General features: G+C 71.7%; 44 protein-coding genes. 16 read left to right on the top strand and 28 right to left on the bottom strand.

The genetic code is table 11. The features are described 5' to 3' along the window. Nucleotides 1-30: 30 nt before the first annotated feature. Entirely contained in the window at nucleotides 31-1155 is a 1125-nt protein-coding gene (locus ACZ6SA_RS33495; RefSeq protein ID WP_347642781.1) for an MFS transporter, read from the bottom strand. 53 nt (nucleotides 1156-1208) lie between these two features. Between ACZ6SA_RS33495 and ACZ6SA_RS33490 the strand changes: the two genes are divergently transcribed. Together ACZ6SA_RS33490 and ybaK are read left to right on the top strand one after the other, a co-directional pair. Next, nucleotides 1209-1946: an AraC family transcriptional regulator gene (locus ACZ6SA_RS33490; RefSeq protein ID WP_347642780.1), complete on the top strand. Its 738-nt coding sequence runs from the start codon at nucleotides 1209-1211 to the stop codon at nucleotides 1944-1946. Nucleotides 1947-1966: 20 nt separating this feature from the next. Next, nucleotides 1967-2461: a Cys-tRNA(Pro) deacylase gene (ybaK, locus tag ACZ6SA_RS33485; RefSeq protein WP_347642779.1), complete on the top strand. Its 495-nt coding sequence runs from the start codon at nucleotides 1967-1969 to the stop codon at nucleotides 2459-2461. A 2-nt stretch (nucleotides 2462-2463) separates the two neighbouring features. Here ybaK and ACZ6SA_RS33480 read toward each other — a convergent pair whose 3' ends face one another. Then, nucleotides 2464-4716, bottom strand: a complete 2253-nt coding sequence (locus ACZ6SA_RS33480; protein ID WP_347642778.1) for a transglycosylase domain-containing protein — start codon at nucleotides 4714-4716, stop codon at nucleotides 2464-2466. A 51-nt stretch (nucleotides 4717-4767) separates the two neighbouring features. Continuing rightward, nucleotides 4768-6078 (bottom strand): UDP-N-acetylglucosamine 1-carboxyvinyltransferase, encoded by a 1311-nt coding sequence (gene murA / locus ACZ6SA_RS33475; RefSeq protein ID WP_443151730.1) that lies wholly within the window; start codon nucleotides 6076-6078, stop codon nucleotides 4768-4770. Nucleotides 6079-6270: 192 nt separating this feature from the next. Between murA and ACZ6SA_RS33470 the strand changes: the two genes are divergently transcribed. After that, nucleotides 6271-6657, top strand: a complete 387-nt coding sequence (locus ACZ6SA_RS33470) for a hypothetical protein (protein ID WP_347642776.1) — start codon at nucleotides 6271-6273, stop codon at nucleotides 6655-6657. A 95-nt stretch (nucleotides 6658-6752) separates the two neighbouring features. Here ACZ6SA_RS33470 and ACZ6SA_RS33465 read toward each other — a convergent pair whose 3' ends face one another. Both ACZ6SA_RS33465 and ACZ6SA_RS33460 read right to left on the bottom strand, forming a co-directional pair. Next, a complete protein-coding gene (locus ACZ6SA_RS33465) occupies nucleotides 6753-8123 on the bottom strand; it encodes an amidase (RefSeq protein ID WP_347642775.1) in 1371 nt (456 codons plus the stop codon). Nucleotides 8124-8137: 14 nt separating this feature from the next. After that, a complete protein-coding gene (locus ACZ6SA_RS33460; RefSeq protein ID WP_347642774.1) occupies nucleotides 8138-8953 on the bottom strand; it encodes a CPBP family intramembrane glutamic endopeptidase in 816 nt (271 codons plus the stop codon). A 124-nt stretch (nucleotides 8954-9077) separates the two neighbouring features. Here ACZ6SA_RS33460 and ACZ6SA_RS33455 point away from each other — a divergent pair, with 124 nt between their 5' ends. Both ACZ6SA_RS33455 and ACZ6SA_RS33450 read left to right on the top strand, forming a co-directional pair. Beyond that, a complete protein-coding gene (locus ACZ6SA_RS33455) occupies nucleotides 9078-10478 on the top strand; it encodes a histidine kinase (protein ID WP_465832703.1) in 1401 nt (466 codons plus the stop codon). After that, nucleotides 10475-11128 carry a response regulator transcription factor gene (locus ACZ6SA_RS33450; RefSeq protein WP_347642772.1) on the top strand — a complete coding sequence of 218 codons (654 nt, stop codon included), beginning with the start codon at nucleotides 10475-10477 and terminating at the stop codon, nucleotides 11126-11128. Before ACZ6SA_RS33455 ends, ACZ6SA_RS33450 begins: the two co-directional genes overlap by 4 nt. A 253-nt stretch (nucleotides 11129-11381) precedes the next feature. Here ACZ6SA_RS33450 and dnaE read toward each other — a convergent pair whose 3' ends face one another. Beyond that, nucleotides 11382-14909 carry a DNA polymerase III subunit alpha gene (dnaE, locus tag ACZ6SA_RS33445; RefSeq protein WP_443151736.1) on the bottom strand — a complete coding sequence of 1176 codons (3528 nt, stop codon included), beginning with the start codon at nucleotides 14907-14909 and terminating at the stop codon, nucleotides 11382-11384. Nucleotides 14910-15206: 297 nt separating this feature from the next. On the opposite strand from dnaE, the gene ACZ6SA_RS33440 reads away from it, so the two are divergent. Further along, nucleotides 15207-16136 (top strand): SGNH/GDSL hydrolase family protein, encoded by a 930-nt coding sequence (locus ACZ6SA_RS33440; protein ID WP_347642770.1) that lies wholly within the window; start codon nucleotides 15207-15209, stop codon nucleotides 16134-16136. Nucleotides 16137-16161: 25 nt separating this feature from the next. On the opposite strand, the gene ACZ6SA_RS33435 is transcribed toward ACZ6SA_RS33440, so the two are convergent. Then, nucleotides 16162-17223, bottom strand: a complete 1062-nt coding sequence (locus tag ACZ6SA_RS33435) for a chorismate mutase (protein ID WP_465832700.1) — start codon at nucleotides 17221-17223, stop codon at nucleotides 16162-16164. A gap of 287 nt (nucleotides 17224-17510) precedes the next feature. Here ACZ6SA_RS33435 and ACZ6SA_RS33430 point away from each other — a divergent pair, with 287 nt between their 5' ends. From ACZ6SA_RS33430 to ACZ6SA_RS33405, 6 genes are read left to right on the top strand one after another with little or no spacing between them, the layout of a single operon-like run. Then, nucleotides 17511-19334, top strand: a complete 1824-nt coding sequence (locus ACZ6SA_RS33430) for a serine/threonine-protein kinase (RefSeq protein ID WP_347642768.1) — start codon at nucleotides 17511-17513, stop codon at nucleotides 19332-19334. Nucleotides 19335-19344: 10 nt separating this feature from the next. Continuing rightward, a complete protein-coding gene (locus ACZ6SA_RS33425) occupies nucleotides 19345-20988 on the top strand; it encodes a serine/threonine-protein kinase (RefSeq protein WP_465832698.1) in 1644 nt (547 codons plus the stop codon). Nucleotides 20989-21012: 24 nt separating this feature from the next. Next, nucleotides 21013-21849: an AraC family transcriptional regulator gene (locus ACZ6SA_RS33420; protein ID WP_347642766.1), complete on the top strand. Its 837-nt coding sequence runs from the start codon at nucleotides 21013-21015 to the stop codon at nucleotides 21847-21849. 22 nt (nucleotides 21850-21871) lie between these two features. Next, nucleotides 21872-22534 carry an AzlC family ABC transporter permease gene (locus ACZ6SA_RS33415; protein WP_347642765.1) on the top strand — a complete coding sequence of 221 codons (663 nt, stop codon included), beginning with the start codon at nucleotides 21872-21874 and terminating at the stop codon, nucleotides 22532-22534. Further along, nucleotides 22531-22842, top strand: coding sequence for an AzlD domain-containing protein (locus tag ACZ6SA_RS33410; protein ID WP_347642764.1), 312 nt, complete (start codon nucleotides 22531-22533; stop codon nucleotides 22840-22842). Before ACZ6SA_RS33415 ends, ACZ6SA_RS33410 begins: the two co-directional genes overlap by 4 nt. Before the next feature lie 10 nt (nucleotides 22843-22852). After that, the gene (locus tag ACZ6SA_RS33405; RefSeq protein ID WP_465832695.1) at nucleotides 22853-24256 is read left to right on the top strand and encodes a serine/threonine-protein kinase; all 1404 of its coding nucleotides are present in this window, start codon (nucleotides 22853-22855) and stop codon (nucleotides 24254-24256) included. On the opposite strand, the gene ACZ6SA_RS33400 is transcribed toward ACZ6SA_RS33405, so the two are convergent. The 3 genes from ACZ6SA_RS33400 to ACZ6SA_RS33390 are packed head-to-tail and all read right to left on the bottom strand — an operon-like array spanning nucleotide 24257 to nucleotide 26113. Beyond that, nucleotides 24257-25186 carry an RluA family pseudouridine synthase gene (locus ACZ6SA_RS33400; protein WP_347642762.1) on the bottom strand — a complete coding sequence of 310 codons (930 nt, stop codon included), beginning with the start codon at nucleotides 25184-25186 and terminating at the stop codon, nucleotides 24257-24259. Then, nucleotides 25179-25688, bottom strand: a complete 510-nt coding sequence (locus ACZ6SA_RS33395) for a signal peptidase II (RefSeq protein ID WP_181958313.1) — start codon at nucleotides 25686-25688, stop codon at nucleotides 25179-25181. Before ACZ6SA_RS33395 ends, ACZ6SA_RS33400 begins: the two co-directional genes overlap by 8 nt. A 35-nt stretch (nucleotides 25689-25723) precedes the next feature. Continuing rightward, nucleotides 25724-26113 (bottom strand): TraR/DksA family transcriptional regulator, encoded by a 390-nt coding sequence (locus ACZ6SA_RS33390; RefSeq protein WP_347642760.1) that lies wholly within the window; start codon nucleotides 26111-26113, stop codon nucleotides 25724-25726. A gap of 474 nt (nucleotides 26114-26587) precedes the next feature. Between ACZ6SA_RS33390 and ileS the strand changes: the two genes are divergently transcribed. Continuing rightward, complete coding sequence (gene ileS / locus ACZ6SA_RS33385) at nucleotides 26588-29731, top strand: isoleucine--tRNA ligase (RefSeq protein ID WP_465832692.1); 3144 nt, start codon at nucleotides 26588-26590, stop codon at nucleotides 29729-29731. A 199-nt stretch (nucleotides 29732-29930) separates the two neighbouring features. Here ileS and ACZ6SA_RS33380 read toward each other — a convergent pair whose 3' ends face one another. The 18 genes from ACZ6SA_RS33380 to mraZ form a co-directional block, all read right to left on the bottom strand. Next, entirely contained in the window at nucleotides 29931-32243 is a 2313-nt protein-coding gene (locus ACZ6SA_RS33380; protein WP_465832690.1) for a hypothetical protein, read from the bottom strand. Between the two features lie 41 nt (nucleotides 32244-32284). Continuing rightward, nucleotides 32285-33172, bottom strand: a complete 888-nt coding sequence (locus tag ACZ6SA_RS33375; protein WP_347642757.1) for a DivIVA domain-containing protein — start codon at nucleotides 33170-33172, stop codon at nucleotides 32285-32287. A 104-nt stretch (nucleotides 33173-33276) separates the two neighbouring features. Next, entirely contained in the window at nucleotides 33277-33564 is a 288-nt protein-coding gene (locus ACZ6SA_RS33370) for a YggT family protein (RefSeq protein ID WP_132331012.1), read from the bottom strand. Nucleotides 33565-33644: 80 nt separating this feature from the next. After that, the gene (locus ACZ6SA_RS33365; RefSeq protein WP_347642756.1) at nucleotides 33645-34145 is read right to left on the bottom strand and encodes a cell division protein SepF; all 501 of its coding nucleotides are present in this window, start codon (nucleotides 34143-34145) and stop codon (nucleotides 33645-33647) included. 139 nt (nucleotides 34146-34284) lie between these two features. After that, nucleotides 34285-34977, bottom strand: coding sequence for a YggS family pyridoxal phosphate-dependent enzyme (locus tag ACZ6SA_RS33360; protein ID WP_347642755.1), 693 nt, complete (start codon nucleotides 34975-34977; stop codon nucleotides 34285-34287). A gap of 96 nt (nucleotides 34978-35073) precedes the next feature. Further along, nucleotides 35074-36594, bottom strand: a complete 1521-nt coding sequence (gene ftsZ, locus ACZ6SA_RS33355) for a cell division protein FtsZ (protein WP_465832686.1) — start codon at nucleotides 36592-36594, stop codon at nucleotides 35074-35076. 336 nt (nucleotides 36595-36930) lie between these two features. Then, complete coding sequence (locus ACZ6SA_RS33350) at nucleotides 36931-37599, bottom strand: cell division protein FtsQ/DivIB (protein WP_347642753.1); 669 nt, start codon at nucleotides 37597-37599, stop codon at nucleotides 36931-36933. 76 nt (nucleotides 37600-37675) lie between these two features. After that, nucleotides 37676-39073: a UDP-N-acetylmuramate--L-alanine ligase gene (gene murC / locus ACZ6SA_RS33345; RefSeq protein WP_347642752.1), complete on the bottom strand. Its 1398-nt coding sequence runs from the start codon at nucleotides 39071-39073 to the stop codon at nucleotides 37676-37678. Beyond that, nucleotides 39070-40149 carry an undecaprenyldiphospho-muramoylpentapeptide beta-N-acetylglucosaminyltransferase gene (murG, locus tag ACZ6SA_RS33340; RefSeq protein ID WP_443151750.1) on the bottom strand — a complete coding sequence of 360 codons (1080 nt, stop codon included), beginning with the start codon at nucleotides 40147-40149 and terminating at the stop codon, nucleotides 39070-39072. The genes murC and murG overlap by 4 nt, the downstream gene beginning before the upstream one ends. 12 nt (nucleotides 40150-40161) lie before the next feature. Then, nucleotides 40162-41421 carry a putative lipid II flippase FtsW gene (gene ftsW, locus ACZ6SA_RS33335; protein WP_347642750.1) on the bottom strand — a complete coding sequence of 420 codons (1260 nt, stop codon included), beginning with the start codon at nucleotides 41419-41421 and terminating at the stop codon, nucleotides 40162-40164. After that, nucleotides 41405-42781 carry a UDP-N-acetylmuramoyl-L-alanine--D-glutamate ligase gene (gene murD / locus ACZ6SA_RS33330; RefSeq protein ID WP_347642749.1) on the bottom strand — a complete coding sequence of 459 codons (1377 nt, stop codon included), beginning with the start codon at nucleotides 42779-42781 and terminating at the stop codon, nucleotides 41405-41407. Before murD ends, ftsW begins: the two co-directional genes overlap by 17 nt. After that, nucleotides 42781-43836, bottom strand: a complete 1056-nt coding sequence (mraY, locus tag ACZ6SA_RS33325) for a phospho-N-acetylmuramoyl-pentapeptide-transferase (protein WP_347642748.1) — start codon at nucleotides 43834-43836, stop codon at nucleotides 42781-42783. The genes murD and mraY overlap by 1 nt, the downstream gene beginning before the upstream one ends. Further along, complete coding sequence (locus tag ACZ6SA_RS33320) at nucleotides 43833-45917, bottom strand: UDP-N-acetylmuramoyl-tripeptide--D-alanyl-D-alanine ligase (protein WP_465832681.1); 2085 nt, start codon at nucleotides 45915-45917, stop codon at nucleotides 43833-43835. The genes mraY and ACZ6SA_RS33320 overlap by 4 nt, the downstream gene beginning before the upstream one ends. Further along, complete coding sequence (locus ACZ6SA_RS33315) at nucleotides 45917-47446, bottom strand: UDP-N-acetylmuramoyl-L-alanyl-D-glutamate--2,6-diaminopimelate ligase (protein ID WP_465832679.1); 1530 nt, start codon at nucleotides 47444-47446, stop codon at nucleotides 45917-45919. Before ACZ6SA_RS33315 ends, ACZ6SA_RS33320 begins: the two co-directional genes overlap by 1 nt. Nucleotides 47447-47486: 40 nt before the next feature. Further along, a complete protein-coding gene (locus ACZ6SA_RS33310) occupies nucleotides 47487-49217 on the bottom strand; it encodes a peptidoglycan D,D-transpeptidase FtsI family protein (protein ID WP_465832790.1) in 1731 nt (576 codons plus the stop codon). Nucleotides 49218-50251: 1034 nt separating this feature from the next. Next, entirely contained in the window at nucleotides 50252-50785 is a 534-nt protein-coding gene (locus ACZ6SA_RS33305; RefSeq protein WP_347642745.1) for a hypothetical protein, read from the bottom strand. Beyond that, the gene (gene rsmH, locus ACZ6SA_RS33300) at nucleotides 50775-51740 is read right to left on the bottom strand and encodes a 16S rRNA (cytosine(1402)-N(4))-methyltransferase RsmH (protein ID WP_347642744.1); all 966 of its coding nucleotides are present in this window, start codon (nucleotides 51738-51740) and stop codon (nucleotides 50775-50777) included. Before rsmH ends, ACZ6SA_RS33305 begins: the two co-directional genes overlap by 11 nt. A gap of 219 nt (nucleotides 51741-51959) precedes the next feature. After that, the gene (gene mraZ, locus ACZ6SA_RS33295; RefSeq protein ID WP_132511788.1) at nucleotides 51960-52391 is read right to left on the bottom strand and encodes a division/cell wall cluster transcriptional repressor MraZ; all 432 of its coding nucleotides are present in this window, start codon (nucleotides 52389-52391) and stop codon (nucleotides 51960-51962) included. A gap of 424 nt (nucleotides 52392-52815) precedes the next feature. Here mraZ and ACZ6SA_RS33290 point away from each other — a divergent pair, with 424 nt between their 5' ends. From ACZ6SA_RS33290 to ACZ6SA_RS33280, 3 genes are read left to right on the top strand one after another with little or no spacing between them, the layout of a single operon-like run. Then, entirely contained in the window at nucleotides 52816-53838 is a 1023-nt protein-coding gene (locus ACZ6SA_RS33290) for an AAA family ATPase (protein ID WP_465832788.1), read from the top strand. After that, entirely contained in the window at nucleotides 53835-55097 is a 1263-nt protein-coding gene (locus ACZ6SA_RS33285; protein WP_443151756.1) for a DUF58 domain-containing protein, read from the top strand. Before ACZ6SA_RS33290 ends, ACZ6SA_RS33285 begins: the two co-directional genes overlap by 4 nt. Then, a complete protein-coding gene (locus tag ACZ6SA_RS33280) occupies nucleotides 55094-57550 on the top strand; it encodes a transglutaminase TgpA family protein (RefSeq protein ID WP_465832675.1) in 2457 nt (818 codons plus the stop codon). Before ACZ6SA_RS33285 ends, ACZ6SA_RS33280 begins: the two co-directional genes overlap by 4 nt. Nucleotides 57551-57671 lie beyond the last annotated feature (121 nt).

Genomic DNA, 57671 nt, shown 5'->3' with positions numbered 1-57671 from the left:
CTCAGGTGGAGGGCGAGTGACGGGTAGGGGTCAGGTGGCCGGGTCGAGGGCGGGTTCCTTGAGCGTGCGCGCCAGCAGCCAGGCCAGCACGGGGAACACGATCAGGCACGCCAGCGCCACCCGCAGCGTCGCCGCCTCCGCCACCGCGCCCACCAGCGGGCTGGCCAGGCCGCCCACGCTCACCGCCAGCCCCAGGGTCACGCCGCTGGCCGTGCCGACCCGGCTCGGCAGGAAATCCTGACCCAGCGTCACGTGCAGCGAGAACGGGGCGTACAGGGCGATCGACGAGGCGGCGACGAAGGCGTACGCGACCGGCCCTGGAACCAGCACCACGCCGGCGACGGCGGGGACCGCCAGCAGGTAGGCCAGGGCCATCGTGCGCACCCGTCCCCAGCGGGCCGCCAGCCGGCCGCCGAGCACCGTGCCCACCGCGCCGCCGGCGAACAACACGAACAACGCCACCGCCCCGGCCGCCCCTCCCCCCATGTGGAGGGCCACGAAGGCGCTCAGCCCGACGTACACGACCGAGCGGAACACGATCACCAGCGTCAGCCGGGCGAACGACGGCCAGTCGTCCCGGCGGGAGACCGGCACGGCCGTCCGCGCCACGGGACCGGCCCCTGACAGCGCCCGGATCGCCGGGAGCGTCACCACCGCCCCCAGCACCGCCGGCGCCGCGAGGAACGGTGACGCGCCGAGCCCCCACACCGCCAGCAGCGGCGTCACCAGCACGGGAGCGCAGGCGAAGCCCAGCGTCCCGCCCAGCGAGAACCAGCTCATCCGGACGTGGCTGCCCTCGCTGGCGACCCTGGCCAGCCGTGCCGACTCCGGGTGGTAGGCCGCCACGCCCAGCCCGGACAGCGCCACCGCCAGCCAGGTCAGCACGTAGGAGTCCGTCACACCGCCGAACGCCACCCCGGCGCCCGCGACCACCATGCTCACCGGGATCAGCCAGGGCATGCGCCACCGGTCGGTCAGGACGCCGAAGAGCGGCTGCACGATCGACGACGACAACGTCGCGGCCAGCACGATGCCGGAGACGGCGACATAGCCGTACCCGCGCTCGGCCACCAGGAAGGGCACGAGGGCGGGCACCGCGCCCTGGTAGAAGTCGACGGCCGCGTGGCCGGCGGCGAGCGAGGGGATCCTGTTCACGCTCCGATCCTGCACATGGCGTGACTGGCGCGCTTCCGATAAATTGCCAATCCATGTCGGAGATCCGCCACACGCCCCAGGCGCCCACCGGCCGGCGGCCCCTGGCCCCGGGCGCGGGCATCGACGCGCACCGGCACGACACCCACCAGATCGTGTACGCCTGCCGCGGCGTGCTCTCCGTCACCACCGGCTCGGGCATCTGGGTGGCGCCCGCCAGCCGCGCCATCTGGATCCCGGCCGGCACCGTCCACGAGCACCGCGCCCGCGGCGACACGGACCTGCGCCTGGTGGGGCTCTCCGACAACCCGCTCGGCCTCGACCGCCCCGCGGTGCTCGCGGTCGGCCCCCTGCTCCGCGAGCTGATCATCGCCTGCACCGGCGACGACGGCCCGGTCGGCGGCGAGCGGGAACGGCTGCGCGCCGTGCTGCTCGACCAGCTCAGGCGCGCCCCCGAGCAGCCGCTGCACCTGCCCGCCGCCCGCGACCCCCGGCTGGCCGCCGTCTGCGCGGCCCTGCACCGCGACCCCGCCGACGGCAGCCCCCTGGCCCGGCTCGCCGTCCAGGCCGGCACCAGCGAGCGCACGCTGGCCCGGCTGTGCCGACGCGAGCTCGGCATGAGCTTCCCCCAGTGGCGCACCCAGCTCCGGTTGCACCACGCGCTGCTGCTGCTGGCCGACGGCGTCTCCGTGACCGCCGTGGCCCACCGGTGCGGATGGGCTTCGGCGAGTGCCTTCATCGACGTGTTCCGGCGGGCGTTCGGGTACACCCCCGGCCGCGCCTTTACATTGTAGATTCGCTACAATCGGGTGTCGTGAGTAGTTCGAAAGGCAAGGGCGGCACCCCGGCCACCGTGGCGCTGACCAAGGCCAAGGCCGCGTTCACGCTCCATCCCTACGCGCACGACGCCTCCGCGCAGGCCTACGGAGAGGAGGCCGCCGACGCGCTCGGCGTGCCGTACGAACGCATCTTCAAGACCCTGGTGGCGGAGGTCGAGAGCGGGCTCGCCGTGGCGGTCGTGCCGGTGTCGGGCAAGCTCGATCTCAAGGCGCTGGCCAGCGCCCTCGACAGCAAGCGGGCGGCGATGGCCGACGCCGCCAAGGTGGAGCGGGTGACCGGCTACGTCGTGGGCGGCATCAGCCCGCTGGGCCAGCGCAAGCAGCTCCCGACGGTGGTCGACTCCTCGGCTCTCGACTTCGAGACGATCTTCTTCTCGGCGGGCAGGCGCGGCCTGCAGATCGAGACCGCGCCCGACAACCTCGTCACGCTCACCCGTGCCGTCACCGCCCCGATCGGCAGGACCGGCTGAGACTAGTTCCGCCGCCGGGGCCGGTCCCGGTGGCGGCCGTCGTGCCGGTCCCGGCCCGGCAGCGTGATCTCCACCCGCCGCGGCCTGCGCCCGAGCAGCCACTCGAAGAGATGGCGGGGCCCGCGGGCGTGGCGGTCGCCGCGCCGGCCCTCACGACGCTCCTCCTCGGCCAGCGCCTCCTCCAGACCTGGCGTGTGGCCGCCGCCGAAGCGGGACATGTCCGGCCCCGGGAATCCGCGCGGCTCGACCTCGCGCAGCGCGGGCCGCATCGACTCCACCCAGATCGGCCCCGGCAGCGACGCCCCCTGCACCGAGCCGTAATAGCGGTCACCGATCTTCACCCCCGTCAGCGGGAACCGGTACGACCCCCGGATGTCCCCGACGCTGACCGCCGCGGCCAGCGCCGGCGTGTACCCGGCGAACCACGCCGAGGTGTATCCGTTGTTGGTGCCCGTCTTGCCCGCCGCCGGGCGGCCGATGCCCTGGCCCCTCATCGTGCCCTCGGTGAACACGCCCTCCAGCACGTAGTTGACGGCGTCGGCGACCGGCCGTTCGATGACCTGCTCGCACGAGGGCGGCACGTGGGTGCGCCGGCCGTCCCTGCCGACGATCTCCACGATCGCCAGCGGCCGGCAGTAGCGGCCCCTCGCGGCGAACGTCGCGAACGACGCCGCCACCGTCACCGGGTCCATCTCGTTCACGCCCAGGGTGAACGTCGGCACCTCCTTCAGCGGCTCCCCGTCGGCCCTGACGACGCCGAGCGACCTGGCCGTCTTCACCACGTTGCAGAGGCCGACCTTGCGCTCCAGCATCATGAAGAAGATGTTCACCGACTTCCAGGTGCCCGTCTCGATGCTGTGCGGGCCGCCCTCCCCCTCGCCGCTGGCGTTGAGGATGCGCGTGTTCGGGTCGTTCACGGGCCGGCCGGCGCAGTCGCGGTAACCCTGCCCGGGCACCAGGGCCCCCGGCGTCTTGAAGCCGTCGCCGAACCGCCACCCCTGCTTGAGCGCCGTGGCCAGCGTGTAGGCCTTGAACGTGGAACCGGCCTGGAACCCCTGGCCGCCGCCGTGCGCCGTGTCGGCGGGCAGGTTGAAGGTGGTCTTGGGGCCGTTCTTGCGGTTGCCGGGGTTGCGGCCGAACCCCTTGCTGGCGGCCATCGCCCTGATCCGCCCCGTACGCGGCTCCACCATCGCCTCGGCGGCAACCTCGGTGTCCTCCGGCGACACGTACCGGCGGATGGCCTGCTCGGCGGCGTGCTGCGCGATCGGGTCGAGACTCGTCCTGATCACCAGCCCTCCCCTGGCCATGCGCCTGCGCCGCTCGGTGGCAGTGTTGCCGAAGACGGGGTTCGACAGCAGCTCGCGCTGCACGTACAGGCAGAAGAACGGATACGCGCTCTGCGCGCAGCCGCCGGGCTCCGGGCGGAGCCGCAGACCCAGCGGCGCGTTCTTGGCGTCGGTCGCCTGCCGCTGCGTGATCAGCTTCAGCCCGGCCATCCGGTCGAGCACGAGGTCGCGCCGCGCCTTCAACCGCGCCCGGTGCTCCCCTCCGAGCGAAGGATCGGTCGAGTACGGCATCCGCACCGCGCCCGCCAGCGTGGCCGCCTCGGTCAGGGTCAGCCTGGATGCCGAGGTGGAGAAGAAACGCCTGGCCGCCGCCTCCACGCCGTGCGCGCCGGCGCCGAAGTAGGCGATGTTCAGGTAGCGCTCGAGGATCTCGTCCTTGCGGTACTTCTCCTCCAGCGCCAGCGCCAGCCGCAGCTCGGTGATCTTGCGCGCCAGGTTGGGGGCGCGCGCCTTGTCGCGTTCGGCCTCCGTCCGCGCGCCCTCGACCAGGATGTTCTTGACCAGCTGCTGGGTCAGCGACGAGCCGCCCTGCCGGATGCCGCCGGCCTGCGTGTTGGTGAGCAGCGCCCGGAACGTGCCTCTGACGTCGAGCCCGCCGTGCTCGTAGAAGCGGGCGTCCTCGATGGCCACGATCGCCTGGCGCATCACCGGGGCGACCGCGCCGAGCCGGACGTTCGTCCTGTTGGCCTCGTAGAACTGGGCGAACTGGCGGCCGTCCTTGTCCAGCAGCCTGGTCACCTGCGCGAGCGGCTCCTCACGCGGAGCGGGCGGCAGGTCGAGGAACGTGTTCGCGACGTTCTTGGCGGCCATGCCACTCCCGCTGACGGCGGGCACGGCCAGTGCCGCCGTCAGCACTCCACCGAGCGCTCCCGCCAGTCCGAGCGCACCGACGGATCTGAGTACGGTCACTTAGACGATCTGCAACGCCTGGATCGACGGCAAACGCCTGCCCGTGATCCTTTACCGTTTCCTGCGGATGTCCAGACCCAGGGACGCGAACTGCTCGAACGGCCGGTGATAGCCCCGCTCGATGTGGTGCACGCCGCGCAGCGTGGAGGGACCGTCGGCCACCGCGGCCGCCAGCACCGCCGAGAAGCCCGCCCTGATGTCGGGCAGCGTCACATCCGCGCCCTTGAGCTGGGACACGCCGCGCACGACGGCCGAGTGGCGGGCGTTGGTGTCGTGGTAGCGGCAGGCGGGCCCGCCCAGGCACTGGTCGAACACCTCGATCTCGCAGCCCATCCGCTGCAGCGCGGGCACGTACACCAGGCGGTTCTCGAAGACCGTCTCGTGCAGCACCGACATGCCCTGGCTCTGCGTGAACAGCACCATCAGCGGCGTCTGCCAGTCGGTCATGAAGCCGGGATGGGTGTCGGTCTGCACGGCGGCCGCGCGCAGGCCCTCGGGCGGCGCGGTCGCGCACAGGTACTCGTCGTTGATGTCGAACTGCGCGCCCATCCTGGCCAGCGTGGTGATCGCGGTGACCAGGCGGTCCTGCGGGCAGCCGTGCACCCGCACCTCACCCTGCGTGATCAGGCCCGCCGCCAGGTACGAGAACGCCTCGATGCGGTCGCCGTTCAGCCACGTGGACGCGCCGCGCAGCCGTTCGACGCCCTCGATGACGATCCTGCGGTCGGGCGAGAGCTCGATCCTCGCCCCCATCCGCTGCAGGAACAGCGCCAGCTCCACCACCTCGGGCTCCATCGCGGCGTTCTTCAGCACCGTCTTGCCCTCGGCCAGCACCGCGGACATCAGCACCGTCTCCGTGGCGCCCACGCTCGGGTAGGGCAGCTCGATCCGGGTGCCGTTGAGCCGCTTGGCCTTGGCGAAGATGCCGGCGTCGCCCACCTCCACCTCGGCGCCCATCGCGCGCAGGGCCTCCACGTGGAAGTTCACCGGCCGCCGCCCGATCGGATCGCCGCCGACCAGCGGCACGAACGCCTCCCCCGCCAGGTGCAGCAGCGGGCCCAGCATGAGGATGGGGATGCGGTTCAGGCCGGTGAACGCGTCGGGCACCCGCGGCTCGATCTCCGGGCCCTGCGCGATCCTGATCTCCGTGCGAGAGATCTCCACGTTGATGCCGAGCGCCCGCAGCATGGCCGCCGTGATCTCGACCTCGCCCACGTCGGGCGCGTTGTGGATGCTGCTCTCGCCGCTGCCCAGCATGGCGGCGACCATGTGCTTGGACACGCCGTTCTTGGAACCGCGCACCTCGACGTCTCCCCGGAGCGGACCCGAGGGTTCTATCAGCCAGACCTCTTCTGCAATCACGAAGTGAGCCTAACCGGGGGATACCATCGAGCTGATTCGGACGCACATGTGAAGGGGAGTGGCGTGACGAGGGAAGTACGCGCTTTTGCGGTAACTGTCCTCACACTCGCTGCTCTCGGGGTGGCCGCGGGGCTGCTCTGGTCAGGCGTTTCCCCGCGGGCCCCGTACACCGTCACGGAGGGTGGCGAATCCGTGCTGGCCGATCCGTCCACGCAGGCCCTGATCGCGGCGGACGGCTGGTTCGCGGTCATCACGGGCGGGCTGGGGCTGCTCTGCGGCGGGGTGGCATGGTTCGCGGCCCGCAGATTCATGCTGCCGGTGCTGCTCGGGCTCGGCGCGGGTGGGGTGCTGGGAGCGCTGCTGACGTTGTGGGCAGGGTCGACGTTCACCATCGGAGCCGTCATGGTCGAGGCCGCCGTGTTGCCCGATGCCAAAGTCGTCCCTGGGGCGCTGGAGCTGACCGCCCCTGGAGTGCTCGTGTCCTGGCCGCTGCTCGCGGTGGGGCTGTTCGGGCTGCTGGAGGGCATGCACGGATACCAGGAGTCGCCGCTGCGGCACCCGTACGGCGACCTGCCCTGAGACCGGCGGGCACCGGTCACCCCCGCAACGGCGGCCAGGCCGTCGCGGGAACCCGTCACCACGGCGGACAGCACCGGCCGATGCCAAGCCCGCCCTCAGAGCGGGGGGCGGCGCCGGCCGTGGCCGGTGGCCCGCTCGAACGCGCGGGCGACGCGCAGGACCCGGGCGTCCTCGAACGGCCGTGCCACGATCTGCACCCCCACCGGCAGGCCGTCCGCCGTGAACCCGGCCGGCACGGACGCCGCCGGCGCATGAAGGACGCTGATCCAGTAGGCGGAGCGCATCCACGCGAGATAGTCGGGAAGCCGCTCGCCGTTGATCTCGCTGACATGGGGCTGCTCGACGGGGAACGGCGGCACCTGGCTGACCGGCGCGATCAGCACGTCGTAGGTGTCGAAGAAGGCGGCCATGCGCTGGTAGAGGCGGCTGCGGGCACGCTCGGCCGTCGCCAGGGCGGCCCCGGTGACCTCACGGCCCCGCTCGACGTTCCAGGCGGTGTTGGGCCCGAGGCCGCTGAGGTCGCCGAAGGACAGCGCGTAGTTCCACGCCCGGTAGGTTCTGAACGCCTCCTCCGCGCCGGAGAGGTCGAGCTCCACCTCCTCGACCCTGGCTCCCAGCCGCTCGAACACGGCCGGGGCCGTCGCGGTCACCGCCGCCGTGCGCGGGTCGACCGGCAATCCACCCAGGTCGGGGCTCCACGCCACCCGCAGGCCCGCCACGCCCTCCTCCGGCTCCGGAGCGAAGACCTCCCTGATCGAGTAGGGGGAACGGCGGTCGAACCCGGCGATGGCCGAGAACATCAGCGTGAGGTCGTCGACCGTCCTGGCCATGGGCCCCTGGACGGACAGCGTGTACCAGGCGGCGGTGTCGGACACGGCGGGCACCCGGCCGGGGGTGGGACGCAGGCCGACGACGTTGCAGAACGAGGCGGGGTTGCGCAGCGAGCCGCCCATGTCGGACCCGTCGGCCAGCGGAACCATGCCGGTGGCCAGGGCGGCGGCGGCCCCACCGCTGCTGCCTCCGGCGGACTTGGACAGGTCGTAGGGGTTCCTGGTGGCGCCGAACACCTCGTTGACGGTGTGAGAGCCGGTGCCGAACTCGGGGGTGTTGGTCTTGCCGACGGTGATGGCACCGGCGGCGCGCAGCCGCTCGACGACCAGGTCGTCCGCGGCCGGCACGTGGTCGGCGAACAACGGCGAGCCGTAGGTGGTGCGGATGCCCGCGGTGTCGACGAGGTCCTTGTGCGCGACGGGCAACCCGTGCAGCGGGCCCTTCGGCTCGGCCGCGTCGGCCGCCTTGGCCGCCCCGATCGCCTGCTCCGCGACCAGGGTGACGATGGCGTTGACGTGCGGGTTGACCTGCTCGATGCGGTCGAGGCAGGCCTGGAGGACCTCCACGGCGCTCACCTGCCTGGTCCTGATCAGGTGTGCCAGCTCGGTCGCGGTCAGGTAGTGCAGTTCGCTCACCCTGCGATCCTGCCTCACCGGCCGTGCGAGGGCGACGGCAAGGTCTGCCCACTGCCCGCACCGGTGGTTGTCGGCCGCCGCCCAGCCATGATGAGCAGCGCGGTGACGGTGAGCGTGCAGGCCAGGATGACGACGTGCACACCGAAGTGCACGGGCAGGACGGGAACCAGGAGGTGGCCGACGTGAAGTCCGGTGTGCACGCCGACCGCCATCCACACCGCTCCGGTGCGCCACCGTGCCGCCGCGCAGGCGAAGCCGAGACCGACTGCCTGGAGCACGTAGAGCAGGCGCTCGGCGACCGTGTCGGCCGCGCTCTGCGAGACGATGTGCAGTAAACCGAAGCCCACCGACACCACGATCAGCACGGCTCTCGGGGACATCCGCGCGGACAACGTGTCGTAGAGGTGGCCGCGCCACAACAACTCCTCGGGAAACGCCTGGCTGAGCAGGGCGAAGGCGATGGAGAGCGGCAGGAGGGACAGGTCGGCACCGGCCCTTTCCGAGGAAACCCAGGTGGCCGCGCCGACCGTCACCGCCAGCACGCCGGCCGCGGCCACCGCGGCCCCGCCGGCGAGGACCCCCAGCAGCAGGTGCGGCACGGCCCTCCAGGATCTCGTGAGCCCCACGCCATGCCAGGTCTGGCGGCCGAGCCGGCGGATCACATGGACGAGCCCGAGCGAGGCCAGTGTGATGCCGATCATGCCGAGCGGGCGGTAGAGGGCATCGCCGGAGTCGAGCAGCAGCATGGCGGGCCCGGCGCCGAGGAGGATCTGCGTGAACATGGCGACGCAGGTGATCAGCACGGCCCAGACGGGGTGGGTGACTTTCATAGGCCGCAACGTTAAGTAACCGGGCGGTGCCGGCACATCGGGCCGTGGGTTGATTCCACCATGACCATCGGCATGGCCCTCAGGGAGGATCACAGGGCCGCCGCGGAAAACTAGGGTCGTCGGCATGCTGCGTCCCCTGGTCTGGCTGCGTGACCCCGACCGGCCGATCCTGTTCAACGTCGTGTTCTGGGTGGTGCTCGCGGCCACCGGGATCGCCCACGTGTTCTACAACGGGGAGTCCTGGTCCGTGGTGTTCGTGCTCAACCTGGCACTCGTCGCCGTGCTGTGGCCGCTCCTCCCCTGGCGACGCGACGGCGGGCCGAGCTGCAGCGCGGCATCCCGGCCCGGCGGCAGACCACGTTCCGGCACAACCTCGCCGCCCGGCAGCAGGCCATGTACCGACGCAACCTCGCCGCCCGGCGGCAGACCACGTTCTGGCACAACCTTCCGGCCAGGCAGCAGACCAAACCCTGACGCACCATCCCGGCCCGACATCACCCCGAACCCCGGCGCAACGATCCGGCGCGACGGGAGACGGCGGTTCGGCGGGCAGGCGTGGCGTACCGGCCGGTGGGGGCGGGTCGCGGCGGTGGTGTTCCTGCCGGCGACCTTCACGCTCGGCCCGGCAGGCTCGGCCGAAGTGCATCAGTTGCTGACGCTCATAGCCGTCGCCAACGTGGCGTTCGTCTTCGGCATGCGGACAGCGGCCGTCATCGTCGGCTGCCTCTGCTTGGCCCTGTTCGCCTCCGTCGTGACGGTGTTCGAGCGTGGCGTGTTCGACGCCGCCGTGCAGACCGTCACTATTGTCGTGTTCGCCTCCTTCGTTCTCGGCATGGCGTCGGCCGTGCTGGAGGCGCGGCGCAGGCGGACGGAAGCGCAGCGGCTGGCGGCCAGGGTCAGGGAGCTGACCGTGGCCCAGGAACGCGCGCGGATGGGCGCGGAGATGCACGACTCCATCGGCCACCATCTGACGGTGATCAAGATGGGTCTGGAGAACGCCGAGCGATTCCGCATCCACCGTCCCGAGGAGGCCTGGCACGAGGTGAGCCAGGCGAAGGCGCTGACCGTGACGGCGCTGGCCGACGCCCGCCGCTGGGTTCGCGCGCTGCGGCCACTGGCGCTCGACGGTCACGTCAGCAGCACGGCCCTCGAACGGCTGGCGGCCTCGTTCGACGGCACCGGCCTCGCAGTGTCCTTCGAGGTCGTCGGGGACGAGCCGGCCCTCGAACCCGACGTGGAGCTGGTGCTCTACCGCGTGCTGCAGGAAGGGCTGACCAACGCAGTCCGGCACGCGGGTGCCCGCCATGTGCGCGGCACGCTCGCCTGCGACGGCGACCGCGTCGTGCTGACGGTGGCCGACGACGGCGCAGGCCGCGGACGGGAGGCGCGCGACGCTTTCGGCCTGCTCTCCCTCACCGGACGTGCCCACGCCGTGGGCGGCACCCTGACCGCGGGCGACCGGCCGGGCGGGGGCTTCGAGGTGCGCGCGGAGCTGCCCGCCCGGGTCACGGCGGCCGTGCCATGAACGTGATCAGGGTGCTGCTGGCCGACGACCAGGAGCTGATCCGGCAGGGGCTGCGGAAGATGCTGGAGATCGAGAACGGCATCGAGGTCGTCGGGGAGGCCGCCGACGGAGAGGACGCCCTGCGGGTCGCCGGGACGTGCCGCCCTGACGTGGCACTGGTCGACGCCAGGATGCCCAGGATGGACGGCGTCGAGCTCATCACCCGGCTGGCGACCCGGCACCCCCGTGTGGCCTCGATCGTGCTGAGCACGTTCGACGAGGACGACTACATCTTCGGCGCGCTGCGCGGCGGGGCCGTCGGCTACCTCCTGAAGGACTGCACGCCCGAGGACCTCGTCGACGCCATACGCCGGGCCGGCCGCGGCGAGACGGTGCTCGCGTCGACGGTGGCCGCGCGGCTGGTGGCCGAGATCCGCCGCACGTCGGCGCCGCCGGCCGTGCTCCGCGGTGCGGAGCGCTTGTCGTCCAGAGAGGCGCAGGTGGCCAGGCTGCTCGCCGCGGGGGCCTCGAACCGGGAGATCGCGGCCTGCCTGCTGGTCGCGGAAGGCACGGTGAAGAATCATGTCTCGAGCCTGCTCCGGAAGTTCGGCCTTCCCGACCGGACCCGCCTCGCCCTCCACCTCAAGGACGCGGGCCCACCCCGCTGCTGACGTGCCGGTTCCGTCACCACCCCGTCCGGGGGCCGCCACCGTCCCGCCTGATCCCCGTAAGGACGCCCTGTGCGCCGCCCGACCGGCCATGCGGGCCGGGCCGACCCGTGGCGCACACGGACGGCCCGCGGGGCGCGCGTCACGGCGGCCCGCCACGCACACCCGGTGAGCGTCACCCTGGACGGGGCCCGGCCGCGTGCGCCGGGTGGGCCCTCCCGCGCGAAGCCGTAAAAGCCGTAAAGAGAAAGATCTGTCAGGCGCCCAGGCAGGCCGGGCCGAGCAGCTCCTTCAGGTCGCCCATCAGGGCGGGGGACGGCGTCACGCGGAGGCGGTCGTCGACGCGCATCACCGTCGTCCTGGGCCCGTTGTGCACCTGCAGGTGCACCTCGGACGTGCCCGGATGCGTCGTCAGGATCTCCTTCAGCCTCCCCACCACCGGGGGTGTGCAGCGGGTCAGGGGCAGGCTCACCAGCAGCGGCCCGCCCGCCTCCTGGCTCAGGTCGGGGGCCGTCACCTCCATGGCGATGATCTTCGCGACGTCCTCGCGCTTGTCGATGCGCCCCTTGACGAACACGATGGCGTCCTCGGCCAGGATCGTCGAGCAGAGCTGGTAGGCCGACGGGAAGATCATCACCTCGATTGAGCCCGCGAGGTCCTCCAGCTGGGTCAGCACCCAGGTGTCGCCCTTCTTGGTGACCTTGCGCTGCACCCCGCTCAGGATGCCGCCCACGGTCACCACCTGCCCGTCGGAGCGGCTTTCGTCCTGGACGGCGGCGATCGAGCAGTCGGCTCCCGCCGCGAGGATGTGCTCGACGCCGAACAGCGGGTGGTCGGACACGTAGAGGCCGAGCATCTCGCGTTCGAACTGCAGGAGCGTGGTCTTGTCCCACTCCCCCAGCGGGATCTGCACGTCGAAGGTCTGGTCCTCGCCGCCCTCGATCGCCCCGAACAGGGAGTCCTGGCCGATGGCTTCGTTCTTCTTGATGTCGATGATCGCGTCGACGGATTGTTCGTGCACCATGACCAGGCCCTTGCGCACGTGGCCGAGCGAGTCGAACGCTCCCGCCTTGATCAGCGATTCGATGACCCGCTTGTTGCAGACGATGGCCGGCACCTTGCGCAGGAAGTCTTTGAAGTCCGCGAAGCGGCCCTTCTCCCTGCGGGCGATGATGATGCCGTCGACGACGTTGGCGCCGACGTTGCGGATGGCCGACAGACCGAAACGGATGTCGGTGCCGCGCGGGGTGAAGTCGAAGTCGGAGTCGTTGACGTCCGGCGGGAACACCTTGATGCCCATGCGACGGCACTCGTTGAGGTAGAGGGCCGACTTGTCCTTGTCGTCCTTCACCGAGGACAGCAGCGCGGCCATGTAGGCGGCGGGGTAGTTGGCCTTGAGGTAGGCGGTCCAGTAGGCGACGAGGCCGTAGCCGGCGGTGTGGGCCTTGTTGAAGGCGTAGTCGGAGAACGGCAGCAGGATGTCCCAGAGCGCCTTGATGGCCGCGGCGGAGAAACCGTTGTCCTGCATGCCCTTCTCGAAGGTCACGAACTGCTTGTCCAGCTCGGCCTTCTTCTTCTTGCCCATCGCCCGCCGCAGCAGGTCGGCGCCGCCCAGCGAGTAGTTGGCGACCTTCTGGGCGATGGCCATGACCTGCTCCTGATAGACGATCAGGCCGTAGGTCGTGTCGAGGATCTCCTTCAGCGGCTCTTCGAGCTCGGGATGGATCGGGGTGATCTCCTGCTGGCCGTTCTTGCGCAGCGCGTAGTTGGTGTGGGAGTTGGCGCCCATCGGGCCGGGCCGGTAGAGCGCGAGGGCGGCGGAGATGTCCTCGAAGTTGTCGGGGCGCATGAGCCGCATCAGCGAGCGCATGCCGCCGCCGTCGAGCTGGAAGATGCCCAGCGTGTCGCCCCGCGCCAGGAGTTCGTAGGCCTTGCGGTCGTCGAGGGGCAGCTCGAGCAGGTCGATCTTCTCGCCGCTGGTCGACTCGATCATCTTCAGGCAGTCGTCGATGATCGTCAGGTTGCGCAGGCCCAGGAAGTCCATCTTCAGCAGGCCGAGCGTCTCGCAGGTCGGATAGTCGAACTGCGTGATGATCGCGCCGTCGGAGTCACGGCGCATGATCGGGATGTAGTCGGTCAGCACCTCGGCCGACATGATCACGCCGGCGGCGTGCACGCCGGTCTGCCGGATCAGGCCCTCCAGGCCCTTGCCGAGGTCCATCGTCGCCTTGACGTCGACGTCCTCCTCGTAGAGCTTGCGCAACTCGCCGGCCTCGGCGTAGCGCGGGTGGTCCTTGTCGAAGATGCCCGACAGCGGGATGTCCTTGCCCATGACGGCCGGCGGGAACGCCTTGGAGACGCGGTCGCCGAGCGCGTAGGGGTAGCCCAGGACGCGGCCGGCGTCCTTGATGGCGGCCTTCGCCTTGATGGTGCCGAAAGTGGCGATCATGGCGACCTTGTCGGCGCCCCACTTCTCGGTCACGTAGCGGATCACGTCACCGCGTCTGCGCTCGTCGAAGTCGATGTCGACGTCGGGCATGGACACGCGCTCGGGGTTGAGGAACCGCTCGAAGATCAGGCCGTGCGGGATGGGGTCGAGGTCGGTGATGCCCAGCGCGTACGCCACCAGCGAGCCGGCCGCGGACCCACGGCCGGGACCGACGCGGATGCCGTTGTTCTTCGCCCACATGATGAAGTCGGCGACCACGAGGAAGTAGCTCGGGAACCCCATCTGGATGATGACGCCCAGCTCTTTCTCGGCCCAGGCGCGGTGCTCCTCGTCGACGCCCCCGGGGAAACGCCGCTCCAGGCCCTTCCACACCTCCTGGCGGAAGTACTGTTCCTCGGTCATCCCCTCAGGGACGGGGTAGGTCGGCATGAGGTTCTTGAACTCGAAGAACCCGGTCGGGTCGACCTTCTCGGCGACCAGCAGCGTGTTGCGGCAACCCTCGGCCCACAGATCGGAGGAGTCGACCGCGCGCATCTCGTCGGCGGTCTTGATGTAGTAGCCGCTGCCGTCGAAGCGGAACCGGTCGGGGTCGGACAGCTGCTTGCCGGTCTGGATGCACAGCAGGGCGTCGTGGGAGGCGGAGTCGGACTCGTAGGTGTAGTGGGAGTCGTTGGTGACCAGAGGCGGGATGCCGAGCTCTTTGCTGATCCGGGTCAGGCCGTCACGGACCCGGCGCTCGATGTCGAGGCCGTGGTCCATGATCTCCAGGTAGAAGTTGTCCTTGCCGAAGATCTCCTGGAACTTCGCGGCCGCCTTGAGCGCCTCGTCGTACTGGCCGAGCCGCAGCCGCGTCTGCACCTCGCCCGACGGGCAGCCCGTGGTGGCCATCAGGCCGTCGGCGTGCTCGGCGAGGATCTCGGCGTCCATCCGCGCCCACTTGCGGACGAACCCCTCGGTGTAGGCGCGCGACGACAACCGCATCAGGTTGTGCAGACCCGCCTTGTTGCGCGCCCAGATCGTCATGTGGGTGTAGTAGCCGCCCGCCGAGACGTCGTCCCTCTTCTGGTGCGGCTCGCCCCACAGCACGGGCTTCTTGTTGTGGCGCAGCTCGGGCGCGACGTAGGCCTCGATGCCGATGACCGGCTTGATGCCGGCGGCGGTGGCCTGCTTGTAGAAGTCGTAGGCGCCGTGCATGTTGCCGTGGTCGGTGATCGCGATCGCCGGCATGCCCAGCTCGCCGACCTGTTTGAACATCTGCTTGAGGCGGGCGGCCCCGTCCAGCATCGAATATTCGGTGTGTACGTGCAGATGGACGAACGAGTCGCTGGACGACATGGAGCGGCGCCTCCTGGCCTCGACGGGTTGTGCGATCCGACTTTAGTCGGATCGGCCGACACTCCGGGGTCATCGCCCGCCACCGCGTCGCCCGGCCAGGATATCGGCCGCGCGGGCCGCCCGGATGGATCACCGGCTGGGTAGGCTCGATGGCGCATGCTGGAGTGATCGTTCGGGGAGGACACGCTGGACGAGGCGAAACGGAGGATCGCCCGGACCGTCGCCGCGGCCGCACTCGGCGTCGCGCTGGCCCTGGCCTGCCTGCCGCTGGGCGTCTTCGAGAAGCTGGCCTGCGCCATGCTGGACGCGGGTTGCCCCACCACCCAGGAGCCGACCGGCCGGCTGCCGCAGGTGACGCGGCTGACGCCCGTGGAGGTGGCGCAGAGCGGCGCGTACGTCGCGCTCGGCGACTCCTACTCCTCCGGAGAGGGCGTCTACGACCTGGACGAGCGGCCGGTCAACGACGGCGCCGACCGCTGCCACCGCGCGACGGGCTCGTACGTGCCGCTCGTGGCCAGGGCCTACCGGTTCGGCGGCGGCACCGCCTTCTTCGCCTGCAGCGGCGCCACCACGACCGACCTCTTGTCGGGCCAGCACGGCCGGCAACCCCAGGTCAGCCGGGTCAGCCCGGAGACCAGCCTGGTGACGCTCAGCATCGGCGGCAACGACGCCGGTTTCACCAAGGTGCTCACGGGCTGCATCGTCAAGCTGCCCGGCTCGTCGGCCTGCGTCGAGCAGGAGGCAGCCGTCGGACGCCGCATCGACGAACTGCGCTCCAGCGTCCTCACGGTCCTCAGGGAGCTGCGCGTACGCGCGCCGGGAGCCCGCGTCATCGTCCTCGGCTACCCGCGGCCGTTCCCGGCGAACCCGGTGCGCACCGTCGACAACCTCAGCCCGCAGGACCAGCGGTGGCTCAACAGCATGACGCGCCGCCTCAACGACACGGTGGGCACGGTGGCCGCCGGCTTCGACCGCATGCTCGCCGCTTTCGAGGCGCCGGGCAGCGTGGAGTACGTGGACGCCTACGACGCCTTCTCCGGACACGAGGTGGGGCGGCCCGAGCCGTATCTCAACGGGTTGCACGTGGACATGGGCGACCTCGCGGTCAACGCCCGCAGCTACCACCCGACGGGCGCCGGCTACCGCCGCTTCGCCGACCTCATCACCCGCCAGATCGCCAAGGGGCCCGGCCGGCCCATGCACAACGTCCGCGTCACGACCCCCTGACCCCGTCACTCCGGCGCCCGCGCGCTCAGCGGCGGGCGCGTTCCTCGGCCAGGTGGAGGCCCGCCTCGATGACGGCGTTCATGATGGGAGCGAGCCGCGGCTCCCCCAGCGACGGCGCGCGCGACGCCATTCGTCTCACGAGGGCGCGCTCCCGGTCGAGGTCGCGCCCGGCGAAGCCGCCGACGGGCTTGATCCGCTGGACGGTGCCCGCCAGCGCGGCTCTGCGCTCCAGCAGCGTCGCCAGTGCGGCGTCCACCCGGTCGATCGCGTCCCTGCACTCCGGCAGCGTGGCCGGCTCCTCGGGGCGGAGCAGGGCGCCCACGACGGTCACGGCCTCTTCGGCCACCCGCAGCGCCGCCTCCTCGGCTTCGGGGATCGCCCCGGGGTCCGTCATGACTTTCGGCAGCGCGTCTCCGCCCGCCGCCGCGAACTCGCGAGCCAGGACGCCCGCGGAGTCCGTCCCGCCGTTCCGGGAACCGGCGCCCCCTGCGCCGCCGGGCCGCGTGGAAGCGTCGGCGCGGTTGCCGGATGAGACTGTCGGGTTGCCCGCGCGCTGAGAGGGCGCGGGGAGGAGGAGGCCGTCGGCGCCGGCCGCGACCGCTGCGGCAGATAGCCCGACATCTCGGGAAATGTCGGCGAGCACCGGCCTCCCGGACGCCACCCGCGCGGCCCGCATCAACCCCAGATCCAGCGAAGGCCCCTCGCAGAGGATCACCTGCCCGCCCCCCTCGGCCGCGCAGTAGTCGGCCAGCCCCAGCCACTCCTCCAGAGTTCCCGCGGCCCGTCGCTCCACCACGACCGGCAGGCCCAGCCCGGCCGCCGCCCGCACCAGCGGGATGTCGCGCGTCCACGACGATCCCACCACCACCGCGCCGGCGAGCGCGGCGATGGCCGGCAGGTCGGCCGCCGAGAGCGGCTCCACCAGCAGCGGGGCCGACCGCGCGGCCCTATCGCGCAGCATCTCGTACGCGTCCGCCCGCCCGTGGCGCTCCCGCAGGCTCACCCGGCCGTCGATCACCACGGCGGGCCCCTCGCCCACGAGCAGCTCGCCCACCGCCACCGCGTGCCGTTCCAAGGTCGATGACATCTCGATCCCTCGCTCGGGCCGGCTCTCCGGAACCGGCGTGGAAAACCAAAAAGGCAGAGACGGGGCGTCTCTGCCTCTGCCGACTCCAGGTGGTCGCTATCCGCCGACCGGCCCTCCTGGAGCCGGCTCGATAAACGCGTGGCGACAAGTCATGTCTGAAACCTTACACCCGTGTCTCCACCTGCTGGACAATGCTTCTCACATGGCGGACTGGCCCTCCGGCGAGTCGCCGTTGATCCCTGCCTATGGGAGTATTTCTTGGCCTAGAGGAGGGTTTGAGGCCGTTGATGTCGGATCGCAAGCAGGACGGACGCCGCATCGCCGGCCGCTACCAGCTGCAGGAACCCATCGGCAGGGGCGGAATGGGCATCGTCTGGCGTGCCTACGACGAGCTCCTCGACCGCACGGTCGCGGTCAAGGAGGTCAGGTACGCCGCCGCCCTGGGCGATGAGGTGCAGTTGCTGAACCGGCGCACCATGCGCGAGGCGAGAGCGGCCGCGAGATTCGAGCATCCCAACGTGATCGTCGTGCACGACGTGATCGAGGAGGATGACAGGCCCTGGATCGTCATGCAGCTCGTCCAGTCACGTTCGCTGGGCACGGTGATCAAGCAGGACGGGCCGCTGCCGCCCAAGCGGGTGGCCGAGATCGGCCTGGCCGTGCTCGACGCGCTGCACCGCGCCCACGAGGCGGGCGTGCTGCACCGCGACGTCAAGCCGGAGAACGTGCTGCTCGCCGACGACGGCAGGGTCGTGCTGACCGACTTCGGCATCGCCACGCTGGAGACGGAGACGCAGCTGACCGTGACGGGGCTGGCCGGCACCCCGGCGTTCATCGCGCCCGAGCGGCTCAAGGGGCTGCCCGCGCGGCGCGAGTCGGATCTGTGGTCCCTGGGCGCCACGCTGTACACGGCCGTGGAGGGCCGCTCCCCGCACGAGCGGGGGATGGCCCTGGCCACGATGCACGCCGTGCTCACCGACGAGCCCGATCCCATGCCGCACGCCGGCCCGCTCGCCGAAGTGATCAGCGGGCTGCTGGTGAAGGAGCCGGTGCAGCGGCTCACGTACGAGGAGACGCAGCGGCTGCTGCGCGCCGCCATCGCGCAGGCGAGTCCGCCGCCGACGGCGCAGTTCCCCGCCGCCCAGCCGCTCGAGGTGCCCCCTCCGGCCGGCACACCGGCCAAGGCGCGCAAGGTCCCGTTCCCGCCCGTGTCGGCGAGCAGGCCGCGGCGGGCGCCCGCTCCGGCCGTGGACGAAACCCCGACCGACCCGGCTCTGGCGGCCGCCGCGGCGGCCAAGGCCGTCCCTGAGACCGGCGCCCGGATCTCCCCGCTGACGGAGGAGCCCCGGCCGGCGTCGGAGCCGACGGTGGACGCGGCCAGGCCGGGCCAGGTGCGGGCCGGGATCGTCGTCGCGGCCGCCGCGGCGGTCGTTCTCGTCGCCGGCGTGGGCGGCTACCTCGGCCTGAACTCGGTCCCCGACGACCAGGCGGCGGGCGGGCCGGTCTCCTCCGCGCCGGCGACGCTCACGCAGGCGTCGCCGAGCGCCTCCCCGTCGGAGAGCGCGTCGGAGAGCCCGTCGGGTGATCCCTCGCCGAGTCCCAGCGACAGCCCGACCCCCGAGCCGGAGCCCACCGAGACGGCGAACGCGCTGCCGGACGGGTGGAAGATGTACAAGGACAAGAAACTGGGCTTCTCCATCGGGTTACCCAAGGGCTGGGACGTGTGGGACCGCGGCGGCAGGCAGGTCAAGTTCAAGGGGCCGGGCGCGGCGTCCAACGCCTACCTGATGATCGAAGAGGCGGCCGAGCCGGGGAGTGACCCGTACAAGGATTGGAAGAAGCAGGAGCCGCAGCTCAAGCACAACTTCGGTGGCTACAAGAAGCTCGACATCAAGAAGGTCGACGCCGCGAAGTTCGGCTACATGAAGGCCGCGGCCGACTGGGACTTCACCTGGAACACCAACACGGGCAAGACGCGTGTGCGCAACCGGGGCTTCGTCACCACCAACGGACGGGCGTACGCGATCTACTGGCACACCCTGAACAGCCACTGGAAGTCCGACTACGACTTCTTCGAAGGGTTCTGCGCGACGTTCAAACCGGCGAAGTAGGCTTCCCCGCGTGGAAAGGCGGGTCAGCAACCGGTACCACCTCCTCGCGCCTCTCGGCGAGGGCGGGATGGGCGTGGTCTGGCGGGCCTACGACCAGCTGCTCGACCGCACGGTCGCGATCAAGGAGGTCCGCTACTCCGGCGTCGGCGACGCCCGTCGGGCCGAGCTCACCCGCAGGACCATCAGGGAGGCCAGAGCGGCGGGCCGCCTCGACCACCCGTCGGTGATCGTCATCCACGACGTCGTCGAGGAGGACGGCCGCCCGTGGATCGTCATGCAGCTGGTCCCCTCCCGCTCGCTGGCCGAGGTGGTCCGCGAGAGCGGTCCGCTGCGCGTGGGGCAGGCCGCGGTGATCGGCGGCCGGGTGCTCGGCGCCCTGCGGGCCGCGCACGCGACGGGGGTCCTGCACCGCGACGTGAAGCCGGAGAACGTGCTGCTGGCCGACGACGGCAGGGTCGTGCTCACCGACTTCGGCATCGCCTCGATGGAGGCGGAGGCGGGGCTGACGGCGACCGGCAACGTGGTGGGCACGCCCGCCTACATGCCTCCCGAGCGGCTGAACGGCGATCCGGCCGGGCCCGAGTCCGACCTGTGGTCGCTGGGGGCGACACTCTACGCGGCCGTCGAGGGCGAGCCGCCGTTCAAGCGCGACTCGTGGGCCGCGACCGTGGCGGCGGTCCTGCGTGACGAGCCCGAGCCGCCGACGCGGGCCGGCGCGCTGGAGCCGGTCATCATGGGCCTGCTGCGCAGGAACCCTGCCGCCAGGATGCCCGCGGAAGAGGCCGCCAGGCTCCTGTACGACGCCGCCGGCGCACCCGGCCGGCCGGCGACGGCCACCGGCCCCGCGACGCCAGGCCTGGCGGGCGGCACCGCCGAAGCCCCCGGCCCGCCGGACGGCGTCCGCGCGGCGACCGGCGACAGGCGGTCCACGGAAACCGGCCGGCGTGAGCGTGCCAGGACCTGGTGGATCGCGGTGCCCGCGGCGGTGATCGGGGTGGCGGTGCTGGGCACGGCAGGCGTGCTGCTCTCCGACGGATGGACGGCGACCTCCACGACCGGCCCCCAGACCGACCCCACGACCGGCGGCGAGCCCACCGCGACGCCCACGCCCGCTGAACCCACCACTGCTCCCACCACTGGACCGACCGCTGGGCCGACCGCTGGGCCCACCGCTGGGCCGGACCCCACGAATGCGCCGGTGCCCGAGGGCTGGCGGAGGTACACGAGCGCCGCGGGCCGCTTCTCGATCGCCCTGCCCCGGCAGTGGAGGGCGGAGAAGCACGCCACCAGGGACAGCGTCTCCTTCTCCCGCCCCGGCGCCCCCGGCACGATGATCGTCGAGTGGACCGTCCCCGACATTCCGTGGGACGACCCGCGCGGGCACTGGATCGGCCTGGAGAAGGAGATCCTGGCGAAGAAGCTGTTCAAGGGCTACGAGCGCATCCGCATCACGCCCACGAGGTTCCTCGGCCGAGAGGCCGCCGACTGGGAATTCACCCGGGAGCGCGACGGTTCCATCATTCACGTGCTCAACCGCGGTTTCCACACCGCGGACGGCCGCCCGTACGCTCTCTACTGGGAGACCACCCAGGCGCGCTGGCAGCGCGACCGGCACTACTTCGCGGCGTTCGCGAAGACGTTCAGACCCGGATGACCATGCCCTGATGACCATGCCCGTATGACCATGAAGGAACAGGCACACTTCTGGCGGCACCCGGCGGTGCCGGAGACCGACCTGCTCAAAGCCCGCTACGTCACCCACCGTTTCTCCCGCCACGTGCACGACGGCTACGCCATCGGGGTCATCGTGGGCGGCGTCGAGGAGTTCCACTACCGCGGCACCCTGCACCGGGCGGGCACGGGCGAGCTGGTGCTGGTCAACCCCGACTCGGTGCACACCGGTCAGGCCGGCGTGCCCGGCGGGTGGGCGTACCGCATGCTCTATCCGTCGTTGGACGCGCTGGCCGCGATCGCCGCCGAGCTGGGCACCCCCTACGCGACGCCGCACTTCCCCGAGCAGGTGGTGCGCGACGACGACGTGGCCGCCCTGCTCGGGCGGGCGCACCAGGCGGCCGAGCGCGGCGACGCGCTGGCCGCCTCGACGTTGAGCCGCACCCTGTTCGCCCGGCTGCTGACGCGCCACGCCACGCCCAGGCCGGCCGCGGCCCTGCCCGCCGAGGGCAGGCGGGCCGTGCGGGAGGCGCTCGACCTGCTCCACGGCAGCCTCGTCGACCCGCCGACGCTGGACGATCTCGCCGGCGCCGTGGGGGCCCGGCCGTTCGCGCTGCTGCGGGCGTTCAAGGCCGCGACGGGCATGCCGCCGCACGCCTACCTCACCTCGCTCCGGGTACGCCAGGCGCGCCGCCTGCTGCTGTCCGGGGTACGCCCCGCGCAGGTGGCGGTCGAGGTGGGCTTCACCGACCAGGCCCACCTCAACCGGCATTTCAAGCGTGTCGTGGGCGTTCCTCCCGCCGCCTACCAGCGCGCCGCAGGAACGTACAAGACCGGCGCTTGACCCCACGCCTAGCCTCGGCGGCATGGAACAGACAACACACCGTTCCGCCGCCGTGCGGGACGGCTTCGGCGTGGGCCTGGCCGTGGGGCTGTCCGGGCTCGCCTTCGGCGCCGCGGCGGTCACCGCGGGCCTGAGCGTGCCGCAGGCGTGCGTGCTGAGCCTGCTGACGTTCACCGGCGCCTCGCAGTTCGCGCTGACGGGCGCGGTGGGCGCGGGCGGCGACCTGGTGGCCGCCACCCTCGGCGCGCTGCTGCTCGGCGGCCGCAACACCCTGTACGGCCTGCGCCTGGCCGACCTGCTGCGGGTACGCGGGCCGCGCCGGCTGGTCGCCGCGCACGGCGTGATCGACGAGACCGCGGCCGTCTCCCTGGCCCAGCCGACCCCGGAGGCGGCGCGCACCGGCTTCGCGACCACGTTCGCCAGCCTCTACGTCACCTGGAACCTCACCACCCTGGCGGGCGCGTACGGCACGTCGTTCCTCGGCGACCCCGACGTGGTGGGCCTGGACGTGGTGGGCCCGGCCGCGTTCCTCGCCATCCTGTGGCCCCGTCTGGCGAAGAGCGCCGAGCTGCGGCTGCTGGCCGGGGCCGGCGCGGCGATCGCCCTGTGCGCGACCCCGTTCCTGCCGCCGGGCGTCCCCGTGCTGCTGTCGGCCGCGGCGGTTCTGGTGGTGATGGCCCGATGACGTTGTGGTGGGCCATCGCCGCGCTCTGCGCGGGCTGCTACGCGCTCAAGCTGGCCGGGCTGGCCGCGCCGCAGCGGGTGCTGGAGCATCCGGTGGTGAGCAGGTTCGCCGAGCTGGTGCCGGTGGCGCTGCTGGCGGCGCTGATCGCGGTGCAGATGTTCACCGAGGAGGGCGGGCTGCGGTTCGACCCGGCCCGTACGGCGGGTCTCGGCGCGGCGGTGATCGCCCTGCTGCTGCGTGCCCCGTTTCTGGTGGTTCTGGCATCCGCGGCGGCCATTACCGCGCTTGTCCGGATTTTTACTGGGTAGTCGCTCGTGCATGACCGATGCAACGGGGATGGTCGGTGGACGGTACCGGCTGGTCAGGACGATCGGCCAGGGCGGCATGGGCACGGTGTGGCAGGCGCACGACGAGGTGCTCGGCAGGGACGTGGCCGTCAAGGAGGTGCTGCCGCCTCCCGACCTGACGGGCTCGGAGCGGGAGGTGTTCGCCGTACGCACCTTCCGCGAGGCCAGGGCCGCCGGCCGGGTGGCGCACCCGAGCGTCGCCGCCGTGTACGACGTCCTGGAGGAGCGCGGGCACCCGTGGATCGTCATGCAGCTGGTCCGCTCCCGCACGCTCGGCGAGGCGATCCGCGAGGACGGCCCGATGCCCGCGACGCAGGCCGCCCGCATCGGGCTGCAACTGCTGGAGGCGCTGCGCGCGGCCCACGCGGCGGGTGTGCTGCACCGGGACGTCAAACCGGACAACGTGCTGCTCACCAAGGACGGCCGGGCGGTGCTGACCGACTTCGGCATCGCGACCACGGAGGACGAGGCCCCGGTCACCAGGACGGGCATCCTGATCGGCACGCCCGCCTACATGGCGCCGGAACGCGCCGCGGGCGGCCGGGCGGGACCGGCCTCGGACCTGTGGGCGCTGGGCGCGACGCTCTACCTGGCGGTCGAGGGCGGCTCGCCCTTCCAGCGGGAGAACGCCCTGGCCACGCTGGGCGCGGTCATGCACGCCGAGCCGGAACCGCTGTCGCGCGCGGGGACGCTGGCGCCCGTACTGCTCGGTCTGCTGCGCAAGAACCCGGCCGAGCGCATGTCGCTGGAGGAGGCCGAGCAGCGGCTGGCCACGATCATCGCGGGCGCGGCGCCCGAACCCACGGGCCCCTTCGCCGCGCCGGAGACGCGCGGGGACGCGCCGCCCCCGACGGTCCCGGGGACGGCGCGACGGACGGCGCGACGGAGGCGCGGGCGGCAGCTGGCCGCGATCGCGGGAGGCGCGCTGCTCGTGGGGCTCGTCACGGGAGGCGCGGCGTGGTTCTCGAACCAGCCGTACAACGTGCCGGCACGCCAGCAGGTGCCCCCCGTGGGGACGACCTCGGGCGAACCGACGCCGGCGGAGGAGCCGTCGTCGGAGGCACCGTCGGAGGAGGCGTCACCAGGGCCGGAACGATCCTCGGAGAGCGGCCCCGACTCCAGACCGGGTCCGTTCTCCGAGCCGGGAGGGGAGACGCCGGCGCCGCCGACGGCCCGTGAGCGGCCGGAAACCCCTCGCGAGGAACGCGGCCGCGGCACGCGCGCGCCCGCACCGACCGAGCCCGCGGAGAAACCGCGCGAGGACGAGAAGGCGGAGCGGCCCAGCCGTACTCCCGGCCAGGTCGAGGGCTCCGGGGACGACAGGGCGGACGACAGGGCGGACGGCGAGAACCAGGAGAGCGAAACCGGGTCCTGATCAGGACTCGGCGCGGACGATGTCGAGGGCCTTCTGCAGGTCCTGCGGGTAGTCGGTGCTGAACGACATCCACTCGCCCGTCGCCGGGTGCTCGAACCCCAGCGCGACCGCGTGCAGCCACTGCCGGGTGACGCCCAGCCTGGCCGCGAGCGTGGGATCGGCTCCGTAGAGCAGGTCTCCGACGCACGGGTGGCGCAGCGCCGACATGTGCACCCTGATCTGGTGGGTGCGCCCGGTCTCCAGCTTGATGTCGAGCAGCGACGCCGCCCGGAACGCCTCGATCGTGTCGTAGTGGGTCACGGACGGCTTGCCGCCCGCCACCACGGCGAACCTGCCGTCACCCGACGGGTGCCGGTCGATGGGCGCGTCGACGGTGCCCCTGAACGGGTCGGGATGCCCCTGGACCAGCGCGTGGTAGCGCTTGTCGACCGTACGTTCCTTGAAGGCCCGCTTGAGGTGGGAGTAGGCGTGCTCGCTCTTGGCCACCACCATCGCGCCGGTGGTGTTGGCGTCGAGCCGGTGCACGATGCCCTGCCGCTCGGCCGCGCCGCTGGTGGCGATCGTGTGCCCGGCCCCCATCAGCCCGCCGATCACGGTGGGGCCCGTCCAGCCGACGGTCGGGTGGGCGGCCACCCCTATCGGCTTGTTGACCACCACGATGTCGTCGTCCTCGTGGACGATCGTCATGCCCGGCACCGGCTCGGCGACCGGCATGGGCGTGGTGATCGGCGGCGGCATCGTCACGTCGAGCCAGGCGCCCGCGTGCACCCGGTCGCTCTTGGCCGGCTGCCTGCCGTCGACCAGCACCTCGCCGGCCCCGATCAGCTCGGCCGCGCGCGTGCGGGAGAAGCCGAACAACCGCGAGAGGGCGGCGTCGAGCCGCTCGCCTTCCAGGCCGTCGGGGACCGGCAGGCTCCGCTGCTCAGTCATCCCCGGCCACCTCCTTGGAGCCGTCGATCTGCACGTTGCGCCAGGCCAGGAGCACGGCGAGGATGCCGCCGCAGACGATCGCGGAGTCGGCGACGTTGAAGACGGGGAAATAGTCGATCACGGGGAAGTGCCCGGGGAGCACCTCGATGAAGTCGACGACGTGCCCCTGGAACTGCGTGGGGCGCCCGATGCCCGACGGGTAGCGCAGGAGGCGGTCGGTGAGGTTGCCGAACGCCCCGCCGAGCAGCAGGCCGAGCGTGACCGCCCAGGCCCTGCTGCCCAGCTTGCGGGCGGTGCGTACGATGGCGACCACCACTCCGGCCGCGATGATGGTGAAGATGAACGTCATCCCGGTGCCGATGCTGAACGCGGCTCCGGGATTGAAGATCACCCTGAACTGCAGGACGTCCTGGATGACGACCAGCGGCGCCTCGCCCTCGAGCGTGCGCAACACCACCGTCTTGGTGACGAGGTCGGCCGCGTAGATCACGGCCGCCAGCACGATGAGGACGGCGAAGAGGCGCCGGCGTGGGTTGCCTACCGGCGTTCCTCCTTCTGCTTGCACTTGACGCACAGCGTCGCCCTCGGGAACGCCTGAAGGCGTTCCTTGCCGATCGGCTTGTGGCACGATTCGCACACTCCGTAGGTCCCTGCGTCGATCCTGGCGATCGCACGTTCGTTCTGCGCGACCAGATCGCGCGCATTCAGGGTAAGGGCGATCTCGCGTTCGCGCTCATACGTCTTCGCGCCGGCGTCCGCCTGGTCGTCGCCGGCTCCTTGGGTGACGTCTCCAGAGGCTATCTCGGACTCGTGCCGGAGGATGTCCGCGTTGAGTTCGTCGGTCTCGCTCTGCAGCCTGCCGCGCACCTCGGCCAGCTCCTCGTCCGACCACATCGACGGTGTAGCGGTCTGCGTGACTGCCGCCATGGCTGCCTCCATTGCTGATCAAGGCCGTAATGGTGCGGGCAGCTTAGGATCCGGATAACGGAACGGCAAACGACCCGCCGGACGGTTTACCTCCCCCGTACTATCCCGCCTCGCGCATTCAACTCCTCCTCAGCGGCGTCCATTCCCACAACTTTGTCACCGTTTACGACTTCCGGACTGACATGTCCGAACATCCTTGGCCGTAGCATGCCCCACCAGGGAAACCGGGAAGCCTTCGCCCCCACTCTGCGTTATGGTTTGAATCTGCGAGGCGTTGATGGGGCCCTACTGTGAGGGATATCACCCCGGAGCCGCCGGAAGAACGGCTCGTCCGAGCTCATTAGAACCGGCAGCAGAGCAAAGGAAGAGGGCCCCGCCCAGCGCGGAGCCAAGAAGGGTGGTACCGCGGAGCCGCACGGCTTCGTCCCTTCACGCCAGCCAGCCGGCCGATCAAGCGTGGAGGTCACGCCCGAGATGTCCCCAACATTCCGCTCTCTTCCCGCGCAGGTCGACCTGCCCGCGCTCGAGCGCGAGGTCCTCGACCGCTGGCGGGACGGGAAGATCTTCGAGCGGTCCGTCGAGCAGAACACCGGCAACCCGTCGTGGGTCTTCTACGAGGGCCCGCCCACCGCCAACGGCCTGCCCGGCGTCCACCACGTCGAGGCGCGCGTCTTCAAGGACCTCTTCCCGCGCTACAAGTCCATGCGCGGGTTCAGCGTCCCGCGCAAGGCCGGCTGGGACTGCCACGGCCTGCCCGTCGAGGTCGGCGTCGAGCGCGAGCTGGGCCTGTCCGGCAAGAAGGACATCGAGACATACGGCATCGCCGAGTTCAACGCCAAGTGCCGCGAGTCGGTGCTGCGGCACGTCGACGCGTTCGAGCAGCTGACCGAGCGCATGGGCTACTGGATCGACCTGTCCCAGGCCTACCGGACGATGGACCCCTCCTACATCGAGTCGGTGTGGTGGTCGCTGAAGGTCGTCCACGACAAAGGGCTGCTGTTCCGCGACTTCCGGATCACCCCCTACTGCCCGCGCTGCGGCACCGGCCTGTCCGACCACGAGCTGGGCCAGCCCGGCGGCTACGAGACCGTCTCCAGCCCGTCCGTCCACGTCCGCATGCCCGTCACGTCCGGCCCGCTGGCCGAGCTGGGTGCGGCGCTGCTGATCTGGACGACCACACCGTGGACGCTGGTGTCGAACACGGCGGTCGCCGTGCACCCCGACGTGACCTACGTCGCCGCCCGCACCGCCGGCGGCGAGGTGCTGGTGGTGGCCGAGCCGCTGCTGTCCGTGCTCGGCGAGGACGCGACCGAGCTGGCCCGCTACACCGGGCGCGAGCTGGAGCACACCCCCTACTCCCGCCCGTTCGACCTGGTCGACATCCCCGGCGCCCACTACGTCGTGCTCGGCGACTACGTCACCGTCGACGACGGCACCGGCCTGGTCCACCAGGCTCCCGCGTTCGGCGCCGACGACCTGGCCGTCATCAAGCGGTACGACATGCCGGTCGTCAACCCGATCGGCCCCGACGGCCGCTTCCTCGACGACGTGCCCATGGTCGGCGGGCGTTTCTTCAAGGACGCCGACGAGGAGCTGACCGACGACCTGCGCGCCCGCGGGCTGCTCTTCCGCGGCGGCCACTTCGACCACAGCTACCCCCACTGCTGGCGCTGCCACACGCCGCTGCTCTACTACGCGCTCCCGTCCTGGTACATCCGCACCACCGCGGTCAAGGACCAGATGCTGGCCGAGAACGCCAGGACCAACTGGTATCCCGACACCATCAAGTGGGGCCGGTTCGGCGAGTGGCTGCGCAACAACGTCGACTGGTCGCTGTCGCGCTCGCGCTACTGGGGCACGCCGCTGCCGCTGTGGGTGTGCTCGGCCGACGACTCCCACGTGACGTGCGTCGGGTCGCTGCAGGAGCTGGGCGAGCTGGCCGGCCAGGACGTCTCGGCCCTCGACCCGCACCGCCCGTACGTCGACGACGTGACCTTCGCCTGCCCCGACTGCGGCGCGCCGGCCCGGCGCGTCCCCGACGTGATCGACGCCTGGTACGACTCGGGCTCCATGCCGTTCGCCCAGTGGGGCGAGCGCGGCAGGCCCGAGGGCGTCTACCCTGCGCAGTTCATCTGCGAGGCCACCGACCAGACGCGCGGCTGGTTCTACTCGCTGATGGCCGTCGGCACCCTCGTCTTCGGACAGTCCTCCTACGAGAACGTGCTCTGCCTCGGCCTCATCCTGGCCGAGGACGGCCGCAAGATGAGCAAGCACCTGGGCAACATCCTCGAGCCGATCCCGCTGATGGAGCAGCACGGCGCCGATGCCCTGCGCTGGTTCATGGCCTGCTCGGGATCGCCATGGGCGTCCCGCCGGGTGGGACACAACACCCTCGAGGAGATCGTCCGCAAGGTCCTGCTGACGCTCTGGAACACCGCGTCGTTCTTCACCCTCTACGCCAACGCCGAGTCGTGGTCGCCGTCCCGGCTGCGGGAGGCCACGCCGGCGGCCGAGCGCCCGCTGCTCGACCGCTGGGCGCTGGCCGAGCTGCACCGCACGGTGGCCGAGGTCACGGCGTCGCTCGACGACTACGACACCCAGCGGGCCGGGCGCAGGCTGGCCGACTTCCTCGACGACCTGTCCAACTGGTACGTCCGCCGCTCCCGCCGCCGCTTCTGGCAGGGAGAGCAGGACGCGTTCGCCACCCTGTACGAGTGCCTGGAGACGGTGCTGCGGCTGATGGCGCCCGTCACGCCGTTCGTCACCGACTACCTGTGGGACATCCTGCGGCCGGGGGACGCCCCCTCCTCGGTGCACCTGGCCTCGTGGCCCGAGGCGCGTGACGACCTGCTCGACCCGGCGCTGCCGGACCAGATGGCCCTGGTCCGCCGGCTGGTGGAGCTGGGCCGCTCGGCCCGTGCGTCGTCGGGCGTGAAGACCCGGCAGCCGCTCCGCCGGGCCCTGGTGGGCGCGCACGGCTGGCCGTCGTTGCCCGCCGAGCTGCGCGGTCTGGTGGCCGACGAACTCAACGTCCAGGCTCTGGAGGACATGTCCGGCTTCAGCGCCGATCTGGTGTCCTACTCCGTCAAGCCCAACTTCCGCGCCCTGGGCAAGCGCTTCGGCTCCCAGACCAAGCTCGTGGCCGCCGCGGTGGCCGCCGCCGATCCCACCCACGTGGCCAGGGCCCTGCGCTCGGGCTCCACGGTCACGGTGGAGGCGGGCGACCTGGGCGAGGTCACGCTCGGCCCCGACGAGGTGATCGTCAACGAGCAGCCCCGCTCGGGCTGGGCGGTGGAGACGGGAGCGATCGGCACGGGCACGGGCGAGACGGTCGCCCTGGACCTCGAGCTCACCGACGACCTGCGCCGCGCGGGTCTGCTGCGCGAGGTCATCCGCCTGGTCCAGGAGGCCCGCAAGTCGAGCGGCCTGTCCATCACGGACCGGATCGAGCTGTGGTGGACCGTGTCCTCGCCTGACCTGGCCGCGGCGTTGCGGTCGGACTGGCAGGTCGTGGCGGAGGAGGTGCTGGCGACGTCGGTCGCGGAAGGCACCATGGCAGATCTGCCGTCCCACACCGACGAGGACCTGGGGCTGACCTTCCAGCTCCGCCGCACCTGACACAGGGGCCGGCCGGGCCGTCCACGGCCCGGCCACGCCCGTCCTTCCCAGAGCCCTCGGCAATGCGCGCAAGGAAACCGGCCGGACCGGCCAACGCCCGCCTCTTCCAGAGCCCGCACCACTCGCTCAACCGCAGGTGGGCGCGTACGTCCCCGCCCCTTCCAGAGCCCGCTGCGCTCGAGGACCGTGGAAGTGCCGGTCAGCTGACCGATTCGCGGTCGTGCTGGCAGACCGAGCAGCTCGTCAGCCCGGCCGCCTCGGCCGCGGCGGCGGCCATGGTCTCCACCCCGGACTCGCCCGCACCTCTGATCAGCGGGCAGTTGGTGCTGTGGTAGCGGCGGGTGCCGACGATGACCTTCACCGTGCGGCTGTCGCCGCCCTTGGGTTCGTCGCCCGTCTTCTTCTCGGCGCCCTCAGCCGTGGGATCGGGGGCCGGAGTCTTGGAGCCGGCAGCCTGAGTCTTCGCGGGTGTGCCGCCGGAAGGCTCAGAACCCTGCCGTGGCCTGCCCTGCTCCTGGTCGCCCTGCCCTTGCTGGGGCTTACCGGAATCCTGCGCGCCCTGCCCTGGGCGAGACTTGCCCGGCCCTTGGGCGCCCTGCCCTGGGCGAGACTTGCCCGGCTCCTGGTCGCCCTGCCGTTGCTGAGGCTTGCCGGCAGGCTGGGCGCCCGTGCCGGACGGTTGCGGGCGAACAGCCGGCGAGCCGCCCCTGGGCGTGCCGGTGTCATCGTCGGAGGGCTCTGGTGCCGCGGCCGCCTCCCGCGTGCCAGGCCGGGAGCCGGTGCCGGGCGTCGCGTTCTTCGGGCCGGCGCCGGAGGGGCCTTGCGCTGCCGCGGGCGTTCCGGTCTTCGGGGCCGTGCCGGGCTTGGCCGTCGTGCCCGTGGGACGGCTCTCCGCCGCGGACCTGGCCGTCGTGCCCGTGGGCAGCGGCCCCCTGGGCTTGGCCTCCGATTCGGCCGAAGACGCGGGCCGTTCAGGAAGGATGAGGGTCTGCCCCACCGCTGCGGAGGTGTCGGCGTCCCCGGAGGGGGTCTTCGACGGTCCGGACGCTCCCGGACGGCCTGGCGTGGCGGAGGAAGGCACCCTGGGCTGGGGCGCGGTCGCGGGACCCGCGGAGTCGTCGTCCGCCACCCCGCCCGTGGCGCCCTGCGGACGCTTGCCACCGCTCCCGGGCTGCCCGGGCTTACCACCGGACTGCTGCGAACCCGCCGCGGACTGCCCCGGCTCAGCACCGGACCGCTGCGAACCCGCCGCGGACTGCCCCGGCTCACCTCCGGACCGCTGCGGACCCGCCGCGGGCCGCCCCGGCTTGGCGGGGGTCCGCGCGGGCGACCCAGCGGGCGGCTCCTGATCTTCGGCGGGTCTCCCCGGCCTGCCCGGGGCCTGTGCCGGCTTTCCCGCGGCCTGCCCGGGCTTGCCCGCGGGGCGCTCGGACGCGCCGATCGGCTGCCCGGATCCGCCGCCGGGCTGCTCGGGTGTGCGGGCCGGCTGGGCGGGCGACTTGCCGGGTGCGGGCCGGCCGGACGGGCCGGTCTGCGCGGACGTGGGCCGGCCGGAAGGACTGGGCGTCTTCGCGGGCGCGGACTGGCCGGACGTCTTCGCGGGGGTGCCTGGCGGGGTGCCGGGCTTGCCGGGAGAGGCCTTGCCAGGGGAAGGCTTGCCGGTCGACGGCTCGGGCGGCGCGCTGGAAGGCGGCGTCTCGGCCCTGAGCGTGTGCGGCCGGAAAACAGAAGTCTGGGTCTCCGCCTGCTCATCATCCGAGTCGGGGGCGGCGGAGGTGGAGTTGCCGAACCACCCGGCGCCTTCCTCGTGGGCGGCGGCGGGCTCCGGGCTGGGGGTGGAAGCCTTCGTGTCGGGCTTCGGCGGTGCGACCGGCGAACGTAGGTCGCGGGTCTCCGCGGAGTTTTCCGCCCGGCTCTCCGCGCTACTGGCGGAGCCGGGTGCGACGGCGGGCTCGGGGTCGGCGGCAGGCGGCAGTTGCCGTCCGCCGAGCGCTGCGTCAGGCAGGCACGTCGTGCAGGGCGTGAAGCCCTCCTCGCGGGCCTCCTCGTAGGTGAGCTCCTCGTTGGTCCGGCCGCTGAGCTGCCGGCAACCGGGCACGTGATATCTCTTGCGTCCCGGGATCACCAGCACGATCGCATCCGGTGAGATGCCCGCGGCCGCCGGGCGGCGCGGGGCGGTGGCGGCGGGAACGGTCGCCGCGCGCTGGGGTGCCCGCGGATGCGGACGCGGATGCGGTTGGGTGTGCGGGGGTGGCTGGTGAGCCATGGCACCGGTCTGGGTGTACGGCATGCCGGGCGGGGTGAGCCCCTTCGGGGGGGTGGCCGGCGCAGCGGCCTGCCCACCACCGGGAAAAAGCTCGTTTCGCCGCAGGAAGGCCCCGATCACCAGGAACAGCGCGGACAGCACGCTGACCACGATGGACCACATGATCAGGAACGGCTTCGCCAGTACGAAGCCCGCGATCAGCAAGACCACTGCCGCGAGCACCAAACCAGCACTGATGAGGATCACAGAGGGCTCTTTCGAGTGACAGGTCCTAGTGACCCTGTACTTTACCGGCGGTCGTTGTGGGGACCGTCACCGCCGGGGAAGGCGCCCTGCGGAGCCGCCTCGCCGCCGAACGGGTTGGGGCCACCGGGCAGGGGCTGCTGGCCACTTCCCTGAGACACGGCGTGCGACATGGCAGGCGCCGCCGCCTGACCCTGCGGACCGCCGGACATCACCGGGAACCCGCCGCTGCCCTCGGCCGCGACGTTGAGCTCGGCGAGCTGGTTCTCCAGGTAGAGCTTGAGCCTGCTGCGATATTCGCGCTCGAAGCTGCGCAGCTCCTCGACCTTGCGCTCGAGCTCGTCGCGGGTCTGCACCAGCGAGCCCATCGCCTGGCGGTGGCGCTCCTGGGCGTCGCGCTCGAGCGTCTCCGCGCGGGCCCTGGCGTCGCCGATGACCTGCTCGGCCTGGCGGCGAGCCTTGGTGAGGATCTCGTCGGCCTCGCGCCGGGCGCGGGTCACCGTCTCGTCCGCCTCCCGGCGGGCGTCGGAGATCGCCTGGTCGGCGGTCTGCTGGGCGAGCGCGAGCACGCGGGCCGCGGTGTCCATGTTGTCCTCCGCCGGAGGCATGTTCATGGCCACGGGGACCGGCTGCTGCACCGGAGGCGGCTCGGGGGCCCGCATGGGCTCCGGCTGCGGCGGCGCCATCATCTCGGGCTTGGGCTGTTGCTCCTGGACCGGGGCGGAGGCCATGGGCATGTTCATGCCGCCCGGCACCTTCCCCCGCAGGCACTCGGCCAGCTTGGCGCGGAGCTCCTCGTTCTCTTGGATCAGGCGGTCGAGCTCAGCCTCCACCTCGTCGAGGAAGGCGTCGACCTCTTCCTCGTCGTAGCCCGGCCGCAACCGGGTGGTACTGAACTGCTTGTTCCGCACATCAGCGGGCGTCAGCGGCATTTTTGGTCTCCTTGGCGCGCTTTGGAGTCTGTCCTGAGGACGGTAACCCGAATCACTTCAGCGCGGACACGAGTTGGATCAAGACCGGCACGACATCGGCCCGTTCAGCGAAGCGCTCCCGCGATCTGGATCAGGATCAGCACGACGATGAACAGGACAGTGAAGCTTAGGTCAAAGGCCACCGTACCCAACCGGAGCGGGGGAATGAAACGGCGGAGGAACTTGAGTGGTGGGTCTGTTGCGGTGTATGTGGCCTCCGCCAGCACCAGGACGACGCCCGTAGGACGCCACTGGCGAGCGAAAGCCTGCACCGTCTCGAAGATCATCCTGCCGATGAGCAGCACCAGATAGAGAGACAGGACAACGACCAAGATCTGACTGACGATCCCCACGGCCCGGCCGCGCCTCCACTTCTGATGTGCCCTCCCGGTCTCGGCGAGACCTGGTTGGGTGCGATAGACATACAGAGACTCTAACTCTGGTTGAAGAACCCGCGCTCCGCGATTCGAGCCTTGTCCTCGGCGGTCACCTCGACATTGGCAGGGGACAACAGGAACACCTTGTTCGTAACACGTTCAATGCTGCCATGTAGGCCAAAGACGAGACCTGCCGCGAAATCCACAAGGCGCTTTGCGTCGCTGTCGACCATCTCGGTCAGGTTCATGATGACCGGGGTGCCGTCCCGGAAGTGCTCCCCTATGGTACGCGCTTCGTTGTACGTGCGGGGGTGAAGGGTCGTGATGCGGGCGAGATCGGTCGTGCGGCGCTCCACGACCGCCGTCGCGGGCCGCGGCGCGGGCACCCCGGCCTCCGCTTCCTCGTCGCGGTCCTGGACCGCGACGGGCCGCTCCTCGCCGGTTCGCTGCACGTCGTCCTCGTAGGCGTACTCGTCCGGGTAGGTCTCATACCTCTCGTAGCGGTCGTCCTCCACGAGACCGAGGTAGACCGCCATCTTGCGCATCGCGCCGGCCATCGCTACGTCGTCCTCCTGCTCATGGTCGCACTCGCTCGGGCCCGTCTCCGGGCGCCGAGGCGGTAGGCGTACCCCCCTGGAGCTCACCGCTGATCGACCTCTACTCGGTCATGGACCTGAAGACCCACTTGAGGGGACATTACCTGACGAAGGGCTTGCGACGGCCGAGCAACGCCGTACCGATCCGCAGGTGTGTCGCGCCGTAGGCGACGGCCTCGGTGAGATCTTCGCTCATACCGGCCGAAACCATCGTCGCCCGCGGATGCTGCTCCTGTACGCGGGTCGCCACCTCCCGCAACCGGGCGAACGCCTTGGCCGGCTCCTCCCCCAGCGGGGCCACCGCCATGACGCCGCCCAGCCACACGCCCTCGGCGAGCGCCACCTCGTCGGCGAGCGCGAGCACGTCGCCGGGGCGCGCGCCGCCTCTGGCCGGGTCGTCGTCGAGCGCGACCTGGAGCAGGCAGCCGATGGTGCGGCCCTGGCGCACCGCCTCCTTGCTGATCGCCTCCACCAGCCTGAGGCGGTCGACGGAGTGGATCACGTCGGCGTACCCGACGACGGAGCGGACCTTGTTGGTCTGGAGCTGGCCCACGAAGTGCCACGTCAGCGGCAGATCGGCGAGCTCGCGCGCCTTGGGGGCGGCCTCCTGGTCACGGTTCTCCCCGACGTCGCGTACGCCCAGCTCGCACAGGATGCGTACGTCACCGGCGGGTCTGGTCTTGGTGACGGCGATCAGCGTGACCTCGCCACGGTCGCGCCCGACGGCCTGGCAGGCCGCCCCGATGCGCGCCTCGACCTCGGCGAGCCCGGCCGCGATCTCGTCCCTTCTCACTGCCTCTTCCTCTCGATTCCGATCCTGTGGCACGTCCGCCGTGAACACGACGGCGCCGCTCCCGTTTCCTCTCGGGGAGCGGCGTCAGGCGACCGGCTATTTGAGGAAGTCGGGGACGTCGAGCTCCTCCTCCTGCTCCTCGAAGACCACGCGCGGACGTTTGGCGGGCTCCGACATGCGGGAGGTGATGGGCGTGGGCGGGTTGGCGGGCTCCGGCGTCGGCCGGGGGATGGAGACGGGGCCGGACGGTTCGTCGGCGACGGCCTCCCCGGCGTCCTGCTCGGAGGCCTGCGCGGGCTCGACGGGCCGCACCGGCTCGGGGCGCGGCTCCGGACGGGACTCGGGGGCCGGCTCGGCCCTGAAGTCGGAGCGCGGCTCGGGCCTGAACTCCGTACGCGGCTCGGGCCTGAACTCCGCGCGCGGCTCAGGGCGGAAGTCGGCACGCGGCTCAGGACGGGCCTCAGGACGGGCCTCAGGACGGACATCGGCGCGCGGGTCGGCCCTGAAGTCCCCGCGCGGCTCCGGACGCTGCTCAGCGCGCGGCTCAGGGCGCGCCGGAGGTGACTCGGACTTCACGCTGGGCGCCGAGACGCTCGGCCGGGCGGGAGACGACACCGGCGGCGCGGCGGGACGTCCCATCGGACGGGCGGCGGGCTTGTCGGCCGCGGTCGGCACGTCGTCGAACCCCGCCGCGATCACCGTCACGCGCACCTCGTCGCCGAGGGCGTCGTCGATGACCGTGCCGAAGATGATGTTGGCGTCGGGCGCGGCCGCCATGGACACGAGCTGGGCGGCCTCGTTGATCTCGAACAGGCCCAGGTCGGAGCCGCCCGCGATGGACAGCAGCACGCCGTGGGCGCCGTCGATGCTGGCCTCCAGCAGCGGGCTGGAGACCGCCATCTCGGCCGCCGCCACCGAACGGTCGTCGCCGCGGGCGTGGCCGATGCCCATGAGCGCCGAACCGGCGCCCGACATGACCGACTTGACGTCGGCGAAGTCGAGGTTGATCAGACCGGGGGTGGTGATCAGATCGGTGATGCCCTGCACACCGGAGAGCAGCACCTGGTCGGCCGCCTTGAACGCGTCGAGCACGCTCACCTGGCGGTCCGAGATGGACAGCAGCCGGTCGTTGGGGATCACGATGAGGGTGTCGACCTCGTCGCGCAGCGTCTCGATGCCGGCCTCGGCCTGCGAGGCCCTGCGCCGCCCCTCGAAGCTGAACGGCCGGGTCACGACGCCGATCGTCAGCGCGCCGAGCGACCTGGCGATGTTGGCCACGACGGGCGCGCCGCCGGTGCCCGTGCCACCGCCCTCGCCTGCCGTGACGAAGACCATGTCGGCCCCCTTGAGGACCTCCTCGATCTCCTCACGGTGGTCCTCGGCCGCCTTGCGCCCCACGTCGGGGTTGGCGCCCGCGCCCAGTCCGCGCGTGAGCTCGCGGCCCACGTCGAGTTTCACATCGGCGTCACTCATCAGCAGCGCCTGGGCGTCGGTGTTTATCGCGATGAACTCGACGCCCTTGAGTCCCTCTTCGATCATCCGGTTGACGGCGTTCACTCCGCCGCCGCCGATGCCGACGACCTTGATGACCGCGAGGTAGTTCTGCGGTGCTGCCACGACGAGGGGCCTTTCCGCTCGTTGACTTGCCATTTCGGTGCGGATCGTCTCCGCTTTCAGTCAGTTCGGGTAACTCTCAACCTCAAGTTGAGATTTAGATTTATGTCAACCTGAGGATTGATACGGACAGTAGGAGTTACGCTCCAGGCGGGTCAACTAACCGCGCCGCAAGCACGTCCGGCGTGTCGCGGGCTGTCCGTTTCGCTCCGAAGTCGCGCCTGGTCGGGACCCTCCTCTGCCGAACGTCCGCTCTACAGGCTCTCACGTCGTACCCCCCACCCCGCACAGGCTCGGCGATGCTCTTGCCGCACGGTTGCCAGACCCTGACGATCACCGTCACTTCAGCGTCACCACGTCCGGGGAGCTCACGTCGTAGCGGGTGGCATCGCGCTCGCGCCGCAGCAGCGAGGTGAGGATGCGCCCCTTCTCCTTGGGCCGGTCGGCGCCACCCCAGACGACGGTGCGCCCGTCGGACAGTTCGAGGGTGACTCCCTCGGCCGTGCCCGCGCGCACCTCCTTGACCCTGACCGCCACCGACCCCGGCACCACCTGGATGACCTGGAGCGCCGCCATCAGCGCCGGATCGCCCTCGGCGGGGCGGTCCACCTTGATGAGCGGCAGCAGGGTCGGCGCCGTCGTCGTGACCTCGATCACCACGCCCTGTTTGTCGACGATGGCCACCTGGTCGCCCACGGGGACGGCCGCCACGGGCCTGCGCTCGACGACCTCGATCTTGAGCGTGCCCGGCCAGACGCGTTCGGCCTTCGCCCCGGCGAGCCGCCTGATGCCCTTGACACGGCTCTCGACGCCCGCCAGGTCGACGGTGGCGAGAGGATGGAGGTCGGCCACCCCGGCGCGCTGCTTGATCTCGTCGCCGTGCACTGTGACATTTCCCACGATCTCGATCGACCGCACGCCCAGCACGGGAGAGAAGAACACCAGCCACGCCGCCGTGCCCACCACTCCCGCCGTCAGCAGCACCAGGAACGCAGTCCGCGCCTTCATCGCCCTCCCCTGCATGTCGGCACAACCTACGCCGCCGGGTGGGTGAACACCGCGCGCCACGCCCAACGGCGGCGGCTCAAGACAGGCGGGCGACGATCTGCGGGCCGAGCTCGGTGATGTCGCCCGCGCCCATGGTGAGCACGATGTCGCCGGGCCTGGCCCGCTCGGCGATCATTCCGGGCACCGCCGCCCGGTCGGGCGCGTACGCCACCCGCTCGGCCGGCAGCGGCACCCGGCCCGCCACCATCGCCCCGGACACGCCGGGCTCGGGGTCCTCGCGGGCGCCGTAGACGTCGAGCACGATGGCCTCGTCGGCCAGCCCGAGCGCCGCGCCGAACTCGTCGGCGAAGAAGCGGGTGCGCGAGTAGAGGTGCGGCTGGAAGACCGCGATGACCCGGCCGGTGCCGGAATAGGAGGCGACCACGTCGCGCGCCGCGCGCAGGTCGGCGGTCAGCTCGGTCGGATGGTGGGCGTAGCTGTCGAACACGGCGATGCCGCCGGCCTCGCCCTTGGCCTCGAAACGCCGCTTGGCCCCGGTGAAGGCCCCCAGGCCCTGCCTGATCTCCTCGAACGGCAGCCCCAGCTCATCGGCCACCGCGATCGCCGCGGCGGCGTTGAGCGCGTTGTGCGCCCCGGGGACGGCCAGCCGCACGTCGCCCTTGCCCTCGATGGCGAACACGGTGCCGAACCCGTCGGGCGCGACCCCGGTGACGCGGTAGTCCTCGCCCCGCAGGCCGTAGGTCCTGACCCGCAACCCACGCTCGCGCGCCCGGCCGGCCAGCTCGGCCGCTCCCGGGTCGTCCGCGCACACGATGAGCAGCGAGCCGACCCGGTCGGCGAACCTGGCGAAGCCGTCGTGCACCGCCCGCGGGTCGCCGTAGTTGTCGAGGTGGTCGGCCTCGACATTGGTGACCACCGCGATGTCGGGCGCGAGCATGAGAAACGAGCCGTCGCTCTCGTCCGCCTCCGCCACGAACACCGTGCCCTGGCCGTCGTCGGCGCCGAGCCCGGTGGTGACGAGCTGGCCGCCCACGCAGTAGGACGGGTCGGCCCCGCACTTCTGCAGCGCCACGGTCAGCATCGAGGTGGTGGTGGTCTTGCCGTGGGTGCCCGCGATGGCCACGCCGGTGCGCCCGGCCATGACGCTGGCCAGCGCGGCGGCCCGCGGGATGATCCGCAGCCCCTGCTTGAGCGCCTCACCGAGCTCGGGGTTGGAGTCGCGGATGGCGGTCGAGACGACCACGGTGCCGACGTCTCTGATGTGGGAGGCGGCGTGCCCGATGTGCACCGTCGCGCCCAGCTCGCGCAGCTCGGTGATCAGCTCGGAGCTGCGCGCGTCGCTGCCCGACACGGGGACGCCCCGCTTGAGCAGGATGCGGGCGATGCCCGACATGCCCGCGCCGCCGATGCCGATGAAGTGCACCCGCCCCAGATCGTCGACAGCGACGGGATCGACCAGCTTCACGAGACTCATCGGGCTATCTCCAACACTTTCCTGGCAAGCATGATATCGGCGTCCTTGCGCCCCAGCCGGGAGGCGGCCTCCGACATGCCGGCGACCCGCTCGGGGTCGTGGAGCATCGGCAGCACGTTCTGGATGATCCAATCAGGGGTCAGGCCCACGTCGTCGACCAGGATGCCGCCGCCGCCCCGGGCGATGCGCTCGGCGTTCATGCGCTGCTCGCCGTTGCCGTACGGCAGCGGCACGTAGGCGGCGGGCAGCCCGACCGCGGTCAGCTCCGCGCACGTCAGCGCGCCGCTGCGGCACAGCGCCACGTCGGCGGCGGCGTAGGCCAGGTCCATGCGGTCGAGGTAGGGCAGCAGGACGTACTGCGGATCGCCGGGCGGCGGCTCGTGCTCGACGGTGTTCGTCGGGCCGAGCACGTGGAGCACCTGCACGCCGGCCCTGCGCAGGGCCGGCGCCGCGGCGAGCGCCGCGTCGTTGACCGACCTCGCCCCCTGCGATCCGCCGAACACCAGCAGCGTCGGCCGGTCGTTCTCCAGCCCGAACCAGGAGCGCGCCTTGTCGCCCATGGACAGCCGGTCGAGGTTGGCGATGTCGCGCCGCAGCGGCGTGCCGATGTATTCGGCCTTGGGCAGCAGCTGGGCTTCGGGAAAGCCGGTGAACACGTGGTCGGTCAGCCGGGCGCCCAGCCGGTTGGCCAGGCCGGGGCGCGGATTGGCCTCGTGCACGACGATCGGCAGGCCGCGTCGCTTGGCCGCCAGATAGGCGGGGGTCGCCACGTAGCCGCCGAAACCGACCAGGATGTCGGCCTCGACCCGGTCGAGTATGGCGGCCGTGGCGTTGATCGCTCCGGCCAGCCTGCCAGGAACCGTCAGCAGGCTCGGAGTGATCGACCTGGGCAGGGGCACGGCCGGCACCAGCTCAAGATCGTAGCCCCTGGCGGGCACGAGCCGCGTCTCCAAACCGCGATCCGTGCCCACGCAGGTGATGCCGGCGCTGCGGTCAAGATGGCGCAGCGCGTCCGCAAGGGCTAGCGCGGGCTCGATGTGCCCGGCTGTCCCCCCTCCGGCGAGGACCACCCTCATCTCGGTCACTCCCTAACGTGTCACTCGGCCTTTGGTCGTAGCCCCCAGGCCCAGCCAGCTTAGGGCCCGGGCGGCGGGTCCGGGGCCACGAGCCGCCAGGGCCTCACGCGCGCCGGGCTCGCGCTTGGCGAACGACAGCAGCATGCCGAGCGCGGCGAGCGTGGGCAGCAGCGACGATCCGCCGTACGAGACCAGGGGCAGGGGGATGCCGGTGATCGGCAGCACGCCGAGCACGGCACCCATGTTGACGGTGGCCTGGCCGACGATCCAGGCCACCATGGCGGCGGCGGCCAGCCTGATGAAGGAGTCGTTGACCCGCACGGCCACCCGCAGCCCGGCGTAGCCGAGCAGCCCGAACAGCGCCACCACCATGAGCGTGCCCATCAGCCCCAGCTCCTCGCCCAGGATGGCGAAGATGAAGTCGCTCTCGCCGTGCGGCAGCCAGCTCCACTTCTGCCGGCTGCTGCCCAGGCCGAGCCCGAACCAGCCGCCGGAGCCCATCGCGATCTGCCCCTGGACGGCCTGGTATCCGGCGCCCTGCGCGTCGGCCCACGGGTCGAGGAAGGAGCTGATGCGCGCCATCCGGTAGGGTTCCACCTTGATCATGATGAGGGCGGCCAGCACCGCCAGCGACAGGATGCCCCCGAACAACTTGACCGGCGCCCCCACCACCCACAACAACGCCAGGAAGATCATGAAGAGCACGAGCGTGGTGCCCAGGTCGCTGCCCAGCATGACCATGACGGCCAGGATCGCGGTGCCGGGCATGAGCGGGATCAGCATCTGCCGCCACTCGATCTTCCCCTGCCGCGCCCGCCGGGCCAGCAGGTCGGCCCCCCACAACGCGAGCCCGAGCTTGGCGGGCTCGGACGGCTGGAGGGTGAACGGGCCGATGTAGATCCACCGCTGCGCTCCCAGCTCCGACGAGCCGATGAACAGCACCATGACCAGCGCCAGGATGGACAGCGCCATCAGGGGGTAGCCCGCCCAGCGGAAGAACTTCGTCGGCAGCCGCGAGCAGGCCCACATCACCGGTACGCCCACCGCGGCCGACAACGACTGCTTGATGAACCACGAGAACGGGCTGCCGGTCTTCTGCAGCGCCTCGATGCTGGACGCTGACAACACCATCATCAACCCGAGCGCCAGCAGCAGCGCGCTGCACATGATGATCAGGTAGTAGGTGGTGAGCGGCTTGTCGAGCAGCTCCTTCAGCGAGCCGAGCTGCTCACGGGCCCAGTTGCCGGGCCCCTCCTCAGCGGTCGCGCTCACGTCGCAGCCTCAGCTCGCGCACGGCGCGCGCGAAGGCCTCCCCCCGCGCTGGATACCCGGCGAACATGTCAAGGGAGGCCCCCGCCGGGGAGAGCAGCACGGTGTCCCCTGGCGAGGCCAGCCGCGCGGCTTCGGTGACGACTCTTTCCATCACCCCAGTGTCGCGATCGGCGATGTCCACTACAGGGACATCCGGGGCGTGTCGCGCGATGGCTTCGGCGATCGTGACCCGGTCGGCGCCCAGCAGCACCGCGCCGCGCAGCCGTGGAGCCGCCTGACGCACCAGGTCGTCGACGTCGGCGCCCTTGAGCTGCCCGCCGGCCACCCACACGATCGACGAGTACGACGCCAGCGCCGCCGCGGCCGCGTGCGGGTTGGTCGCCTTGGAGTCGTCGATGTAGTCGACCTCGCCGATCCTGTCCACGTGCGACAGCCGGTGCGGATCGGGCACGAAGTCGCGCAGACCCCGGGCCACGGCCTCGGACGGCACGCCGAGGGAACGCGCCAGCGCGGCGGCGGCCAGCGCGTTGGCGACGTTGTGCGGCGCGAAGGGCCGTACGTCGTCCAGCGTGGCCAGCTCTTCCGCGCCCTCCACCGGGTCGGCGACGAACGCCCGGTCCACCAGCAGATCCTCGACCACGCCGATCTCGCCCCGCTTGGGCACCCGCAGGGTGAACCCCACCGCCCCGGGGTAGGGCGCGGCCAGCCTGGTCGCCTCGGGATCGTCGGCGTTGAAGATCACGGTGCCGGCACGTTCGTAGACACGGCCCTTGGCCGCGGTGTACTCCTCCATGGAGCCGTGCCAGTCGATGTGGTCGGGGGCCACGTTGAGCACGGCGGCGGCGTGCGGGGACAGCGTGCCCGACCAGTGAAGCTGGAAGCTGGACAGCTCGACGGCCAGCACGTCGTACGGCTCGGCGACCGCGCGCACGACGGGGACGCCCACGTTGCCGACCGCCACGGCCTTCTGCCCGGCCGCGAGCAGGATCGAGGTGAGCATGCGCACCGCCGTGGTCTTGCCGTTGGTGCCGGTCAGCGCCAGCCACGGGGCCGGCTGCGCCGGGCGCAGCCGCCAGGCCAGCTCCACCTCCCCCACGACCTCGACCCCGGCGGCGAGCGCGGCGGCGATCAGCGGATGGTGTGGCGCCCAGCCCGTGGTGACGAGCCTGGTGACCCCCTCGGGCAACACCATCTCCCCGAACCGGGTCTCGACGCCGAGCCGGGCCAGCTCGGCCGCCGCGGCGAGCTGCCGCTCCCCCTCGGCCGCCTCCACGACCACGACCCGCTCGCCGCGACCGGCCAGCACCCTGGCCACGGCCGTGCCGGAGACGCCGAGCCCGGCGACACAGGTGAGAGTCATCACCTGGGCATCCATTCGACGTAGAAGAGCCCGAGACCGAGCGCCGCGCAGAGCATCGCGATCAGCCAGAACCGGACCACGATCGTGGTCTCCGCCCAGCCTTTCAGCTCGAAGTGGTGCTGCAGCGGCGCCATCCTGAACACCCGTTTGCCGGTCATCTTGAAGGAACCGACCTGGATGATCACGGACAGCGTGATGATCACGCACAGGCCGGCGAGGATGATCAGCAGCAGCTGGGTACGGGTGGCGATGGCCAGCCCGGCCAGCACGCCGCCCAGGGCCAGGGAGCCGGTGTCACCCATGAAGATCCGCGCGGGCGGCGCGTTCCACCACAGGAAGCCGATGAGCGCCCCGAGCACGGCGGCGGCCACCACGGCCAGGTCGAGCGGATCTCGTACCCAGTAGCAGTTGGGGCCGAGCTGGTCGATGCAGTTGTTGCGCAGCTGCCAGTTGCCGATCAGCACGTACGCGCCGAGGACCACCCCGGTCGCGCCGCTGGCCAGGCCGTCGAGACCGTCGGTGAGGTTCACCGCGTTGGAGAACCCGACGATCATGATGAGCACCCAGATGGTGAAGCCGACGATGCCGATCGACGGGCCGATGTCCCGCAGGAACGACACCCTGGTCTCGGCGGGGGTGATGCCGTAGACGTTCGGGTGGCGGACGACCAGGAACGCGAAGACGGCGCCGACGACGAGCTGGCCGAGGGCCTTCGCGCCGCTGCGCAGGCCCAGGCTGCGCTGCTTGTAGATCTTGATGAAGTCGTCGAGGAACCCGACCGCGCCGAGCCCCGTCATCAGGAACAGCACCAGCATGCCCGACACGGTGGGCGTCGAGAGCATGGCCAGGTGCGACGCGCCGTACGCGAGCAGGGCGGCCAGCACGATCACGGTGCCGCCCATGGTGGGGGTGCCCCGCTTGCTGTGGTGGCCGGACGGGCCTTCCTCGCGGACCTCCTGGCCGTAGCCGCGCCGCGAGAACAGCCGGATCGCCAGCGGGGTGCCCAGCATCGAGAGGATCAGGCCCACCGCACCGGCGACGATGATGTTGGTCACTGGGGGGCACCTCCGAGCACGAGCTCGGCCGTCCGCTCCAGACCCATCGCCCTGGGCCCCTTGATCAGCACCGCGTCACCCTGCCGCAGCCACCCCGCCAGCTCGGCGGCGGCCGCCTCGGCGTCGGGCACGTGCACGATCCGCGTCACGTGCTGCGGGCACGCCGCGTCACCGCCCGTGCTGCCGGCCGGTGCGCCCGGAACCCCGGCGGGTGCGCCAGGGACTCCGGCCGGAGGAGCGCCGGCGGGGGCGCCGGCCAGGGGGGCCACCGGTGGACCGCCTGAGGGGGGACCGGCCGCCGGGACACCCTCGGCGAAGTGCCCGCCCGACGGCGGGACAGGCGCCTGCCCCGCTCCGGACCCGTGCCATCCGTGTGCCGGGACGCCGTGCGCGGGCCCCTGCCGTGCGGGCCGGGCCGCGCCACCGCCCTGCCACTCCTGCGCGGCCTCACCCTGTCCGGGAGACTGCCGGCCCTGTGAGGGCTCACCCTGTCCCGGAGACTGCCGGCCCTGTGAGGGCCCGGCGGGCGGGTGAGGCCCCGGGACTTGCGGGCCGGCGGACTGCGGCCCGGCAGGTCCGGCCGCCTGGGGACCGGTGACCGGACCGGCGGCCATCTGCGGGAACGTGATGGGACCGACACTCTGAGACCTCACGGGCCGCGGGCCTGTGACCGGCCCACCGGCTCCCTGCGGACCGGCGGCCTGGGGGGCCACCCCCTGCGGACCTGGACCTGGACCTGCACCGGGACCTCCGGCGCCCTGCGGGCCAGGAGTCCGCGGGCCAGGAGTCTGGGGGCCAGGAGTCTGGGGGCCGGAGGGCGGGGGCAGGGCGCGGGCTGTCGTGGTGGCCTGGGCGGCCGTGTGGGCGCCCTGGAGCACCGGCTCCGCGTCAGGGCCCGCCACGATCAGCCCGGCCAGCCCGGCGCCGCCGGCCAGCCGGCCGAGCTCGGCGTTGAGCGCCGGCCCGTCGTCGCCGAGCTCCCGCAGCGCCGCGATGACGGCGAACCGCCGCCGCCCGCGCCCCAGCACCTCGAACGCCTCGAACGCCGCCCGCATCGAGTCGGGATTGGCGTTGTACGCGTCGTTGACGACCGTCACCCCGTCGGGCCTGTCGTTGACCTCCATCCGCCACCGGCTGCGCGGCGTCGCCTCGGACAGCTCGGCGGCGATGGTGGCGACGGGCAGCCCGAGCTCGTATCCGGCCGCGGCCGCGGCGAGGGCGTTCTCGACCGCGTGCTCGCCGTACAGCTTGAGCGACACGTGCGCGCTTCCTGACGGAGTGCGCAGCGTGAAGGACGCGCGCCCGCGGGCGTCGAGCACGACGCCCTCCGCCCTGATGGCCGCGGACTCGCCCCGCCCGAAGTACGTGACCCGGGCGTCGGTGCGCGTGGCCATCGCTCGGACCAGCGGGTCGTCGGCGTTGAGCACGGCCACTCCAGTGCGCGGCAGCGCCTCGACGAGTTCGCCCTTGGCCTTGGCGATGGCCTCCTTGCCGCCGAACACGCCCAGGTGCGCCGTGCCGACATTGAGCACCACGCCGATCTGCGGCGGCGCGATGCGGGTCAGGTCTTTGATGTGGCCGATGTTCCTGGCGGCCAGTTCGAGGACCATGAACCGGGTGTCGGCGTCGGCCCGAAGCACGGTGAGCGGGTGGCCGAGCTCGTTGTTGAAGCTGCCGACGGGGGCGATGGCGGGCCCGATGCGGCCGGTGAGCCTGGCCAGCAGGTCTTTGGTGCCGGTCTTGCCCGCCGAGCCGGTCACGCCGATGACGGTGACCTGGGGCAGCGCGCGGACCTGCTCGGCGGCCAGCGCGGCCAGCGCGGCGGCGGCGTCCGGGACGATCACCGCGGGCGCCTCGACGGGCCTGGTGGCCAGGACGGCGACCGCTCCTGCCCTGATCGCCTGCGCGGCGTAGTCGTGACCGTCGACCCGCGCGCCCTTGAAGGCGACGAACAGGGATCCCGGTTCTACGGCCCGCGAGTCGATCACGACGGGCCCGCGCACCACGGCGCGGGGATCGGCCATGCCCGACAGGGCGCCCGAGGTTATCTCGGCGATCCTGGCCAGAGGCAACGGGATCATTAGTGCTTCCTGCTTTCCTTGCGTGCGTCGATCGCTTCGGCGACCACTTCGCGGTCGTCGAAGGGGATCACCTCGCCTGAAACGTACTGGCCCTGCTCGTGGCCCTTGCCGGCCACGACGATCACGTCGCCGCGCCCGGCCCGGGCGATCGCCAGGCCGATGGCGGCCGCGCGGTCGGGCTCAATGATCACATGAGCGCGGTCGTGCTGCGGCACGCGGAGCGCTCCCTCCATCATCGTCGCGAGGATGGTGAGCGGATCCTCCGAGCGAGGATTGTCGTTCGTAAAAATAGCGATATCTGCCAGCTGGGCGGAGATTTCCCCCATGATGGCTCGTTTGCCCTTGTCGCGGTCGCCACCGCAGCCGAGCACGATCGTCAGGGCACCCGCCGTGACCGACCGCAGCGAGCGCAGCACCGACTCCACGGCGCCCGGCTTGTGGGAATAGTCCACGAGCGCCTGGAACGTATCGTCAGCGCCCGTGATGCGCTGCATGCGACCGGGGACTCCGGTCAGGGATCCGACGCCGTGCACGGCCGTCTGCAGCGGCACCCCGGCCTCGACCAGGGTCACGATGGCGCCGAGCGCGTTGGCCACGTTGAACGGACCGGGGAGCGCGATCTGCGCGTCGGCCTCGACCCCGCCCGGACCCACCACCCGGAACGCGCTGCCGTCGGCGCCGAGCCTGGCGTCCAGCACCCGCCACTCGGCCTCCGGATCGCCCTCCGCGGAGAACGTGGTCATCGGCACCTTCGCCAGACCGATCAGCTCACGCCCGTAGCGGTCGTCGATGTTGGTCACCCCCGCACGGCTCAGCTCGGGCTGGAACAGCCGCGCCTTGGTGGCGAAGTAGTCGTCGAAGTCCTTGTGGAAGTCGAGGTGGTCCTGCGAGAGGTTGGTGAACAGGGACACGTCGTAGAAGATGCCGTCGACCCGGCCGAGCGCGAGCGCGTGGCTGGAGACCTCCATCACGGCCGCGCCGACACCCTCCTCGCGCATCAGGGCGAACAGGCCGTGCAGATCGCAGGCCTCCGGCGTGGTGAGGGTGGGCGCGAAGCGCTCGTCCCCCACGTGGATCTCGACGCCGCCCACCAGGCCGGCCTTGTGCCCGGCCGCCCGCAGGCCGGCCTCCAGCATGAACGTGGTGGTGGACTTGCCGCTGGTGCCGGTGACGCCGAGGATCTGGACGTCGTGGGCCGGCTGGCCGTACACCCAGGAGGAGATCTGCCCCAGCAGGGCGCGCGGGTCGGGCACGATCAGCACGGGCAGCCCCGTCGCGACGGCCGCGTCGCGGCCGGCCCGGTCGGTGAGCACCGCGACGGCGCCGCTCGCCATCGCCTGGGCGGCGAAGTCGGCGCCGTGCACGCGGCTGCCGGCCAGCGCGACGTAGAGATCTCCCCGCCGGACGGCCCGGGAGTCGTTGGTGACGCCGGTCAGAGCCGCATGGGGCGACCGTGACGTGCCGGAATCGGCGTCGATCATGGTCGCGAGCCCGGTCAGCGGGCGAGGCGGGCTGGTCGTGGGACGCATAGACGACGGGGGACGCACGGCGAGAGCGTACCTTCCCTGGTCACTGTCCCGCGCGCGTCCGCACCGGCGGCGCGGCGGAGCCTGTGGGAGGAATCTTCCTGCTCTTGATGGCGAACGTCATCACATCCTTGAACACGGGGGCCGCCAGCTGCCCGCCGAAATGGCCGTTCTTCGGGTTCTGCAGGACGGAAAGCACCACGAGCCGGGGGTTGTCAGCGGGGCTGAATCCCACGAACGAGGCCGTATAACCGTCATAACGGCCGAGCTCGGCATCATAGCGGTTCGCCGTGCCCGTTTTGCCCGCCACCCGATAGCCGGGGATGGCCGCGAGCTGCCCGGTGCCCTCCTCGCCCACCGCGCCCTCCAGCATGGCCGTGATCTCCTTCGCCGTCGTCTGGCTCACCACCCTGGTCCGCTTACCGGGAGGAGCGGGGACGAACCTGCCCGACGGGTCCGTCGTGCCCGCGACGATCTGCGGGTCGATCTTGACGCCGCCGTTGGCGATGGTCTGGTAGACGCTGGCCGTCTGCAGCGCGGTCACCGACACGCCCTGCCCGTAGGCGACCGTGCAGCTCTGGCTGCCGGACCACTTCTTGTAGTCGGGCAGCAGGCCGGCCTCAGCGCCGGGCACGCCGCCACCCGGCCGCGTGCCGAACCCGAACGCCTTGAGCATCTCGTGCAGGCCCTCGCTGCCGACCTTGCGCGCGGCCATGATCGTGGCCACGTTGCTGGACTGCGCCATGGCCTGGCGGAACGTCATCGACTCCGTCTTGTGCGCGTGGGCGTCGCGCAGGACCTGGTCGGCGCACCGGATCCGGTCGGGCACCTCGAACACCGTGTCGGGCCCCACCACCCCCGCCTCCAGCGCCGCGGCGGCTGTGATCACCTTGTTGGTGCTGCCCGGTTCGAAGACGTCGGCGGCGGCCTTGTTGACGTAGCTGCTCGCCGGTTCCTTGCGCCAGTTGTTCAGGTCGAGCTCGGGAGAGTTGGCCATGGCGATGATCTGGGCCGTCCGCACGTCCATCACGATCACGGTGCCGCTGTCGGCACCCGACTCGCGGACCTGCTCGCCGATCGACTTCTGGGCGGCCCACTGGATGTCGCGGTCGATGGTGAGCCGCACGTCACGGCCGTTCACGGGGGCGGTGCGCTGGCTGCTGGTCATGGGGATGCGCAGGCCGTCACGGCCGGTCTCGACGCGCATCTCGCCGTCGCGGCCGGCCAGCAGCGAGTTTCTCGCCTGCTCCATGCCGCCCAGGCCGTCGCCCTCGTCGCCCACGAACCCGATGAGGCTGCCCGCCAGATCGCCTGCCGGGTAGAGCCGGCGGTAGGTGTTCTTCGCCGACAGCGCCGGCACGCGCGCCTGCAGCAGGCGGCTGGCCACGACGGGGTCGACGCCCCTGGCCAGGAGCTGGTAACGGGTGTCGGTCCTGGCCAGCTTGGCGGCGATGTCCTGCTGGTCCTTGCCCAGATGCTTGGCCAGGACGGCGGCCACGTTGGCGCGCGCGGCGGTCGGCACCTTGGTCGGGTCGATCGACACGTCGCGCGCTTCGACGGTCACGGCCAGCTCGTGACCGTTGACGTCAGTGATCGAGCCCCGCTTGGCGGGGATGTCCTCGGTGTGCTGGCGCTGGTCGGCCGCCGCGGCGGCGTACACCTTGGTGTCGAGCCCCTGCATCTGGATCAGCCGCCCGGCGAAGATCGACAACACGAACGTCATGCCGATCAGGCCTATGTTGATGCGCCTGCGCGGGCTGCCCAGCCGCAGCATCAGCGGCGGCCTGGGCGGGCGCGGCGGCGTGGGGGGACGGCGCGGTCCTCTGGGTGGCGGCACGTCTCCGCCGCGGCGCGCCGCCACCCGCTCGCGGCCGCCTCGCGCCTGCTCCGGCCCGGAGCCGCCGGCCTGCGGCCTGGCTCCTCCCGCCTGGGTACGGCGCAGCGGCCCGTCCTCCTGCCGGCTGGCGCGCCGGGGATCGCCGGCGTCCTGCCGGGCGCCGTCACGGCGCGGGCGCTGCGCCGCGCCGGGCGCCTCCTGCCGGCTGCCCCGGCCGCGCGAGCGCTCGTCGCGCCCTCTGAGCCGGTCGGCGGCGTCGCGGCCCTGCGCGGGACGCCCTCGGGAACGCTCTCCCTCGTCGCGGCCCGGCGTGGAACGCCCTCGGGAACGCTCCTCGTCACGGCCCGGCGTGGCCCGGCCGCGGGGACGTTCCCCCTCGTCCCGGCCTGGGAGGGGACGCCGCCTGGGCCCTTCGTCGCGGCTCTGCGCGGCCCGGCCGCGGAGCCGATCGTGCTCCTCACGCCCCTGAGGCGCCCGCCCTCGCGGAGCGTCGCCGCCGCGTTGCCCGCGGTCGCGGGCCACGCTGCCCCTCGAGCCGTCGCCATCGCGTGACGCGCGGCTCCTCGGCTGGTCGCTCTCGTCCCGAGGCCGCCGGCGCGCGGCGTCGCCCGCGCGGCCCCGGCCGGAGTCACGGCCGGAGTCACGACCCGAGTCACGACCCGAGCCGCGTCCGGAGTCACGGTCGGAGCCGCCGGGGCGGCGCTCGCGCGAGGAGCCGGGCTCCTGCGGCGGGCGCTCCCTGGCCGCGTCGTCACGCCCGAACGGCAGGTCGAGCGGGTCGGGCTTGCGTGGCCGGCGAGGCGGCTCGTCCGATGGAGCCGGGCGGCCCGTGCCCTCTGAACGGGGGGAGCCGCCCTGCCGTCCTCCCCGTCCTGGGCCTCCCGGCGTACGACGAGCGGCGCCTGGCCCTCCTTGAGAGCCGGCGCCGCCAGCGCCGCGGCCGGGTCCCTGCCCCCTGCCGCTGGAGTCCCTCACCGTTCCCTGTCCACCCGGCTGGCTCGGTCGCCCGCGCTGGTCCAGGCGTTGACGTCATCCCAGTCGGGCTGGTGGCCCTGCTTCTCGGCCATCTCGGCGATGACGTTGGGCTGCGTCTTGCGCTGGTATTCCTGGTCGATCTTCTCGTTCTCCTGGCGGGCCACGGCGATCTCCTCGCGCAGGTTGGCGTCGGTGATCGCGTCCTTGGCCAGCATGGTGTTGAGCAGCAGCAGGCTCACCAGGCCGCCGCAGAGCAGCCCGACCACGAGCAGCACGAACGGCGCGCGCTGCCGGCGCGCGGGCCGTCGTCGTGGCACGGGGCGGCCGGTGTCGGCGCGGGCGCCGTCGGGGAGCCGCTTGGCCTCCGGACGCGCGCGGCCGGTGACCGTCCTCGCGCCCTGGGCGTGGGGACGTGCGTCAGGACGGGGCCGCGGCTTGGACTGGTGCTGCGCTCCGGACCGGCGCGTGCCCGTCTTGGGCACGGCGCGGCGGACGGGCGCACCCCGGCCGAACTCCTGCTCAGTCGTCAACACGGATCCTCTCTGCCGCCCGTAGCCGGGCCGAGGCCGCCCGCGGGTTGCGGGCGAGCTCTTCTTCGCTTGGGAGCTCTGCTCCCCTCGTCAGCAGGCGGAACCTCGGCTGGTGCGCCGGCAGCGGGACCGGCAGCCCCGGCGGGCTGGTGTCCTTGGTTCGCGCCGCGAGGGCCTGCTTGGTGAGCCGGTCCTCGAGTGAGTGGTAGGAGAGCACGACGACTCGCCCACCGAGCGCCAGCGCGTCGAGGGCCGCGGGGAGCGCCGCCTCCAGGGCGGACAGCTCGGCGTTCACCTCGATGCGCAGCGCCTGGAAAGTCCTCTTGGCGGGGTTTCCCCCGGTACGTCGGGTCGCGGCGGGGATCGCCGCTCGGATGATCTCCGCCAGCCGCTTGGTCGAGGTTATTGCCTCTTTGGCCCGTTCTCTGATGATCAGGCCCGCGACACGCGGGGCGAATCGTTCTTCGCCGTAGTCACGCAGGATGCGGATCAGCTCGTCGGCGGCGTAGGTGTTGACCACGTGCTCCGCCGTCAACTCCTGCTCGGTGTCCATCCGCATGTCGAGCGGCGCGTCGTAGGCGTAGGCGAACCCGCGCTCGGCCTCGTCGAGCTGCGGCGAGGAGACCCCCAGGTCGAACAGCGCCCCGTGGACCGTCGTACGCCCCGCGCGGGCGAGCACCTCGGCCAGATCGGCGGAGGACGCGTGGACCAGGGTCGTCCTGCCGGCATAAGGGCTCAGCCTGCGGGTCGAGTGTTCGATCGCGAAAGGGTCGCGGTCGATCCCGATCAGATGAAGGGAGGGAAAGCGGGCGAGCAGGGCCTCCGAGTGCCCACCGAGGCCGAGGTTGGCGTCGACGACCACCGGCGCGGGACCGGACAGCGCGGGACCGAGCAGTTCCAGAACGCGCTCGAGCATCACCGGAACGTGACCGTCCGTGCCGACGTCGTTATGCATCTCCAACCCCCCCTCTCGCGTCCTGCTCGCGGATGACGCGTATCGATCGTCTCGCCGGTCTTCCTGGGTCCCCACCCGGCGCCGCCCGGCCAGGTCCCCATCCGCACCCTCTTCGTGGACGCCTGTCATCTGACACCGGGGAAGGTGCATCAGCTGGCAGACAGTGGTTGCGGGTGGAGACCTCGCCGAACGACATCACCGACGGATCGACCGTGGTCACTACAAGATCCCTGGCAGCACCTCCTCGGACAGATCGGCGAACGCCTGCTCCTGCGCGCTGAGATAGGTTTCCCAGGCCTGCGCGTCCCAGATCTCCAACCGGGTGTTGGCCCCGATGACAACGCAGTCACGCTCCAGCCCCGCGTACTGGCGGAGGCTCTGCGGGATCGTGATGCGCCCTTGTTTGTCTGGTTTCTCGTCGGACGCGCTGGCGAAGAAGACGCGGCTGTAGTCACGCACCGCCTTGGCGGTGACCGGGGCGGTGCTGAGAGCCTCGGTTATGCGCTGGAACTCCTCCACGGGAAAGACGTAGAGGCATCGCTCCTGGCCTTTGGTGATCACAAGACCCTCCGCCAGCTCCTCACGGTACTTAGCCGGCAGGAACAGCCGTCCCTTGTCGTCCAGACGCGGTTGATGGGTGCCGAGGAACATCGGCCCCACCTCCCGTGCCTCGTGAAGCGCTCAGCGCTGGCGCACCGGGCCCTCCACTGCGCACCACCATACTCCACTTCTCCCCACCGTCAACTGATTCGAACCGTCTTCATCATCAGTTTCCCTTGCGTTACCGCAGGTCAGAGCGGTGGAGCGGGGTGGAGGGGGGTGAGCGGCCGGTCAACCCTCATGGGCGTGTCGAGGGTTGAAAAGACCACGGAATTAGGCGGTGTGCGCTTCACGAAGGCAGCAGTGGGGGAATGTGGTGCGGATCATGGTCCGCCCTGTCACTGGATTCGCACCCCTATGCCACAAGAACAGGAACATCGCTGAGGTTCGCTGGAATATCCACAAATGTCGCTCGCGAACCCGCAGCGTCGTAGGGTCGTACACACAATGGAAAAGGAATGGCATGGCTCCCGCAATGGCACCAACGGGACAGCCGTCGCACTTCTCTCATGGAGGCCTGGTGGCAGTTACCCATGACGTCCCTCCCCAGCTCGACGAGCTGGTCTCCACCGCCCACCGGATTCGGCAGGCCATCGAATCGGTGATCGAGGGCAAGAGCGACGCCGTCCGCCTCACGCTGACCGTCCTGCTCGCCGAGGGGCACCTCCTCATCGAAGACGTGCCCGGGGTCGGCAAGACCATGCTGGCCAAGGCTCTCGCCCGGTCGATCGACTGCCCCGTGCGGCGCGTGCAGTTCACCCCCGACCTGTTGCCCAGCGACATCACCGGAGTGAGCGCGTACAACCAGCAGACCAGAGAGTTCGAGTTCAAGCCCGGGCCGGTGTTCGCCAACATCGTCGTGGGCGACGAGATCAACCGTGCCTCCCCCAAGACGCAGTCCGCGTTGCTGGAATGCATGGAGGAGCAGCAGGTGACGGTGGACGGGGTGACGTACCAGCTGGATTCGCCGTTCATGGTGATGGCGACCCAGAACCCCATTGAGATGGAGGGCACCTATCCCCTGCCCGAGGCACAGCGTGACCGCTTCTCCGTGCGGATCGCGATGGGCTACCCGGAGCCGTCCGCCGAGTTGGAGATGCTCGACGTGCACGGGAGCGCCTCGCCGCTCGACAAGCTCGAGCCGGTGGCGACGACCGCCGAGGTGCGGGCGCTCATCGAGGCCGTTCGCGGGGTCTACGTCTCGCAGGCGGTCAAGAAGTACGCCATCGACCTGGTCGTGGCCACCCGCCACTCCCCCGACCTGCGGCTGGGCGCCTCACCCCGGTCCACGCTGCAGCTCGTACGGGCCGCGCGGGCGCACGCGGCACTGGCGGGCCGCGACTACGTCATCCCCGACGACGTGCAGGACCTGGCCATCCCCGTGCTCGCGCACCGGCTGCTGCCCAGCATCGAGGCGCAGGGACAGCGCCGGCTGCCCGAACAGGTGGTGGCCGATCTGCTCAGGCGCGTACCCGTGCCCGAGTCGCGAGCGTCGTGAGAGCCGGACTGCAGGCGCTGACCTCCAGAGGCAGATCGTTCCTCGCCTCGGGGATCGCGGCGCTGCTGATGGCCGTGCTCCTGGGCGAGAACGACCTGTTCAGGATCGGGGTGCTGGTGACCGCGCTGCCGCTGCTGGCCGCGCTCGTGGCGGCGCGCACGCGCTACCGCCTGAGCTGCGCCAGGCGGCTGGATCCGTCAAGGGCTGAGGTGGGCGGCGAGGCCACCGTCACCCTGCGGCTGGAGAACGTCACCAGGCTGCCCACCGGCCTGCTGCTCATCGAGGACACCGTTCCCTACGCCCTCGGCGTGCGGCCCCGGTTCGTGCTGGACCGGGTGGAGTCGCGGGGCGTACGCGAGATCGACTACCGGGTGCGCTCCGACCTGCGCGGCCGCTACACGATCGGCCCGCTGTCGATCCGCATCACCGATCCGTTCGGCCTGGTCGAGCTGACGCGCTCGTTCACCATCAGCGACACGCTCGTGGTGACGCCGCACGTCGCGGCGCTGCCGCACGTGCGGCTGTCGGGCGAATGGACGGGCGGCGGCGACAGCCGCACCAGGAGCGTGGCGGCGGCCGGCGACGACGACGTGGCGCCGCGCGAGTACCGGCAGGGCGACGACCTGCGGCGGGTGCACTGGCGCTCGACCGCCCGCCGCGGCGAGCTGATGGTGCGCCGCGAGGAGCAGCAGTGGCAGAGCCGCGGCGCGCTCCTGCTCGACACCCGCAGGCACGCCCACCGCGGCGAGGGCCCGCGCTCGTCGTTCGAGGTGGCGGTCTCGGCCGCGGCCTCGATCGGCGTGCACCTCGCCCGCGAGGGGCTCGGCCTGCGGCTGGTGACCGACCAGGGCGCCGAGCACCTGACCGACACGGGCCTGAGCTGGTCGCTGCTCGACACCCTCGCCGTGGTACGGCACAGCCCCGCCCGCTCGCTGGAGATGGGCGTCTCCGCCCTGCGCCAGGGCGGCGGCGACGGGCTGATCGTGGCCGTGCTCGGCTCGATGGACGCGGAGGAGGCGAGGGAACTGGCCAGGCTGAGGCACAGCGGCATCACCGGAGTGGCGGTCCTGCTAGACGTGGCGACCTGGGACGGCGGCGACAGGAAGGCCGCCGAGGACCTGGAGGCGGTGCAGACCGTCCTGGCCGGGTACGGCTGGCGCATCGTACGGCTGCCCGCAGGCACCACGATCGCGTCCGTCTGGCAGGACGCCGCCAGCCATGGCAGGTACGCGGTCGGCCCGGCCGGAGGTGCGGCATGAGACTCACCGGCGCCTCCGGCGTGGCCGTGTTCACCGCGGCCATCCTGCTCTACCCGCTCTTCCAGGGCGGCGCCTGGTTCTGGGCGTCGCTCGGCGCCGTGCTCGCGGTGGTGGTCGCGGGCCTGCTCACCAGCCGCCTGTCGTTGCCCGCGTGGGCGGCTCCGCTGGTCGCGCTGGCCGCGACGTGGATCTATCTGACCGTGACCTTCGCCTCGTCCGAGGCGTGGGCCCTGGTGGTGCCGACGAAGGGGTCGGTCACGGAGCTGGCCCGGCTGCTGGACGTCGGCTGGACCGACATCCAGCGGTTCGCCGCCCCCGTGCCCGTGACCGACGGCATCACGCTCCTGACCGCGGGCGGCGTGGCCCTCATCGCGATCACCGTGGACCTGCTGGCCGCGCGGCTGCGGCGGGCGGCGCTGGCCGGGCTGCCGCTGCTGGCGCTGGCCACGGTGCCGGCCACGATCCTGGCAGAGCCGATCAGCTGGCCGGCGTTCATCCTCGCCGCGCTCGGGTTCATCGGCCTGCTGATCGCCGACGGGCGCGAGCGGGTGGGGCACTGGGGCCGGGCCGTACTGGTGCGGCGGACCACCCGCGCCGCGCAGTCTCATGACGGAGCCCGCTCCCCTGCCGACACCAGTGGCCTGCGCCTGTCCGGCAAACGCATCGGGTTCGCCGCGATCGCGCTGGCCGTGCTGGTGCCGGCCGCGCTGCCGGCGATGGAGCCCGTGTCGTTCTTCACCTTCGGCGTGGGCGGCAACGGGTCGGGGCGCGGCAACTCGATCAGCATCCCCAACCCGATCGCGAACCTGAAAGGCCAGCTGGAGCTGCCCGAGCGGCGGGTGGTCCTCACCTACAGCAACAACGACGACCAGGCCAGATATCTGCGGATCTACTCGCTCGACAGGTTCGACGGCCAGCAGTTCGGCATGACCGAGCCGAAGGGCGCGCCGCAGAACAGGACGGACAACGGCCCGCTGCCCGACCCGCCCGGCCTCAGCCGGCGGCCGAAGATCAACAACGTGATCACGAACGTCCGGATCAGCGACGAGATCGCCCGGCTGTCGTTCCTGCCGCTGCCGTACCCGGCCCGGCAGATCCGGGTGGACGGGGACTGGCGGGCCGACGTCGACACGCTCATGGTCTTCTCCACCCGTGACGAGGCCGCCGGCCTGGAGTACGAGGTGGCGACGAGCGAGCCGGAGCCCACGCCGGACCTGCTCGACTCGCTCGATGGGGAGCAGCCGAGGGTCGACGACCGGTATCTGGCGCTGCCGGACAACCTGCCGTCCGAGATCGCCGCGCTGGCCGAGCGGGTCACCCGTGGCGCCTCGACCACCTACGAGGCGGCCGTGCAGCTGCAGCGCTTCTTCACCACGGACGGCGGTTTCACCTACAACCTGCGCACGCAGGGGCACGGCAACTCTGCGCTGCGGGACTTCCTGCTGCGGGACCGGGCGGGCTACTGCGAGCAGTTCGCCGCGTCCATGGCGGTGATGGCCAGGCTGGTGGGCATCCCGTCGCGGGTGGCGATCGGCTACACGGGCGGCATGAAGATCGGCGACCGGTGGACGGTCGGGACGAACGACTCCCACTCCTGGCCGGAGCTGTACTTCGAGGGCGTGGGCTGGCTGCCGTTCGAGCCGACTCCTTCGGGGTCGGTCGGCCAGGGCAGCGCGCGCGTGCCGTCGTACTCGGTGCCCCGGCCGAGCACCACCACGGGCGAGGAGTCGACGCCGTCGACGGGAGAGAGCAGTTCCCCGGCCGACGAGCCCCAGGACCCGCAGGCCCGGCGCAACGAGCGGCAGCTGGACCGCGAGGCCCAGGCCGCGACCGGCGGGCTGCCCCCGGACGACTCGATGCCGCTGATCGGCCAGGTCGGCATCGGCGCGGGCGCGCTGCTCCTGCTCCTGCTGATCCCCGCCGGGGTGCGGCTGGTCGCGCGGAACAGGCGGGTACGCACGTTGAAGGGGATGGCGCCGCAGCCGTCCACGACCCCGGCGACGGCGCCGGGGAGGAGGCCGGGGAGGGCACGGCGCGGGCAGGGGGACATCGTCCCCTGGGTGGCGGCCGTCTGGGCGGAGCTCGACGACGTGCTGTACGACTATGGGATGGCCCGCGAGGACAGCGAGACCCCGCGGGCGCTGGCCCGGCGGCTGATCCAGCAGTACGAGTTCGATGCGGACTCCGCGGCGGCCATCTCGTCCATCGCCTCCGCGATCGAGCGCGTGTTGTACGCCAGGGACCCGGGCCCGATCGCGCCCATGAGCAAGGACCTGCGCCAGGTGCGGCAGGCCCTGGCGGCCACGGTGTCACGCGGCCGGCGGATCAGGGCGGTGCTGCTGCCTCCGTCGACGCTGCGCCGGCTGCGGGGCATGGGCGAGGGCCTGCTCGACGGGTTCGACCTGCTGGAGAACATCAGGCTGCGCCGGACGGCGGCGCACAAGGGATCATGACCGCATGACCCAGCGTGGGGGGGGGGGGGGGGTGGGGGGGGGGGGGGGGGGGGGGGGGGGGGGGGGGGGGGGTGTTGGGGGGGGGGGTGGAGGTCTACTCCCACTCCCCGGGTGCTAAAAG

The sequence above is a fragment of the Nonomuraea sp. NPDC049378 genome, from assembly GCF_055586745.1.
This window is presented reverse-complemented; position numbering and strand designations above follow the sequence as displayed.

Excerpts from the sequence above, each read along its gene's own strand:
- ACZ6SA_RS33490 (WP_347642780.1), top strand. The coding sequence starts at position 1,209 with ATGTCGGAGATCCGCCACACGCCCCAGGCGCCCACCGGCCGGCGGCCC.
- ACZ6SA_RS33460 (WP_347642774.1), bottom strand. The coding sequence starts at position 8,953 with ATGAAAGTCACCCACCCCGTCTGGGCCGTGCTGATCACCTGCGTCGCC.
- ACZ6SA_RS33455 (WP_465832703.1), top strand. The coding sequence starts at position 9,078 with ATGCTGCGTCCCCTGGTCTGGCTGCGTGACCCCGACCGGCCGATCCTG.
- ACZ6SA_RS33450 (WP_347642772.1), top strand. The coding sequence starts at position 10,475 with ATGAACGTGATCAGGGTGCTGCTGGCCGACGACCAGGAGCTGATCCGG.
- dnaE (WP_443151736.1), bottom strand. The coding sequence starts at position 14,909 with ATGTCGTCCAGCGACTCGTTCGTCCATCTGCACGTACACACCGAATAT.
- ACZ6SA_RS33440 (WP_347642770.1), top strand. The coding sequence starts at position 15,207 with ATGCTGGACGCGGGTTGCCCCACCACCCAGGAGCCGACCGGCCGGCTG.
- ACZ6SA_RS33435 (WP_465832700.1), bottom strand. The coding sequence starts at position 17,223 with ATGTCATCGACCTTGGAACGGCACGCGGTGGCGGTGGGCGAGCTGCTC.
- ACZ6SA_RS33430 (WP_347642768.1), top strand. The coding sequence starts at position 17,511 with ATGTCGGATCGCAAGCAGGACGGACGCCGCATCGCCGGCCGCTACCAG.
- ACZ6SA_RS33420 (WP_347642766.1), top strand. The coding sequence starts at position 21,013 with ATGACCATGAAGGAACAGGCACACTTCTGGCGGCACCCGGCGGTGCCG.
- ACZ6SA_RS33415 (WP_347642765.1), top strand. The coding sequence starts at position 21,872 with ATGGAACAGACAACACACCGTTCCGCCGCCGTGCGGGACGGCTTCGGC.
- ACZ6SA_RS33410 (WP_347642764.1), top strand. The coding sequence starts at position 22,531 with ATGACGTTGTGGTGGGCCATCGCCGCGCTCTGCGCGGGCTGCTACGCG.
- ACZ6SA_RS33405 (WP_465832695.1), top strand. The coding sequence starts at position 22,853 with ATGACCGATGCAACGGGGATGGTCGGTGGACGGTACCGGCTGGTCAGG.
- ACZ6SA_RS33400 (WP_347642762.1), bottom strand. The coding sequence starts at position 25,186 with ATGACTGAGCAGCGGAGCCTGCCGGTCCCCGACGGCCTGGAAGGCGAG.
- ACZ6SA_RS33390 (WP_347642760.1), bottom strand. The coding sequence starts at position 26,113 with ATGGCGGCAGTCACGCAGACCGCTACACCGTCGATGTGGTCGGACGAG.
- ileS (WP_465832692.1), top strand. The coding sequence starts at position 26,588 with ATGTCCCCAACATTCCGCTCTCTTCCCGCGCAGGTCGACCTGCCCGCG.
- ACZ6SA_RS33375 (WP_347642757.1), bottom strand. The coding sequence starts at position 33,172 with ATGCCGCTGACGCCCGCTGATGTGCGGAACAAGCAGTTCAGTACCACC.
- ACZ6SA_RS33365 (WP_347642756.1), bottom strand. The coding sequence starts at position 34,145 with ATGGCCGGCGCGATGCGCAAGATGGCGGTCTACCTCGGTCTCGTGGAG.
- ACZ6SA_RS33350 (WP_347642753.1), bottom strand. The coding sequence starts at position 37,599 with ATGAAGGCGCGGACTGCGTTCCTGGTGCTGCTGACGGCGGGAGTGGTG.
- murC (WP_347642752.1), bottom strand. The coding sequence starts at position 39,073 with ATGAGTCTCGTGAAGCTGGTCGATCCCGTCGCTGTCGACGATCTGGGG.
- murG (WP_443151750.1), bottom strand. The coding sequence starts at position 40,149 with ATGAGGGTGGTCCTCGCCGGAGGGGGGACAGCCGGGCACATCGAGCCC.
- murD (WP_347642749.1), bottom strand. The coding sequence starts at position 42,781 with ATGACTCTCACCTGTGTCGCCGGGCTCGGCGTCTCCGGCACGGCCGTG.
- ACZ6SA_RS33320 (WP_465832681.1), bottom strand. The coding sequence starts at position 45,917 with ATGATCCCGTTGCCTCTGGCCAGGATCGCCGAGATAACCTCGGGCGCC.
- ACZ6SA_RS33315 (WP_465832679.1), bottom strand. The coding sequence starts at position 47,446 with ATGCGTCCCACGACCAGCCCGCCTCGCCCGCTGACCGGGCTCGCGACC.
- ACZ6SA_RS33310 (WP_465832790.1), bottom strand. The coding sequence starts at position 49,217 with ATGCTGCGGCTGGGCAGCCCGCGCAGGCGCATCAACATAGGCCTGATC.
- rsmH (WP_347642744.1), bottom strand. The coding sequence starts at position 51,740 with ATGCATAACGACGTCGGCACGGACGGTCACGTTCCGGTGATGCTCGAG.
- mraZ (WP_132511788.1), bottom strand. The coding sequence starts at position 52,391 with ATGTTCCTCGGCACCCATCAACCGCGTCTGGACGACAAGGGACGGCTG.
- ACZ6SA_RS33290 (WP_465832788.1), top strand. The coding sequence starts at position 52,816 with ATGGCACCAACGGGACAGCCGTCGCACTTCTCTCATGGAGGCCTGGTG.
- ACZ6SA_RS33280 (WP_465832675.1), top strand. The coding sequence starts at position 55,094 with ATGAGACTCACCGGCGCCTCCGGCGTGGCCGTGTTCACCGCGGCCATC.